Source organism: Buttiauxella sp. AC038 (assembly GCF_979253565.1).
Window position 1 is genome coordinate 4437513 of record NZ_CEEDCQ010000001.1, and the last position, 56433, is coordinate 4493945.

The window sequence follows — 56433 nt, forward strand, 5'->3', positions numbered from 1 at the left end:
CGCAAGCTGAATCCGTCATTACCGTCTCTCCAAAAGATGATGCGAATTTGATCCTGCAAGCTGCTGGGCAAAAGGAACCTTCTAAACCATGAGTACCCACACTGTTAACCCCGGCGGCGCACTGAGCCATCAGGAACAACGGCAGATTACCCGGCAGTTGATACTGGCATTAGTCGCCAGCGGCACATTAATTCTTGGTCTGCTATGGCGTAGCCTGGCACCCGATCAAGTCGCGGTGGCCGATATCTTACTGGGTGCTGCATCGCTGATGGTCGGCATTCCGGTATTGCGCCACGCCTTTTACAGCCTGCGTTACCCGAGCTTGCATGGTATTACCGACCAACTGGTTGCGCTGGCGCTAATTGGCTCGTGGGCAATTGGGGATTTGCTCACTGCCGCATTGCTGCCGCTGATTATGATCGTCGGCCATATCCTTGAAGAGCGCAGTATGATTGGTTCGCAAGAAGCGATTGAAGCGCTAAGCAAATTGACCCACAGCCGGGCGCGACGCTTTGATGCAGACGGCAATCTCCATGAAATTGACAACCACGAACTGGTGGCTGGTGACATCGTCGAAGTGCGCGCAGGCGACCGGTTACCTGCTGACGGGCGCGTGCTGGAAGGAACGGCAAGCCTGGATACCGCACCGATCACGGGTGAATCCGTACCGCTGGAAGTGAAACCGGGCATGAACGTTTACGGTGGCGCAATCAATCTTGATGGGCGGTTGCGAATTGAAGTGACGCACATCGGCGAAACCTCAACACTCGGTCGCGTAGTGGCATTAATGCAAAGTGCCGAGCAAGCCAGCCCACCGATTACTCGCCTGCTTGAACGTCACGCGGCGCGTTATCTTCTGCTGGTTTTATTGATTGCCGCGAGCACCTGGTTTTTGACGCAAAACGACCAGGCCATGTTGGCGGTATTAGTAGCGGCCTGCCCATGTGCGTTGGTGCTTTCCGCGCCTGCAACATCTATTGCCGGGCTAACCGTTGCTGCTCGCCACGGCATTCTGATTCGCGGTGCGGCGTTCCTCGAAGAATTAGCCGAACTGAATGCGGTGATTATTGATAAAACCGGCACGCTCACACACGGCAAGCTGCAACTTCATGAGCTGATTCCTGAAGCGGGAGAATCGCCGGAAGTTCTGTCTGCACTGGCGGCGAGTCTTGGGGCCACCAGTAACCACCCGGTCAGCCGTGCGCTGGTCAATATCGCCCCGCAAAGTGTGTGGCCTGCACTTGAAAATGTGCATGAACACCAGGGTTTGGGTATTTCTGCCACTACAGCGGCGGGCGAGGCTTATCTCGGCCGACATGAGCTGTTAAAAACTCAGGTCGCTGATTTACCGGAAGAACCGCCACACGACGGGCCGATTGTCGGCCTGGTGCTGGCAGGGCGTTTCCGTGGCTGGATTTTACTGGCCGACAGTCTACGTGACGAAGCGGCCAGTGCAATGGCGGAGCTGCGTGATCTTGGGCTTAACCATCAACTATTACTGACCGGCGACCGTGAAGCCGTGGCACAACGCATCGCGAAGAACGTGGGGATTAGCGACGTTATAGCTGGGGCATTACCTGCTGACAAACTCCACCAGGTCAGTGTGCAAATCGACAATGGCTTCAGGCCAATGGTAGTCGGCGATGGGATTAACGATTCCCTGGCAATTAAAGCGGGTGTGGTTGGCGTTGCGATGGGTGCAGGTGGCTCTGATATCGCCATGGCATCAGCCGATATCGTGTTGATTGGCGGTGACTTGCGCCGTCTTGGCACATGCGTGCGTTTAAGCCGCCTGTGCCGTCGCACTTTACAGATGAACGTGCTGATTGGGCTGGGTTGGACGCTAGTGATTGTCGTCGCCGCCGCTTTCGGTTGGCTGGGTGCATCAGGTGCGGTGATCGCTGCGATACTGCATAACCTAAGCACGCTGTTGGTACTGGGAAATGCGGGAAGGATATTAAGGTTTGAAGAAAAGTTGAGCGGGTGATGGAAATAAGGCCCAGCAAAATTTATACTATTTGTAAGAACAAGTCTTACATGGAGAAATTTTGATGGCTCGAACAGTAACGGTCGATCTCGGTGACGAACTGCGTGACTTTATTGATTCATTAGTCGATTCAGGAGATTACCGAACACAAAGTGAAGTGTTGCGAGATGCTTTACGGCTGCTGAGGGAAAAACAGGCAGAATCCAAATTACAGCAGTTACGCGACCTGCTGGCTGAAGGCATCAGCAGCGGAGTCCCACAAATCTGGGAACAAGATACTTTTCTAAAACGGATGAAAGAAAAGGCGAAATCAAAGGATGAGAACAGTTGAACTGACACCGAAAGCGCAAGAGGATCTTGAATCTATCTGGTTATATAGCTTTGAACGCTATGGAGAAGCAAAAGCTGATTATTACATCACGCGGTTTTCAGATATTTTCAGTGTTCTTTCAGCGCACAACGTGGGCACATTACGACCCGAATTAGGTGACGGTATCTGTTCGCTGCCAGTTGAGCAGCACGTCATTTTCTTTCTCTACGCCCGGACCAGTATTACGGTCATTCGTATACTCAGCCATGCGCAGGATGCGACCCGGCATCTTTCCTGGTATTAGTGATTAGCAGCCCAAATTATGCCCTCTGGCAGCCTCACACACCCTTACGCTATACTACCCGTTGAAATTGCTGGCCCAACCTCCACGGACTGGCAGTCAAAACGTTTTAACCCTTAGATTTTCAACTACCCTTCCGAGGCTCTGGCTCAAAGCCGGATAAACTATGTTAAACAGTATTTTATTAATACTTCTTCTTATTTCCGTCAGTGCATTCTTCTCGATTTCGGAGATCTCACTGGCTGCTTCCCGCAAAATTAAACTCAAGTTGCTGGCTGATGATGGCAACCTTAACGCGCAACGCGTACTGAAAATGCAGGAAAGTCCTGGCATGTTCTTTACCGTGGTGCAGATTGGCCTGAACGCGGTGGCGATTCTCGGCGGTATCGTCGGCGATGCGGCGTTTTCCCCAGCCTTTAAAGTGCTTCTGGAGCGTTTCTTCTCGCCAGAAATGGCTGACCAACTGAGCTTTATCACCTCCTTTACCCTGGTCACCAGCTTGTTCATTCTGTTTGCAGACCTCACTCCGAAACGCATCGGTATGATTTCGCCTGAATCTGTTGCATTGCGAATCATCAACCCGATGCGCTTCTGTCTGTTTATCTTCCGCCCGCTGGTGTGGTTCTTTAACGGCCTGGCAAACGTCATTTTCCGCATTTTCAAACTGCCGATGGTGCGTAATGACGACATCACCTCTGATGATGTTTACGCCGTATTCGAAGCCGGAGCGTTGGCTGGCGTGTTGCGCAAGCAAGAACATGAGCTGATTGAGAACGTATTTGAGCTCGAATCGCGCACCGTGCCTTCTTCCATGACGTCGCGTGAAAACGTCATCTGGTTTGATTTGCATGAAGATGAGCAAAGCCTGAAGAACAAAATCGCCGAACATCCACACTCCAAATTCCTGGTGTGTAATGGCGATATCGACCATATCGTTGGCTACGTTGATTCCAAAGAGTTGCTGAACCGGGTGCTGGGCAACCAGAGCATGGCACTTAACAGTGGCGTTCATCTGCGTAATACGTTGATTGTGCCGGATACGTTGACGCTCTCCGAAGCACTGGAAAGCTTTAAAACTGCCGGTGAAGACTTTGCGGTGATCATGAACGAGTACGCGCTGGTGGTAGGTATCATCACGCTGAGCGACGTCATGACCACGCTGATGGGTGACCTGGTCGGCCAGGGTATGGAAGAGCAAATCGTAGCGCGTGACGAGAACTCATGGCTGGTTGAAGGCGGTACGCCAATTGGCGACGTAATGCGCGTACTGGATATCGACGAGTTCCCACAGTCCGGAAACTACGAAACCATCGGTGGCTTTATGATGTTTATGCTGCGAAAAATCCCGAAACGCACCGATTCGGTGAAGTTCTCCGGATATAAGTTCGAGGTAGTGGATATCGATAACTACCGCATCGACCAGTTGCTGGTGACGCGTATCGACAATAAGCCGACACCGTTGACGCCAAAACTGCCTGATGCAGACGATCAGAACGCAGCGTAATTCTCAAAACTCAGAAACACTAACGGCACCCTCGGGTGCCGTTTTTGGTACTTCTATTTAATATCCTAAATAATTCGAGTTGCAGAAAGGTGGCGAAGCCCACGAATTTCCAGGAGCATAATCCTTTATGTGACTGGAGTGACGGGGCAAGCCAACGTATCTGCGGCTTGAAGTATGACGGATATTTATGCCATGTCAGCCTGCATTCGCAGTACCTGGCGGTTTACTTCAGACATAACAGATAGATGCTGCTTATCTTTCACTTTTGGGATAAGAATCTTGCCCTTATCAAATTCAAAAGCGCCAACGTCCTTGATGTACAACCGTCCACGGAACAGGATTTTCACGTACTTCGCCACCTGAAGCGGGTTGTACCGTTGGAAAATTTTCATTCTTTTTTCTCCTGCAGTGTTAACACCCCTGCGGTTCCACATTTGGTCCGACAAAACGAGGCGAAAAATTTGGTGCCTGGAAACTATAGTCCATATACAAACCGACACCTAGTTTGCACAATCTTATTTACGGTTTGATTACAATTTCTCAGAATATTCTTTGCAAATGTAAACAAAACTTAGTCTAAGCCTTCAAATTCCAGGGATATGTGCGGTCGCCCGCAAACTGGCATCGTTGTTGCGGGACAGATAGCTATTCAGCACATATGATTAAAACGTCATAATAAGTGGTCCGATCACCTGCATATAATAAGGAGTCATCATGTCCCTACGTACTACTCTTGCGCTGACCTTGCTGTTGTTACCCCTTGCGGCATCGGCCCATACTTTTGAGAAAAATCAGCGTGTCTCACCTATCGGTATTACGGATAAAGGTGAGTTGATGCTCGACAATGATAAGTTTAGCTACAAAAACTGGAATAGTGCGCAATTGGTGGGAAAAGTGCGAGTGCTCCAGCATATTGCCGGCCGTACCAGCGCCAAAGAGAAAAATGCCGGGCTGATTGAGGCAATCAAAGCGGCAAAATTCCCACATGACCGCTACCAGACGACCACTATCGTAAATACCGATGACGCTATTGTGGGCACCGGAATGTTTGTGCGCAGCAGCCTTGAGAGCAATAAAACCCAATACCCATGGTCGCAATTTATCGTCGATAGTAATGGCGTGGCGCAGAAATCCTGGCAGCTGGAGACGGGCAGTTCGGCAATTGTGGTGCTGGATAAACAAGGTCGCGTGCAGTTTGCCAAAGATGGGCCGTTGACGCAGGAAGAGGTGCAGCAGGTGATCAGCCTGCTGCGAGAACTGTTGAGTAAATAGTTGCTTAGTAAATAGAAACGCGGAAGCCTGGGTTTAAGAATGACTCGCGCGGGGTGTAGTCGAGAGACTTGCCCTGCCAGTCATGAACGTGTGCTCCTGCCGCGGCCGCCACGGCATGGCCTGCTGCGGTGTCCCAAATGTTAGTTGGTCCAAAACGCGGATAAAGCTGCGCCTGCCCTTCTGCCACCAGGCAAAACTTAAGCGATGAGCCAATAGATGTGGTCTGGTGCTCGCCCAGTTGGTGCAGGTACTCTTTCAGCTCATCATCGCCATGCGAGCGGCTTATTACCACCAGCGGCGGACGGGCATCACGTACGTGGATCTGGTTACGTACGCCATTTTCTTCTTTCCAGGCTTTGCCTTCTGCCGCGCTGTACATCACGTTCAGCACTGGCGCATACACTACGCCCAGCACCGCTTTGCCTTTTTCGATAAGCGCGATGTTAACCGTGAATTCCCCGTTACGTTTGAGGAACTCTTTGGTGCCATCCAGCGGGTCCACCAGCCAGTAACGATCCCAGCTCTGACGGGTTTCCCAAGTCTGCGGATCTTCTTCTGAGAGTACCGGAATCTCCGGCGTCAATGTTTGTAGCCCTTGCAGTATGATGGTGTGAGCCGCGATGTCTGCTGCTGTTACGGGTGAGTCATCGGATTTGTGGGTCGCCTCCAGCGGCTTTTGCCCATCATAAACCTGCATGATGGCAACTCCAGCCTCCCGAGCCAGTTGGCAAATTTTATCTAACATTCTCCACCTCATGTTGTGTCGTGCGATTAACCTGTTGTTTTACTTATATCTCATCACGCCTGGTTGCGCTATCTGTGAACCCATTCCGGTTTACTTCGCCCTTTTTCTGGCACACTTCACACAATTGTAAGCAACAACGTTTATATACATAGCCTTTTGCGGCCTATCTCTAAAAAGGACCTTTAATCATGATCAAGTTTAGCGCAACGATGCTCGCCATGCTGGTTGCTACCAGTGCTCATGCGGCAACCGTTGACCTCCGTATCCTGGAAACCAGCGATCTCCACAGCAATATGATGGATTTCGATTACTACAAAGATACTCCAACGGAAAAATTTGGACTGGTACGTACGGCAAGTTTAATCAATGCCGCACGTGGCGAAACGGTAAACAGCGTGCTGGTCGACAACGGAGACCTGATTCAGGGCAGCCCGCTGGGCGACTACATGGCGGCGAAGGGTCTGAAAAAAGGCGACATCCACCCGGTTTATAAGGCACTCAATACGCTGGATTATGCGGTGGGTAACCTCGGCAACCACGAATTTAACTATGGCCTTGATTACCTACATATGGCGCTATCGGGGGCGAAATTCCCCTATGTGAATGCCAACATTATTGATGCCAAAACTAATAAGCCGCTGTTCACGCCTTACGTCATCAAAGAAACGGTAGTGAAAGATAAAGACGGTAAAGAGCAGACGTTACGCATCGGCTATATCGGTTTTGTGCCGCCACAAATTATGACGTGGGATAAAACCAATCTGGAAGGCAAAGTGACGGTGAAAGATATCACCGAAACCGCTCGCCAGTACGTGCCTGAGATGCGCAAGCTTGGGGCAGATTTAGTGGTCGTTATCGCCCACTCCGGCCTGTCCAGTGACCCTTATCATGCGATGGCGGAAAACTCGGTTTACTACCTCAGCGAAGTTCCAGGCGTGGATGCCATTTTGTTTGGCCACGCTCACGCAGTATTCCCGGGCAAAGACTTCGCCAATATCAAAGGTGTCGATCTTGAGAAAGGCACGCTGAACGGGATTCCGGCGGTGATGCCAGGCATGTGGGGCGACCATTTGGGTGTGGTCGATTTAGTGCTCAACAACGATAGCGGCGCATGGAAAGTCACCAGCAGCAAAGCTGAAGCACGTCCGATTTACGACAGCGTAGCGAAGAAAGCGCTGGTGCCTGAAGATGCCAAACTGGTGGAAGTGATGAAGCACGATCACGATGCCACTCGCGAGTTCGTCAGCAAGCCAATCGGTAAATCTTCCGACAATATGTACAGCTACCTGGCGTTGGTTCAGGACGATCCAACCGTGCAGGTGGTGAATAACGCGCAGCTCACCTATGTTGAAAAATACATTCAGGGCGACCCGGACCTCGCGAATCTGCCGGTACTTTCCGCAGCAGCACCGTTTAAAGTTGGCGGGCGTAAGAATGATCCGGCCAGTTTTGTCGAAGTGGAAAAAGGCCAGCTTACCTTCCGTAATGCCGCAGATTTGTATCTCTACCCAAATACACTGGTGGTGGTGAAAGCTACGGGCAAAGAGGTCAAGGAATGGCTGGAATGTTCCGCCGGGCAGTTTAACCAGATTGATGTGAACAGCACGAAACCCCAGTCGCTGATCAACTGGGACGGTTTCCGCACCTATAACTTTGATGTTATCGACGGCGTGGATTACCAGATTGATGTGTCACAACCGGCACGTTACGACGGCGAATGCCAGATGGTTAACCCGAAAGCCGAACGTATCAAAGGGCTGACGTTCAAGGGCAAGCCAATCGACCCGAACGCGACGTTCCTGGTCGCAACCAATAACTACCGTGCCTACGGCGGCAAGTTTGCCGGAACTGGCGACAGCCATATTGCGTTTGCGTCACCAGATGAAAACCGCTCGGTGCTGGCGAACTGGATTACCGCAAGCAAAGAGATCCACCCGGCCGCTGATAACAACTGGCGCCTGGCGCCGATTCACAGCAGTCAGAAATTAGATATTCGCTTTGAAACGTCACCGGGCGACAAAGCGGCGGCCTTTATCAAAGAGAAAGGCCAGTATCCGATGAAGAATGTGGGTAATGACGAGATTGGGTTTGCGATTTATCAGCTGGATTTAAGTAAGTAGTTTTCGTTCTTTTGTCGGATGTCGCTGCGCTAATCCGACCTACAAGTGCAGGGTTTTGTAGGGGGGATTACCCTTAGCGACATCCACCCGCTTAGTGTTAGCGTTCCGAACGGGACGCTAACACTCTTGGCAAATTCCCTTCGATCCAATCGGCAAGTTCAGCCACTTTCACGGCCACTTCACAACCCAGTGGCGTCAGGCTGTATTCCACATGCGGCGGCACAACCGGATACGATTTACGATTTACAAAACCGTCGGCCTCAAGCCATTGCAGCGTTTGCGCGAGCATCTTTTCACTCACACCACTCATCTTGCGGCGCAGGTCGCTGAAACGATGAGTCCCATCCTGCAAGGCCACCAGAATCAACACGCCCCAGCGGCTGGTGACGTGCTTTAACACATCTCGTGACGGGCACTGCTCGGCAAATAAATTGCCATCGCGCATTTGCTCGGTCAATGACTGCGGGCGGGTTTCAATCTCACTCATTTCATACTTACCTTTTTGTGCGTACTTACTTTAAGTTAGTGCTGGTGATAGTGTGGCACAACTTAACCAGAACACCCACAGGAGATTTACCATGATCGCGATTACCGGAGCTTCCGGCCAACTTGGCCAACTCGTTGTTGAAGAATTACTGAATACCGTTGCGGCTGACCAACTGGTTGCCATCGTGCGTAACCCGGCAAAAATTAAATCATTTGCTGACCGTGGCGTTCAGGTTCGTGCTGCCAGCTATGAAGATAAAGCGGCTTTGGTGCAAGCACTGAATGGCGTGGAAAAACTGCTGCTTATCTCTTCAAGCGAAGTGGGCCAGCGCGCGGTTCAGCATCGCAATGTGATTGATGCGGCTAAAGAAGCGGGCGTGAAGCTGATTGCCTACACCAGCCTGTTGCATGCTGATTCCTCGCCACTGGGCCTGGCAGATGAACATATCGCCACCGAAGAAATGCTAAAACAATCCGGCATTCCATTTGTGCTGCTGCGCAACGGCTGGTACACCGAAAACTATCTGGCTAGCGTACCGCCCGCTCTGCAACACGGCGTGTTTATTGGCAGCACCGGCGAAGGAAAAATCGCGGCGGCTGCACGTGCTGATTACGCCGCTGCCGCTGCGAAAGTCATGACACTGGATAACCAGGCGGGCAAGGTTTACGAATTAGCGGGCGACCACGGCTGGACGCTGTCTGAATTGACCGCAGAGCTAACGAAGCAAAGTGGTAAAACTGTGGTGTATCAGAACCTGCCAGAAGCTGATTTTAAGGCAGCGCTGCTGGGTGCTGGCCTGCCAGAAGGGTTAGCCGCAATGCTGGCAAACTCTGACGTTGGCGCATCCAAAGGTGGTTTGTTTGATGACAGCCACCAGCTAAGCGCCCTGATTGGCCGCCCAACCACTCCGCTTGCAGAGAGCATGCGCGCCGCGCTGTAAATGTTAACTTTCCGTTAAAGCTGAAGATCCTATATCCTTAATAATTCGAGTTGCAGGAAGGCGGCAAGAGAGTGAGTCCCGATGAGCTTACTGTAGTAAGTGATTCGGGCGAGCAAACGTAGCCAACGCATCTGCAACTTGAAGTATGAAGGAGATTGACGTGCAAGGCGTACCTGAACAATTTACTGATGAAAAAGACAACGCCCAATTCCGGCACCTGCCGCAACTGCCCGGCGTTGAGCTTTATCACGCCCATATTTCGCGTTACGCCTTTGAACCGCACACTCATGAAGCCTTTGGCATCGGCACGGTCACCTGGGGCGCTGAGCGCTTTCGTTATCGTGGTGTTCAGCATGTCGCCGCCACAGATTCGTTAGTGTTGATGAACCCTGATGAACTGCATACTGGCGAAGCAGCAACCGAAGACGGCTGGCAGTACCGTATGATTTACCTCGAACCGGAAATTCTTGAGTCAATAACCGGCTCGCGCAACTGGTCGTTTAATGATGTGGTCAAACACGACCCGCTGCGTGCAGGGCGAATTTCACAACTGATCAATGGGCTATGGCGCGAAGATGACTCACTGGCGCAGCAAGGGCTGTTGCTCAATCTCATCGAAAATTTTCAGCCATACGCTCGTCACTTACCATCCGGGCCGAAAGAATCGGCACACCGCTTCGAACAAATTCGCGATTATCTGCACGATAATTATATGCACCCGGTGACGCTCGACGAACTCGCCGCAGTGGCGTCGCTCAGCCCCTATCACTTTCAGCGCATGTTCAAAGCGCACTATCACGTTACACCTCACCAAATGCTGATGGCGATTCGCCTTTGGCACGCTAAGCGATTACTGACGAATGGCATGCCGGCTGCTCAAGTTGCCGCAGCCAGTGGCTTAACCGATCAGGCACATCTGACGCGTGCTTTTTCACAACGTTATGGCATCACGCCCGTGCGCTACCAGAAACAGGTCACCCGTTAGAGATACCGCAAGCTGGTACAATATTTTCGCCAGTCCACCACCTACACTCTACGCAAAGCGTTAAGTGGAAGAAGAAGATGTTAACTGGTGTGTTGTACGCCCTGCTGGCAGGGTTGATGTGGGGGCTGATTTTCGTCGGCCCGTTGATTGTTCCTGATTATCCTGCGGCCATGCAGTCGACCGGGCGCTACCTGGCGCTGGGGCTGATTGCGCTCCCTCTGGCCTGGCTTGGCCGTCAACGGTTGCGCCAATTGTGCCGTGAGGACTGGTTCACCGCGCTAAAACTTTCCACCGTCGGCAATCTCATTTATTACGTTTGCCTCGCCAGTGCGATTCAACGCACCGGTGCGCCGATTTCAACCATGATTATCGGCACGCTTCCCGTTGTGATCCCGGTATTCGCCAATCTGCTTTATAGCAAACGCGACGGCAAACTCCCGTGGCATCGCCTCGCCCCTGCTCTGGTGATTATCGCGGTAGGTCTGGTGATGGTGAATACTGCTGAATTACGCACCGGGCAGCTCGATTTTAGCTGGTGGCGTTACATCAGCGGTATCGGGCTGGCGTTTATTTCGGTTGCCTGCTGGGCGTGGTATGCACTGCGAAATGCCCGCTGGCTACGTGAAAACCCGGACAAAAATCCGCTGATGTGGGCGACAGCGCAAGGGCTCGCGATCCTGCCTTTTTCACTGTTCGGCTATATTGCCGTTTGCCTGTGGATGTCACACACCGAGAGCAACTTTGCCCTGCCCTTTGGGCCTCGCCCGGAAGTATTTTTGACACTGATGCTCGCCATTGCGCTGTTTTGTTCATGGCTCGGCGCGTTGTGCTGGAACATTGCCAGCCAACGTTTACCCACGGTTATCGTCGGCCCGCTGATTGTCTTTGAAACGCTGGCAGGCCTGGCTTACACATTTATGCTGCGCCACAGTTGGCCACCGCTTCTCACGTTGTTGGGGATAGTTTGCCTGGTCATCGGCGTGGTGATGGCTGTGTTAACCAAACCGCAGAAAAACACGCTCGCTGAAGTGGTGGTCGCCGCTGATAAGTAACGTCTTACCTCGAAATAGTCATAGCGCCGACCTAAAGATGCATTTAATATACACCTTATATTATCGACAACGAGGTATTTGCTCATGGCCTTCCGCGACCAACCTTTAGGTGAACTGGCTTTAACCATTCCGCGCGCTTCTGCGCTGTTCCGTAAATTGGATCTCGATTTCTGCTGCGGTGGCAAGCAGACGCTTGAACGTGCTGCAACGCGTAAAGAGTTGGATCTCGATGCGATTGAATCAGAGCTTGCAACGCTTGCTGAAGAACCCGTTGAGAAAGAGTGGCGCACGGCACCGCTCGCCGAAATCATCGACCATATTCTTGTGCGCTACCATGACCGCCACCGCGAACAGTTGCCTGAGCTGATTCTTCAGGCCACCAAAGTTGAGCGCGTGCATGCCGATAAACCTGACGTGCCGAAGGGGTTGGCGAAATATCTCACCATGCTGCATCAGGAACTGAGCAGCCATATGATGAAAGAAGAACAGATCCTGTTCCCGATGATCAAACAAGGCATGGGCGCGCAGGCGAACGGTCCGATTAGCGTGATGGAAAGCGAGCATGATGACGCGGGTGAATTGCTGGAGGTTATCAAGCACACCACCAATAACGTGACGCCGCCGCCGGAAGCCTGCACGACCTGGAAGGCGATGTATAACGGGATTAATGAGTTGATTGACGATCTGATGAATCACATTAGTCTTGAGAATAACGTGCTATTCCCGCGGGCTTTGGCTGGGGAATAAAGGTTAATCCCCCTCACCAGTGGCGAGGGGGATTATGATTACTTACGTATTTCCGCGATGCGTTTCTTGCCGATAAACATCCAGCACACACCCAACAACACAAACCACAATGGCGTCACGATCAGCGCCTGGCGGGTATCGGTTTCCAGCGTCAGCAACACAATCACAAACACGAAGAACGCCATACACATCCAGCACATGAACTTGCCGAGCGGCATTTTGTAGATGGATTTTTCATGCAGATGCGGACGCTGTTTGCGATACACCAGGTACGAACACAGAATAATCGTCCAGACGAACATAAACAGAATCGCCGACACAGTAGTGATCATGGTGAACGCTGCAATCACGTTGGGGTTCACGTAAAGCATCACCACGCCGCCCAGCAGGCAGATACAGGAGAAGGTCAAACCCTTCGCCGGTACAGCGCGCTTAGAGAGTTTGGCGAACGCCTTCGGTGCCATTCCATCTTGTGCCAGGCCAAACAGCATCCGGCTAGTTGAGAACACTCCGCTGTTTGCAGAAGAAGCCGCAGAAGTCAGCACCACAAAGTTGATGATACTCGCAGCCGCAGGCAAGCCCACCAGCACGAACAATTCAACGAACGGACTTTTATCCGCCACCACAGAGCGCCATGGCGTGACGGACATAATGACGATCAACGCGAACACGTAGAACATAATGATGCGGATCGGAATCGAGTTGATGGCGCGTGGCAGCGATTTTTCCGGGTCTTTGGTTTCAGCTGCCGTCGTTCCCACCAGCTCAATACCCACAAAGGCAAATACCGCTATCTGGAAGCCGGCGAAGAAACCGCTGATGCCTTTCGGGAACCATCCGCCGTCATTCCACAAGTTGTTGATGGAAGCCTCTACACCAGACGGGGAATGGAAGTGGGTCAAAATCATCACCAGGCCGATAACGATCAGCGCAACGATGGCGACAATTTTAATCATCGCAAACCAGAACTCCATTTCGCCGAACATTTTCACCGTGGCGAGGTTCAGGCTCAGCAGCAATACAATCACGGCGAGCGACGCTACCCAGTCCGATAAACCAGGGAACCAGAACTGCGCGTAGGCGGTTATCGCGACGACGTCCGCCATGCCGGTGACCACCCAGCAAAACCAATAAGTCCAGCCGGTAAAATACCCTGCCCACGGGCCGAGTAAGTCCGCTGCGAAATCGCTAAATGACTTGTATTCGAGGTTTGAAAGCAGCAGTTCACCCATCGCTCGCATCACGAAGAACAGCATAAAGCCGATAATCATATATACGAAGATGATGGATGGGCCCGCGAGGCTAATCGTTTTACCGGAGCCCATAAACAGGCCGGTTCCGATAGCGCCACCGATGGCAATAAGCTGAATATGGCGGTTGGTTAAATTACGCCGCAGAGACTGTTCTGACGGCTCTTCAGCAACGTCAGAAACCTTTATCTGATCTACCATGTTGTATTTTTCCTGTACCTGTCTGTTGTGTTCAGGCTCTACCGGCCTTTATAAAAATTAAAATAGTGAGGATGTGATGTTGTTGTTCCGGGGAACTCAAAGATAGTAGGGAAGAATTGGCAGGATGAATACTAAGAAAGAAATTATTTGTTAATTTAATGTTTGTTTTGAGTGCAAAATCACGCCCATAAAGTGAGCGGCATCACAAAAACACTCAGAATGGTAGCGTTTACCAGATAAAATCACGCTAATTTTGTTAACCACCAAATAAAAACCCCGCCGAAGCGGGGTCGTTTGAACGCTTACAGAATTTCCAGCAGTTCAACTTCAAAAACCAGAGTGCTGTACGGAGGTATTGACGCACCAGCGCCACGCTCTCCGTAAGCCAGGTTATGAGGAATAGTCAGTTCCCACTTTGAGCCAACTGGCATCAGAGTCAGAGCTTCAATCCAGCCTGCGATAACGCCGCTGACTGGGAATTCAGCTGGTTCGCCACGTTGCACGGAGCTGTCGAACACGGTGCCATCAACCAGTTTGCCGGTGTAATGCACGCGAACGTGATCTTTACGCGCTGGGATTGGGCCAGTACCTTGAGTCAGAACGCGGAATTGCAGACCCGTTTCGGTGCTGTTCACGCCGTCTTTCTTAAGGTTTTCTTCGAGGAATTTTACGCCTTCAACAGCCAGTTCTTTCTGGCGTTCCTGGCGAACGGCGTCGGCACGCTCGTGAACTTCACGCAGTGCGCGATGAACTACATCAACCGGAACTGCCGGGGCATTCCCTTCCAGCGCATCACGCAGACCAGCTACCAGTGCTTCTGGCAGCAGGCCTTGCAGACCAGATTCACTCAGTTGTTGACCTACCTGTAAACCAATACCGTAACTTGCTTGCGCTTCGACGCTGTCAAAAGAAGGGGTCGTCATGGGATTTCCTTTAATGGTATTTAAAAGCAAGCCCGCAGCATAGCAGCGTCAACCTGACGGGTAAAATGCAAAAGCGGCAAAGGTGACAAATGCAGACGAAACAGGAACAATGGTTTAAGTGAGCGTGAAATTGCGGTTGAGAATCACGTTACGCGGGATTATTCAGCGCATCAAACAGTTAGCGTTCTATAATGGAGTGGGTAAATGTACAGAGCACGTTGTGTGGAAATGAGGAGTGTTGCCGATGCGATTCGCTGTTAAACCCTGGCTTGCGCGGATTTGGCATGCACCCGATAATTTCCGGTTGATGGATCCACTGCCGGTGATGCACCGCCGTGGCATTATTATTGCGGCGATCGTGGTTGTACTCGGTTTCCTGTGGCCTACACCTGATTCCCCTACTCAGCCAGTTACGCGCGATGCGCAGCTTTCCATAGAGTCGCAATCCCCAATTCGAGCCCACTTAGTCAACCCGCCAGAGAACTCTGCTCCCGTCAATCCGTCACGTGTTGAAGAACAACCACAGGCAGAAACGCAAGCTCCTGTGCCGCATGAGAATAACGATATTGACCAGCAATGGCGCTCTTACCGCGTTGAGTCCGGGCAAACTATGGCGCAGCTGTTCCGCGATCATAATTTACCGCCCGCTGATGTTTATTCGATGGCGCAAGTAGAAGGCAGCAACAAACCGCTGAGTACTTTGCAAACCGGGCAGATGGTGCAGATTCGCCAGAATGCGAATGGTGTGGTGACGGGGCTGACGATTGATATTGGTAACGATCAGCAGGTGCTATTTACACGCCAGCCGAATGGCAGCTTTGTGCGTGCTCGCTGATTTTTTGCGACTTCAGAAATGCAAAACGCCGGCACGAGGCCGGCGTCTTAACGTATAAACTTCAGCGTAAATTACGCTTCAGCAACAACGTTTACAATCAGTTTAGCGAATACTTCGCTGTGAACCTGGAAGTCCACTTCGTGCTCACCAGCGGTACGCAGAACGCCGTTCGGTAAACGAACTTCACTCTTAGCCACTTCAACGCCAGCTGCAGTTACAGCGTCAGCGATGTCACGGGTACCGATGGAACCGAACAGTTTACCTTCGTCGCCAGCTTTAGACGCGATAGTAACAGTTTCGAGTGCGTTGATCTTCGCAGCGCGAGCTTCAGCAGCAGCCAGAACGTCAGCTAATTTAGCTTCCAGTTCTGCACGGCGTGCTTCGAAGAATTCAACGTTTTTCTTGGTAGCAGGAACAGCTTTGCCCTGTGGTACCAGGAAGTTACGAGCATAACCCGCTTTAACGTTAACCTGATCACCCAGGCTACCCAGGTTTGCTACTTTATCAAGCAGAATAACTTGCATTACCTTATCCTCTCAAAGTCATTAATGGACAGTGGCCGATTACTGATGACGATCAGTATATGGCAACAAAGAAAGGTAACGAGCGCGCTTGATGCAGCGAGCCAACTGACGCTGGTATTTTGCACGAGTACCGGTAATACGGCTCGGGACAATTTTACCACTTTCAGTGATGTAGTTTTTCAGTGTAGCGATATCTTTATAATCAATCTCTACAACGCCTTCCGCGGTGAAACGGCAGAACTTGCGGCGACGGAAATAACGTGCCATTAGGCTAGTCTCCAGAATCTATCAAATCAATCTGCTCGGCATGCAATACCACTTTGTTCAGACCATTTTTTGCCTGATGGCAACTAATGAAACCTTGAACTGTGAGTACCGTGCCGACCGTTATACTTTGAGTAATGGCTGAGTGTGCGTGCCCGCTAATAATAACTGGCATACGGCACCACGCCTGCCGATCTAAACCGGCTTCCTTTTGCACAGAACGGTGCTCAAGCACGAACTGGCAATGAGGAATTCCTGACGGGCTGACCTTGCGAAGAGGCGTCTTGCACACTGTGCCAGACAACACCAGGCGGTTGGCCGTCATTGGAAATTACTCTTCAGAATCCCCAGCATCCGCATCATCAGCAGTTTCGCTAGCGAAGTCATCGCGACGATCACGACGTTCGTCTTTAGCTTTAACCATTGGTGAAGCTTCGGTTACAGCGTGCTTAGTACGCATAACCATGCTACGGATAACGGCGTCGTTGAAGCGGAAGTTAGTTTCCAGCTCATCGATCACTTCCTGCGGAGCTTCAACGTTCAGCAGAACGTAGTGTGCTTTGTGCAGTTTGTTGATCGGGTAAGCCAGTTGACGGCGGCCCCAGTCTTCCAGACGGTGGATCGTACCTTCTGCTGCAGTGATTGCAGTAGTGTAACGTTCGATCATACCCGGAACCTGTTCGCTCTGGTCAGGATGGACCATAAAAACGATTTCGTAATGACGCATCGAATTGCTCCTTACGGATTATTCAGCCTCCTGTCAGGGTCAGCCGCGGCCCATGGAAGCAAGGAACGTGGTTATAAAGGCGGCTGAAAAATTGACGCGTAATCATACAAGCGGAGCCCAACAAACTCAAGGTTATATGTAAATTAATTCTTTTGCATGAAGGCTAAATTTCTAATAAGCGCTAACTCCGTGAATTTTATAACTTTGACCTGGATCACTTAAAATTTTTGACCAACACCATCAGAAATGGTCGCTTTTTATCCAACTCTAAGGGTTTACACTTATTGTCATAGGCCGCCACTATTTATTAACAGGAGCGACGACCGCAGCTGACACATTAAGTTGTAGTGGAGCGGATTATGAAAATTACAGTTTTAGCCTTTCTGGCGGCGCTTTTGCTTAGCTCAAATGCAGCTGCCGCGATCAAGATTGATGGTCGCCAGGCACAAAATATGGATGATGTGATGAGCCTTGGGGTTATTTATATCAACCACAACTTCGCGACAGAACAGGAAGCTGAAGTTGCTATCCATGAGGATGCAGATCAGCACAATGCAAAGTACTACCACACTATTTTGATGAGAGAGCCCGGTAGTAACGGCAATATGCGCGTAAGCGCTGACATCTACCGGTAGCAGAATGCAATGAGGTAATGAAGTAAGGCGTTAACACCAGGAATACCACAACGACATAGAAAGCCAACGTTTGACTTGCCCCCGCTTGCGGGGGCTTTTTTATCTATCCAATTACAGATGTTCGCTAAAAAATCGGCTTGTCGCTTCAAGCGCCGTAGGAGTAATACGGTGTTTTACGCCCGCTTCCCGTAAACAGATCATCTGTTTATCCAACCCTTTATCGATGAGGACTTGCTGCAAACGCCATGTCTCAGCCGCCGGGACAACATCATCTTCCTCGCCGTGCCACAGTAAAAGTGGCCGATTACCGATGCTTTCCAGCTGATGGCTGATGTCATATTCGGCGAGTGCGTTGAGTGATTCAGCCTCTTCCGCTCGTGGCGCGAATAGCGTTTGCCCAAGCGACATAAAATATCCCGATCCCATCAGGCATGCCACGCAGCGAACTTGCGGGTTACGCGCCATAATTCCGAGAGCCGTCATGCCTCCCATTGAAGCACCACCCACAGCAACTCGTCGCTCATCTACGGGATAGCGTTCGGATAAAGCCTGATAAAGCGGCGAAAACTCATCAATGTTGTGTTTAAGAATCGACCAGAATTGATACAACCGCGCGCTGTCATCACCATTAAATCGCGCACCGTGTTGATCGGCATCGGGCATAATCACACGCATTCCAGCCTGAGCAAGAGCGACCGCAAAGTAACTGTAAACCAGTTTAGATGAAGTAAAACCATGATAGAAAAATACCACCGGGAGTTTGCACTCTTTTTTCCCAGAAGGCACAGCGTGGAGAACTTCAATACCCGCAAGCTGTTCGGTATATATTTCAATCATGATATTAGCCCTGTATCGGAGTGATATATCCTTTGTATGTCAGCGCCCTGTGCATGGCAAGTCATTGATGGATTGTGATTATTGTTCACTATGAGATCTGCTTAGCGATTTTCATTCGAAAGTGATTAAAAAGCGCGGGGAAGCTAACAAAATGGGAACATTCCCTCTTCTCAGAAAAAAACCGGGGCTACACTATGGCTATTAAGAGACGAGAAACGATCATGCGATTGCTATCAGCTGTGTTACTTGCGACCACGCTCAGTGCTTGTAGCGTGTTACAAGGGACACCACAACCAGCGCCGCCTGCAACCGGAACCCCTCAAGAAATCCAGCGTTACCAAACGCAGGGTTTGACCAAAATAGGGACGGTGACAGCACTTGAGCACGGCTCTCCGATGGACGCAGAACGAGCGCTAGAAGAGAAAGCTGTTGCAGCCAAAGCGGATTATTACGTCATCGTGCTAAACGATGAGACGGTAGTACCTGGCCAGTGGTATGCCCAAGCGATTTTGTACCGTAAGTAATTTAGCGCCGTGTTTAATTTATGCATATTTACATAGCTTTGCGTCAATTGATCGTTTGTTATGCACAATGAACCTCAGCCAACGGACAGGTCTGAAGTTCACCCACGCGAAGGAATGCCCTGCTGATTTAGGGTAAGTATTAAAGGAGCTAATTATGAAACGATCGCTTGCCTTAACCTCATTACTGCTGTCCGTGGGGCTAATCACAACGTCGGCACAGTCGGCAGAAGATGTTGCCGCAGATTGTGTGACGGGTTTGAATGAAATCGGCATGATTTCAGTAAATGGTATTGCCGGTAGCGTGCAAGATGTGGAGAAAGTCATTGCCCTGAAGGCTGACGAACATGGAGCATCATATTATCGAATCGTTAAAATGCAGGAAAACCAGCTTGCTGAAGGTTGGCGTGTACAAGCCATTATTTATGCATAAATAAGCCAGCGACCATTTATATCCACCCTTATGGCGCTGGCTTTTTTGTTCTATCCTGTGCGACCTGTCGCTCTGAGCAGTACATCAATAAGCACTTGATTCGGTAAAACACTTTCCCCCCGCGAGTCCAGCATCATACGGCACCAGGCTTCCCCTAACGGTGGAGAGAGATGCTGTAAAACCTGGGTACCTGTCGCCAGAAGAGCCAGCATTCGAGTAACTTCCCTGCCCCATTCCTCTTGTGGCTTATGAAGTCGCTGTTGCAACTGCCGCCAGCTACGATCGAAATGCCGGTTTTGTCCTTTCACTTCGTCAAACTCAGCATGCAACATCTCCATCGCACCAGGTTGTTTTGCCAGAACTCGTAGTACATCGAGGCTCATAATATTGCCCGCCCCTTCCCAGATACTGTTCACCGGCATTTCACGGTAAATACGCGGCAACTCGCTGTCTTCGCAATAACCGATGCCCCCAAGCACTTCCATCGCTTCAGCCACAAACGGTATTCCTGATTTGCAGACACTAAACTTGGCGGCTGGGGTAAACAGGCGACTATAAGCCAGTTCATGCGGATTACCGGGTGATTCCCAGGCGCGGGCCAGACGAAACAGAAACGTCGTTTGCCCTTCAAGTTGCAAAGCCATACGCCCAAGTACCTGGCGCATAATCGGCAGGTCGATAAGGGTTTTGCCGAATGCCTGCCGTTGATGGGCGTGATACAACGCGACGGAAAGCGCACGGCGCATCAAACCATGGCTGCCAAGCACGCAGTCAAAGCGCGTGTAGGCGCCCATTTTAAGAATCGAGCGAATCCCCTCACCTTCTTCACCGATAAGCCAGGCTGTCGCATCACAGAACTCCACTTCACTGCTGGCATTAGAACGGTTGCCGAGTTTCTCTTTAAGGCGCTCAAACCGAACATGATTACGTTGCCCGTCGGGTAAAAATCGCGGCAGGAAGAAACATGAAAGCCCACCTTTCGCTTGCGCCAGTATCAAATGTGCATCGCTTTGTGGCACCGAGAAAAACCACTTGTGACCGACGATACGATACATTTCGCTGGAGCCGCGTTTGTCGATAGGTTCAGCGCGTGTGGTGTTGCTAAGCACATCCGAACCGCCTTGTTTCTCGGTCATCCCCATACCAATCAGCAGGCCACGTTTTTGCGCCCCAGGCGCAAGATGTGCATCGTAGCGATCGCTGAGCATGGGTTTCAGCCATGAATGAAACTCTTTGGGTAGATGTTTTTGCAGTAAAGGAATCGCACCAAACGTCATGGTTATCGGGCAGAGCGTGCCTGCTTCAACTTGCGCATGCTGAACGAAGCGAGCAGCACGGGCGACAAACGAGCCCTGGCGCGCATCTTCCTGCCACGGCAAGTTATGAACCCGATTGGCACACAGCCCTTGCATCAGTAAATGCCAGGCCGGATAAAAGCGCACATCATCGAGCCGCTCACCGCTGGAGTCATAACGCAGTAATTCTGGAGGATTGGCATTCGCCAGGCGGCCGAGTTCGAGTGATTCAGCCGAACCCAGTTGCTGGCCAATACTTGCCAGAAGTTCTGCATCCCAACCCGCACCTTCACGAGCTACAGCCTCGGTTAACGAGATATCAGAAAGAAAAAGGTTACTGTTGTTGAGGGGTATTGGTTGGTTAAAAACGGTATGAGTTTGCCAGCGCATCGTGTTCCCTCCCATTAATGGCAATGCCATTAGTATGGACGGTGATGGCGCTTATGCATGGAGAGGGATCACAAAGCGGGGTGCGACTGCACCCCGTTGAAGATTAACTGCGTTGACGAACCGCTTCGAACAGGCAAATACCGGTCGCGACAGAAACGTTCAATGAAGAAACGGTCCCGGCCATTGGGATGCTAATCAGCTCATCGCAATGCTCACGTGTCAGACGACGCATACCTTCACCTTCAGCGCCCATCACCAGCGCCATTGGGCCGGTCATTTTGCTCTGGAACAAGGTGTGGTCTGCTTCACCCGCAGTACCAACAATCCACACGTTCGCTTCCTGCAACACACGCATGGTGCGTGCGAGGTTGGTCACACTGATAAGCGGAACGTGCTCAGCAGCACCACAGGCCACTTTCTTAGCAGTCGCGTTCAGTTGCGCAGAGCGGTCTTTCGGTACGATAACCGCATGCACGCCGGCAGCATCTGCGCTACGCAGGCAGGCACCGAGGTTGTGCGGATCGGTAACGCCATCGAGAATCAGCAAGAACGGCTGGTCGATGCTCGCAAGCAGATCCGGAAGATCATTTTCCTGATACTGACGGCCTGGCTTCACACGAGCAATAATGCCCTGGTGCACAGCGCCTTCAGATTTTTCATCCAGCCATTGGCGGTTTGCCATTTGAACCGGCACCCCCTGGGCTTCCAGCGCATGAATTAAAGGCATCAGACGTTTGTCTTCACGGCCTTTAAGAATAAAGACTTCCCGAAAACGCTGGGGAGCGTTATCAAGTAGCGCCTGGACGGCGTGAATGCCGTAAATCATTTCACTCATTACTGTTACTCATTTCAGGTGCTGATGCACCAGTGTTAATTTGCTCGTAGATGTCGGATGTCGCTTACGCTAATCCGACCTACGAAAAGCAGTGTCAGGGTGGATAAACGAAGAACCATCCACCCTTTCAAGGCTAGCTCGGCTGCTTTTTCGCTGCCCGCTTAGCTTTCGTGGCTGCCGCTATCTTACGAGTTTTATCCGATGGCGTTTTTGGTTTCTTCACCTTCGGTTCGGCGGTTTTCTCGATTTTTTTGTCGGCTTTCGCTTTCTTCGGCTTCGCGGGGCCTTTCTCTTTACGGAAAGCACTGTCTGACTCGAAGTTTACGCGTTTGCCAGCTTGACGACGTTTCGGTCCGTTGCCGTTAGCGCCTCTTTTCGCTTTGTCTTTCTCAGTTTTACCCGCACCGCGAGGGACGCGAGTACTAGAGAGCAAAGCAAAATCAATCTTGCGCTCATCCATGTGGACGGCTTCAACACGCACTTCTACACGGTCACCCAAGCGATAAGTCTGACCACCGGATTCACCAATCAGGCGTTGCCCAACCTGGTCAAAGCGATAGTAGTCGTTATCAAGAGTAGAAACGTGCACCAGGCCGTCGATAAACAGATCGGTCAGGCGTACAAAGAAGCCAAAACCGGTGACGCTTGCGATGATGCCAGTAAAGGTATTACCGACCTGATCCTGCATAAAGTCGCATTTCAGCCAGTCGGCAACGTCACGTGTAGCTTCATCGGCACGGCGTTCAGCCATAGAACAATGCTGGCCAAGTTGCAGCATCTCTTCCATGTCATAGTGCCAGCCGCCAGACTCGGTGCTGTTGCCCTTATGGCCCTGCTCTTTCGCCAGCAGATACTTGATTGCACGGTGTAACAACAAGTCCGGATAGCGACGAATCGGCGAAGTAAAGTGCGCATAAGATTGCAGCGCAAGGCCAAAGTGACCACGGTTTTCTGGATCGTAAACCGCCTGTTTCATCGAACGCAGCAGCATAGTTTGCAGCATTTCATGATCCGGACGATCGGCAATCGAGTTCAGCAATTCTGCGTAATCACGCGGTTCAGGTTTCTGCCCGCCAGGCAATTCCAGGCCCAGTTCAGCCAACACCGAGCGGAATGAAGTGATCGCTTCGTTGGTTGGACGATCGTGATCGCGGAACAGTGACGGTTCGTTATGTTTTTCAACAAAGCGAGCGGCTGCAATGTTCGCGAGGATCATGCACTCTTCGATTAGCTTGTGTGCATCGTTACGCACAGTTTGCTCAACGCGCTCGATGCGGCGTTCAGCGTTGAAGATAAACTTCGCTTCTTCACTTTCGAACGAGATGCCACCACGCTCGGCGCGGGAAACATCCAGCACTTTATACAGGTTGTGCAGCTCTTCGATGTGCTTAACCAGCGGCGCATACTGCTCACGCAGTTCCTGATCGCCCTGCAACATGTGCCACACTTTGGTGTAGGTCAGACGCGCATGGGAGCTCATTACCGCTTCGTAGAATTTAGAACCTGTCAGACGACCCGTTGCAGAGATAGTCATTTCGCAGACCATACACAGACGGTCAACCTGTGGATTGAGCGAGCACAGGCCGTTAGACAGCACTTCCGGCAGCATCGGGATAACCTGCGACGGGAAGTAAACTGAGGTACCACGGTTACGCGCTTCTTTATCCAGCGCGGTTGGCGGGCGAACGTAATAACTTACGTCAGCAATCGCAACCCACAAACGCCAGCCGCCGCCACGTTTTTTCTCACAGAATACGGCGTCGTCGAAGTCACGCGCATCCTCACCATCAATGGTCATGAGTGGCAGGTCACGCAAATCTACGCGACCCACTTTGGCCTCTTCTGGCACTTGCTCCTTCAGGGAAGCAACCTGGGCTTCAACTTCTGGTGGCCAGATATAAGGGATTTCATGGGTGCGCAGCGCCATATCAACGGCCATGCCGGTGCCCATGTTGTCACCAAGAAGCTCAACAATTTTACCTACCGCTTTGGTGCGGCGAGTTGGACGCTGGGTGAGTTCAACCACCACCACAAAACCCATACGCGCGCCCATCACGCCTTCTGGCGGGATAAGGATATCGAAGCTCAGACGGCTGTCGTCTGGCACCACGAAACTGATACCTGCATCGGTAAAGTAGCGGCCAACAATTTGCCCGGTTCTTGGCTCCAGCACACGCACAATACGCGCTTCGCGACGGCCTTTACGGTCTGCACCCAGCGGCTGTGCCAACACGATGTCGCCATGCATACACATTTTCATCTGTTCAGATGAAAGGTAGAGATCGTCTTTACGGCCTTCTACACGTAGGAAACCGAAGCCATCGCGGTGACCAATGACTTTGCCTTTTAGCAAATCAAGACGTTCTGGAAGGGCATAGCACTGGCGACGGGTAAAGACCAACTGTCCATCGCGTTCCATGGCTCGCAGACGGCGACGCAGCGCTTCAAGTTGTTCTTCACCGGTAATATTCAGTTCTTCAGCCAGTTCGTCACGATTGGCTGGTTTTTCACGTTTGGACAGATGAGCGAGAATAAACTCCCGGCTTGGGATCGGGTTTTCGTATTTTTCGGCTTCTCGTTCCTGAAAAGGATCTTTTGACATTGCGGTTCCTCCGTTGTCATTTGCTGAGGAAATCGTGATTTATTCCACCAGCAATAATTTGTAGAGCGGTTGGTTTTGGTCCACCAAATCGGCCAGCGTGTGCTTATCCAGCTCTGTTAGAAAGCTTTGCACCGCCTGAGCCAGTGCCTGTTTGAGGCGACATGCGGGGGTAATATGACAAAACTCACTGCTACAGTTCACCAAAGATAGCGGTTCCAGCTCGCGCACCACATCACCCACACGAATTGTTTGCGCAGGTTTGCCGAGGCGAATACCACCGTTTTTGCCGCGCACTGCCGTCACATAGCCCGCGCGACTGAGTTGATTGATGATTTTCACCATGTGGTTACGTGATACTCCGTACACTTCTGTTACCTCAGAAATGCTCGTCATTTTGCCTTCCGGCAAAGACGCCATATAAATCAAAGCACGTAAACCGTAATCAGTAAAACTCGTTAACTGCACATCAACCTCTAGGGTGGGAGGGGAAACGCTTAATAGCTGTAAATACTATACCCTAAATAATTCGGGTTGCAGCCAGGCGGCCAGCTCAAGAATCCCCGGGAGCTTACTTAAGTAAGTGGCTGGGGTGAGTGAGTGCAGCCAACGCCGCTGCAACGTGAAGTATGACGGGTATAGATTGATGATAAACCAGCCATAAGGTTGCCAGCTAATTTATTTAATAGGGGAAGGTAGATAAAACGGCAGGATAAAACAGTTGGGGTGCGCTAAGCACACCCCATCACATCATTATGCGTCGAACGGATCGCGCAGAATCATGGTTTCAGAACGGTCTGGACCGGTAGAAATAATGTCTACTGGTACTTCAGTCAGTTCTTCAATGCGCTTGATGTAGTCCAGCGCTGCTTGCGGCAAACCACTACGCTCTTTCACACCGAAGGTCGTTTCGGACCAGCCTGGCATGGTTTCGTAGATTGGCTCGATACCTTCCCAATCGTCAGCAGCCATTGGAGTGGTAGTCACTTCACGGCCATCTGGCAGACGGTAGCCTACGCACAGTTTAACTTCTTTCAAGCCGTCCAGAACGTCCAGCTTGGTCAGGCAGAAACCTGACAGGGAGTTAATCTGCACTGCACGACGCACAGCAACGATATCCAACCAACCTGTACGACGACGACGACCAGTGGTCGCACCGAACTCGTTACCTTGTTTGCACAGGAACTCGCCGATATCGTCAAACAGTTCAGTTGGGAACGGACCTGCGCCAACGCGAGTAGAGTACGCTTTGATAATACCCAGAACGTAATCAACATAACGTGGACCAATGCCGGAACCTGTTGCCACGCCACCCGCGGTGGTGTTGGAAGAGGTCACGTACGGATAGGTACCGTGATCGATGTCCAGCAGTGTGCCTTGAGCACCTTCGAACATGATGAAGTCGCCGCGCTTACGTGCCTGATCCAGCAGATCGGACACGTCAACTACCATGCTGGTCAGAATGTCAGCAACTGCCATGACATCGTCCAGAACTTTCTGGTAATCAACCGCTTCAACTTTATAGAAGTTAACCAGCTGGAAGTTATGGTATTCCAGAACTTCTTTCAGTTTGTCTGCAAAGGTGGCTTTGTCGAACAAGTCGCCAACGCGCAGGCCACGACGGGCCACTTTGTCTTCATATGCAGGACCGATACCACGACCGGTAGTACCGATAGCTTTCGCACCACGAGCTTTCTCACGAGCCACATCCAGCGCAACGTGATAATCAAGGATCAGTGGACATGCTTCAGATAACAGCAGGCGCTCACGTACCGGAATCCCACGGTCTTCCAGTTCTTTCATCTCTTTCATCAGTGCAGCAGGAGACAGCACAACGCCATTACCGATGATGCTGGTAACGTTATCACGCAGAATACCTGATGGAATAAGATGAAGAACGGTTTTTTCACCGTTGATTACGAGAGTATGGCCTGCGTTGTGACCGCCCTGGTAGCGCACAACATATTTAGCCCGTTCAGTCAGAAGATCTACGATCTTTCCTTTACCTTCGTCACCCCATTGGGTGCCCAGTACGACGACGTTGTTACCCATTTTTCAAAATCACCGTTTGCTTAAAAAAGGATTCTACCATCGGTTTCCCCGATGATCAGCCCTTTTAGTATACAAAATGGTAATCAGCCACCTCAACGTGACTTAACCGCCGCTTCGACTCAACATGTAGTAGACAACGACACCTGCAACCACTAGTCCGCCGCCAAAACGACGCAGCGTGTTATCGGGTAATTGGATTAAAGCGGCTATCATACGACGCCACATACGCGGATAAAGCATCGGTCCGAGTCCTTCGAGCACTAAAACCAGTGCTAATGCCATCCAGATTGTCGAATTCATAATTTCCTCTAGCACCCATAAAAAAAGAGCCGGTCAGACCGGCTCTTGATAAAACGCTTGCGAATATTAACGTGAACTGTTCGCTGGTGTTTTCATATAGCGGAAGAAATCGCTATCTGGGCTTAACACCATAACGTCCTGACCAGAATTGAAGCTCGCCTCGTAAGCACGCAGGCTACGAATGAAGGCATAGAAATCCGGATCCTGGCTGAATGCGTCAGCAAACAGTTTGGCAGCTTCTGCATCACCTTCACCACGGCTGATTCGGCCCATACGCTCGGCTTCTGCCAGAGTACGAGTCACTTCGTAGTCGGCGGTAGCACGCAGCTTCTCAGCTTCTTCCTGACCTTGTGAACGGTGGCGACGAGCAACCGCTTCACGCTCTGCGCGCATACGGTTGTAGATAGCCTCAGACACTTCAGCTGGCAGGTTGATCTGCTTGATACGCACATCGACCACTTCAATACCCAGCGCTGCCATACTGTTCGGGTTAACCACTGGCACTTTACCTTTGGTTTCCGCCGTTACACGCGCCGCTGCTGATGCAATCGCATCATCCGCCGCAGGTGTTGACACTTCATCGTCAGTACCTGCAGAACCTGAGTTCAGCGCATCACGAACGTCCAGAGTCAGACGACCGCGAGAATCGGTCACGATGTCTTTCACATCAAGACGACCAATTTCAGAACGCAGACGGTCACTGAACTTACGTTTTAACAGCACTTCAGCTTGAGAAACGTCACCACCACCGGTTGCCAGGTAGTAGCGGCTGAAATCACTGATACGCCATTTGATATAGGAATCAACGATCAGGTCTTTCTTCTCTTTGGTTACAAAGCGATCGGCCTGGTTGTCCATCGTCTGAATACGTGCATCAAGGGTTTTAACCGACTCGATAAACGGTACTTTGAAATGCAGACCTGGCTCGTAGACCACCGGCTTGTTTTCGTCATCACGCAACACTTTACCGAAGCGTAACGTAATTCCGCGCTCACCTTCCTGTACCACGAAGACCGAGGTAAACAGCACTACCAGCACGATGATAATTAAAGCAATGACTGACTTACGCATCGTTATTCACTCCCTACGCGCTGGTTATCAGTGCGCTGTGCGTCGGCACGGCGCTGATCCATGATATCGCCCCGGCTTGACGAGGACGGTGTGCTGGCGCTGCCGCTGCTTGAGCTGGATGCAGGTGGCAGACGCAACAAGCTGTTCGCACCACTAGTATCGCTCTTCGCCGCAGGCTGTGAACCACCTTTAAGCATCTGATCCAGAGGAAGAACCATCAGGTTGCCGCCTTTGTCGTTAACCAGAACTTTACGGGTATGGCTAAGCACTTTTTCCATGGTTTCGATATACAGACGCTCACGGGTAATTTCCGGCGCAGCCTTGTATTCCGGCAACAATCTGGCAAAGCGAGCAACCTCACCCTGAGCTTCTAACACAGTCTGTGTTTTATAAGCGCGAGCTTCTTCAAGAATACGCTGCGCCTGACCGTTAGCACGCGGCTGAACTTCGTTGGTATAGGCTTCTGCTTCACGGATGTATTGCTGTTCGTTTTCACGCGCAGAAATCGCATCATCAAATGCAGCCTTCACCTCTTCCGGCGGACGAGCAGCCTGGAAGTTGACGTCCAGCAGGGTAATACCCATGTTGTACGGGCGAATGGTTTCTTCCAGCTCGCGCTGAGTATCGTTACGAATAATGGTACGACCCTCGGTGAGGATCTTATCCATGGTGTATTTACCAATAACACCACGCAATGCGCTGTCGGTTGCCTGACGCAGGCTATCGTCTGCGCTGGTTACGCTAAACAGATAACGACGCGGATCGGTAACACGGTACTGGACGTTCATTTCGACGCGAACGACGTTCTCATCGGAAGTCAGCATCACACCGGAAGCCGCCAATTCGCGAACCGCTTCAACGTTTACCGCTCTGACACTATCAATGAATGTCGGTTTCCAGTTCAAACCCGGCTCAACCAAATGGCTGAATTGACCAAAACGAGTCACAACACCACGTTCAGCTTCTTTAATGGTATAGAACCCAGTCGCTGCCCAAATAACAACAGCCACGGCAGCAACGATGCCAACCATGCGGCCACCAATATGAGGACGTGGAAGCTGCGAAGAACCACCACCAGAACCGGAGCCGCCGCCTTTACCGCCGCCCAGACCACCAAGTTTCTTACTTAATTTTCGGAAGATATCATCCAGATCAGGTGGCCCCTGATCCCGCCCTCCTTTGTTACCCCCAGAGTCGCCGCCAGGTTTGCTGCTTCCCCACGGGTCGCGGTCCTGTCCGTTATTACCGGGCTGATTCCACGCCATGTTTATGCTCCATATTTGTTGTGCGGTGATATCCCCCGAAGGGGAAAAAGTCTTCAGGACATTCCCTTGACTTGCTAGACGATGTAGTCAGCGAGTGCCGGTTCTTGTTTACAGAGGCGACGCCAGTCAACAATAGGCATACGAATTTGTAAGCCAACACTGCCGTCTTCCTCCATCCACTCTTTTTCTATTGCCTGAAGCTGATAAAACCGGCTCCGCAGTCGGCCTGCCTGGGGGGTAAACACAACGTATGCTGTGCAATTTCACCAGATAAACGCTCTGTCAAAGCCTGGAAAAGCAGTGGAACACCGTCTCCGGTCTGGGCAGAAAGCCAGACCCGAATCGGCATATTTTCCTCATCTCTGTCGATACGTGGGACGAAATCATCCAACATATCTATTTTATTCATCACCAGGAGCGTTGGAATTTCATCAGCCTCAATCTCTTCGAGAACGGTATCTACCGCGGCAATGTTTTCCTCAATCCTGAGGTCGCTTGCATCAATGACATGTAATAACAGTGTCGCCTGGCGAGTTTCCTGCAAGGTTGCCTTAAACGCCGCCACTAAATCGTGTGGCAGGTGACGAATAAAACCTACTGTATCTGCCAGTATGGTTTCACCAACATCCGTAACGTTAATGCGACGTAATGTTGGATCAAGTGTGGCAAACAACTTATCTGCAGCATAAACGCCAGCTGCAGTTATCTGATTAAACAGGGTAGATTTGCCAGCGTTGGTGTAGCCCACCAGAGAGACGGTTGGGATATCAGCCTTGGCACGCGATCTTCGACCTTGTTCACGCTGTTTTTCGACTCGTTCTAAGCGACCAAGAATCTGCATAATCCGGTTGCGCAGTAAACGGCGGTCGGTTTCGAGCTGAGTTTCCCCAGGGCCTCGTGAACCTATCCCCCCTCCCTGACGCTCAAGGTGGGTCCAGCCGCGCACAAGACGAGTTGCCATGTGACGTAACTGAGCCAGTTCAACCTGCAACTTACCTTCATGGGTACGTGCACGTTGAGCAAAAATATCTAAAATCAGGCCGGTTCTGTCGACGACGCGACATTCACACAGCGCTTCGAGGTTACGCTCCTGAGCAGGAGACAACGCATGATCAAATAAAATGACCGATGCCCCAGTGGCTTTCACTGCATCGGCAATCTCAATTGCCTTACCTTCACCAACAAAATACTTCGGGTGAGGAGCTTTGCGGCTACCAGTAACCACCTGTAACGCTTCGACACCAGCTGAAGAGACCAGAGATTCAAACTCCTCCAGATCTTCTTTGTTTTTGTCTTGCGTAAAATAGATGTGTACTAGTACCGCATGCTCACCGGCATCATAACGGTCAAACAAGCGTATAACCTCTCAAAAAGACCAGCGGGGAACCCATCATCCCTGGTTCCCCGGCTTGGAAAAACAACGTTATGCCTTATTCAGCGTCTTCGTTGTCTTGTTGTGGCGCAGAACCTTGCGCGCTGCCGCCATGGTGATAGCTGCCAGAACCGCTAGTACCGGTGTTATTACTGTGATGAGATACCGGACGTGACGGAACAACAGTTGAAATCGCGTGCTTATAGACCATCTGGCTGACCGTGTTTTTCAACAGGATCACAAACTGATCAAAAGACTCAATCTGCCCTTGCAGCTTAATACCATTCACCAAATAAATAGAAACTGGAACACGTTCGCGACGCAGTGCGTTCAAGAACGGATCTTGTAATGATTGCCCCTTAGCCATTCTATCTTTTCCTTATATGCTTGTTGTTTGTAACTCAAGAACCCTGAGGCTCTGAAAAACTGCGTAAGATACTGCGCACCATAACGATTCAATTGTACACATTCATTGGTGCTTCGCACTAACAACCTGTACTACATCGTTATAAGATTGAGACGGATTCTCACTGTCTAACCAGTGAACACCTTCCCAACCTCTTAACCAGGTCATCTGGCGCTTAGCCAATTGTCTCGTCGCGCAAATACCACGATAAACCATTTCATCATGTGGAATTTCACCGGCCAGATAAGACCACATCTGCCGGTAACCCACACAACGAATGGAAGGCATATCCGTATGCAAATCACCACGGGCAAAAAGAGCCCGTACTTCAGCTTCAAATCCAGAAGCTAACATCTGATGAAAACGCTGCTCAATTCGTTGATGGAGCAGTTCACGGCTCGCCGGGGCGATGGCGAACTGATGCACCTGGTAAGGCAGAGCTTCTCCTGACGTTTTCGTCAGTTCCGTTAAAGTTTTACCCGAAATGAAAAAAACTTCCAGTGCGCGGGAAAGCCTTTGTGGATCATTTGGATGAATACGTGCAGCGGCGACAGGATCAACCTGTGCTAACTCACGATGCAACGCCTCCCATCCTTGCTCTGCAGCCTGTTTTTCTATCCTATCCCGAACTTCTGGATCGGCAGATGGCAACGGTGACAAACCTTCTAACAATGCCTTGAAGTAGAGCATCGTTCCCCCAACTAACAAGGGGATACGCCCGGCTGCGGTAATATCTGCCATTTCAGCTAACGCATCGCGCCGGAAATCTGCGGCGGAATAAGCCTGTGCAGGGTCGAGAATATCAAGTAACCGGTGCGGGGCCTGGGCAAGTTCTTCCGCCGTGGGCTTTGCTGTACCGATGTTCATCCCTTGATAGATAAGGGCCGAATCGACGCTTATCAACTCTACCGGCAACGTTTTACGCAAATTAATCGCGAGCGCCGTCTTACCAGAGGCCGTTGGCCCCATTAAAAAAATTGCCTGTGGCAGGTTTTGCTTAACTTCAGTCATGTTTCAGGGCGTTCATCGCCAATTGTAAATCAACAGGTTGTAACAAACCGCCAGGTGGTGATTTCACCAGCTGCGGACAAAGGCGCTCTACATCAGCCAGCAAGGCAATTGCCTGTGCCAGATTCCATTGTTCATGAAAGCCGTCCATTTGACGAGCAAACCATTGAGCAATCTGTGGTGCGTTAACCTCTGTCTGTTGCGCCAGGTATCCTGGCAGTTCGTGAATCAAGATTTGTAAATTTTGTTTACGTAAAGGTAAAGGTACGGTGCGAATTGTTATCTGACGCGACTCTGCGACAAATTCGATGCCCATTTCCAATAAAAGCGACTGATATTTAACCAGAACGTCCTGTTCTTCTTTCGTCACTTTCAGGCGTACAGGGATCAGCAATGGTTGTGCTCGAGCACCTTCACTACCTGGTACTAACTGCGCCATTTTCAACCAGCGTTCAGCCACGGTTAATGAAAGCAGCATAATTTTGCCGTCGCGTTCCAGCAATGCCATGTCTGGTGCAAGCACCGTCAGTACACGGCCAAAACTTTGTGCATGGGCGTCTAATACTTCGTTGGTTTCAGGTTCAGCTGCACGATTTTTTGGCGTTGGGGAAGCTTGCGTATTCAGAAGCTCGCGATACAGCGCCCCTTCTTTCTTCTGGAAACCTGGTGCTGCATGAGGCCATAAAGGTATGTTTTTGCTGGCACCTCCGCCGCTATATTCACCGCCATTTGGCGAAGAACTGCGAGGCGGTGATTCACGAACAACAGAAGAAGTGGGGGCAGGTGTTGAAAACTGGTTACGTCCAGATGCAACGCGATTTTCCGGCTGCCAACTCTGTTGCGGTTCTTCGGTTGTTTCTTCCAGTGGCAAACGGTTTTCTGTCTGCTGTTGCAGCACGCTCAACACGCCCTGATAGATAAAGTCATGCACCAGACGCGATTGATGGAACCGCACTTCATGTTTGGCCGGATGTACATTCACATCCACCTGATGCGGATCGATTTCAAGATAGAGCACAAATGCCGGTTGCTGATCGGCTCCGAGTTTATCTTCACAGGCCTGGCGAATGGCGTGATTTATCAAGCGGTCACGCATCATGCGGCCATTGACGTAACAATATTGAATCTCTGCGAGTGCAGAAGTCGTCGCACTTGGTTCAGCCACCCACCCACGTAAAGCAAGATCGCCGTGCTGCCATTCAATGGACAGAGCTTGTTCGAGGAACTGCGTGCCACAAATCGCACCCAGACGACGTTCACGAGGCGCGCCTTCTGCGACCGCACGATATTGACGAATGACTTTGCCGTTATGCGTCAAATTAATCGACACATCAAAGCGTGCCAACGCTATACGCCTGACAATCTCATCAATATGGTTGAATTCGGTTTTTTCAGTGCGCATGAATTTGCGCCGGGCAGGTGTGTTGTAAAACAGATCCAACACTTCAAGCGTGGTTCCGACTGGATGCGCTGCGGGCTTCACCGTCACATCTTGTTCACGGCCTTCGGCATAGGCTTGCCAGGCCTCACTTTGATCGACGGTACGTGACGTTAACGTCAGACGGGCAACCGAGCTAATACTGGCTAACGCTTCGCCACGAAAACCAAGGCTGATAATCGCCTCAAGGTCATCAAGTGAAGCAATTTTACTGGTGGCATGGCGAGCCAGCGCAAGCGCCAGCTCGTCTTTTTTGATACCACAACCGTTGTCGCGGATACGAATGAGCTTGGCACCACCGCGTTCGATATCAATATCAATACGAGTAGCGCCAGCATCCAGACTGTTCTCAACCAGCTCCTTCACCACCGATGCGGGGCGCTCTACCACTTCGCCAGCAGCAATCTGGTTGGCAAGTTGCGGCGGCAGAACCTGAATCGGCATGAAATTTCCTTATTGAGTAATCGCGACCTGATCGAGACCCGCACCTTGCGAACGTGCGGTTTGCCCCGGGGCAGGTGCTGATTGTAACGGATGCGTCTGGAAATAGTCCCTCAAACCTTGATAAATGGCTTGGGCAATTTTTTGCTGATAGTCATCGCTATCAAGCAGGCGCTCTTCCGAGTTGTTACTGATAAACCCGGTTTCCACTAGCACTGAAGGGATATCTGGTGAGCGTAATACTCCAAGGCTTGCATGCTCAGGGCGACGCTTGTGTAACGCGCCGACACGTTGCATTTGAGCCAGCACTTTTGTCGCCACATCATACCCGACACGCTGGGAATGGCCGAATTGCAAATCCAGTACCGCCTGGCTCAGATACGGGTCAGCCTGGCTATTGGCCAGTACATCACCTGCACCACCCAGCAACTCGGATTGTTTCTCGTGCTGTTCGAGCCAGCCCGCCATTTCGCTATTTGCACGGCGGTTTGACAGCACCCAGACAGATGCTCCCGTCGCGTCGCGGTTTGGTGCAGCATCGGCATGAATAGAAACCAGAATATTGGCGTTCTGTTTACGCGCCACATCCGAGCGCCCCATCACCGAAATGAAATAGTCGCCATCACGGGTCAGCACGCCTTTAAACATCGGGTCGTCATTGAGCAAGGAACGTAGTTTACGGGCAATAGAAATAGTGACGTTTTTCTCTTTCGTCCCACCCGGACCAATCGCACCCGGGTCTTGTCCACCATGTCCAGCATCAATCGCCACAACCACGGTATCAGACTGAGTAGTGGTGCGTTGAGTTCGCGCAGGATGCATCGCCGTATTCGAACTGACTGCGCCAGTAACGGTTTGCGGGTTAAACGGATTTTTTGCCGGGTCTGTCGGGCGGGTAACTTGCGGGGCTTCCACTTGTTTGGCAACAACCGGTGGTGGTGGAGGCGGCGGTGGCACATCGGCGTTAATGGTAAACACGACCGTGTAATTAGAACCATTTTGCTGTTTCACCGCGCGAGTTTTGCCAGGCTCAGTGAGATCAACCACCAGGCGTAAGGAATCGCTATCTTTCGGTTGCCCTGAACGAATGCTTTTCACCAGGTTATTTCCACTGAACAACAGAGGTAAACCTCGAATCACACCCGTTTGTTTAATATCCAGGGCTACGCTTTTTTTATCATCCTGAGAGAATGCATATTCAGGGTCACCAATAAAACTAAAGGTGATTCGCGCCTGAGAATCACCATTTGATACCTGAATATCCGCTAAACTCGCGGCACCCGACTGTGCCGTAAGCAACAGTAAGCACGCCGCCATCAACCAACTTTTCACGCGAAAGATCATCCCGTCGTCCTTGTTATTTGGCAAACCGCGCCAGTAACGACTCACCAGATGAGGAAACTGCTTTCAGGCACGCCTCGCGCCCTTCGGCCTGGTAACTTAGGTGTATTTCGACATCCGGTTCCGGCAGCACACCCTGGCCTTTTTGCGGCCATTCCACCAGACTAATTGCGTCATTGGTAAAATAGTCACGAATTCCCATAAATTCGAGTTCTTCTGGATCAGCAAGGCGATAGAGATCAAAGTGATACACCATCAAATTGCCAAGTTCATACGGTTCAACCAACGTGTAAGTTGGGCTCTTAACATTGCCTTTGTGGCCCAACGCTTGCACAAAACCACGGCTGAATGTCGTCTTGCCCGCACCCAGGTCACCATACAGATGAATCACGGTGGCACCGATACAGGCTTTTGCCAGACGCGCACCCAATTCTAAGGTCGCAGTTTCATCAGGTAATGCGATAACTCGATTAATCATTTTCTTTGCTATTCAAATCCGGGTTAACAAAAGGGTACATCGTCGAGAATAAGTCGCTTGCTAACATACCGCGTGTACCGAAGCGCTGAGCCAAGACATCAGCAGCAGCGCCATGTACAACACATCCAGCACATGCCGCATCATACGGGGTTAACTTCTGTGCCAGCAATGCTCCGATGATCCCGGATAGCACATCCCCCATACCGCCACTTCCCATCCCGGCATTTCCCACATCAATGAGTGAGCATTCGCCGTTTTGACTGGCAACAACCGTACCGGCACCTTTTAAGACCACAATTCCGCCATAACGTTTTACAAGACGGTCTGCGGAAAGTAAGCGGTCACTCTCAATTTGTGATACTGCGCAATTTAACAGCCGGGCGGCTTCGCCAGGATGCGGCGTAATGACGCGATTCTGACGTTTATCGGGATTGATTGCCAGAAGGTTCAACGCATCTGCATCCCACAGCATCGGTTTACGGCAGTTCTCTACTTTTTCCAGGGCTTTTTTGCCCCATTCATGCATCCCAAGCCCAGGACCAATAACCACCACATCTGCCCATTCGAGACATTCATCAAGTGAATTTGATGTGAGTTCCTGAACCATCAGTTCCGGTCGGGCGGTAATAAGCGGGGCAATGTTTTCTGAACGAGTTAAAACCTTGATCAACCCCGCTCCAGCGCGTAGCGCAGCCTCGCCGGTCATGCGAATCGCTCCGGCAGTACCGTGGTCGCCACCAATGATCACCAGCCGCCCATTAGTCCCTTTATGCGACGTAGGTTTACGCGGAGGCAACCATCCCGCTAGTTGCGCGCTATCTACGCGAGATATCGGTGCAACTTGCCCCTTTAACCAGTCTTCAAGACCCAACGCATTGAAATGCAATTCGCCCACGACATCGCGAGCTTTTCCGGTCAGAAGCCCGGGCTTAAGGGCAATAAAAGTGATGGTGTGAGAAGCGTTGATCACCGCTCCAGGCGTTGCACCGGTTTCTGCAAGCAAGCCGGAAGGGATATCCAGCGCGACGACAGGTGCCGCATGCTGATTGCACTTTTCTATCAGCTGCGCTGCAACATCTCGGGGAGCACTGTTAAGTCCGGTGCCAAGTACGCCGTCAATCACAAGATCGATATCGTCTGCCCAGACATGTTCCGGGGCATGAATCACCCCTGCTGCATCCAGCCACGCATCACGCGCGCTGGCCGCTTCTTCAGGCAAAGGCTTGTCACTTTCGAGTGCCAATAACGTGACACGAATACCCGCCGCTTGGGCAAGGCGCGCCACCACATAGCCGTCACCGCCGTTATTGCCATGGCCGCACGCAACCAGCCAGTGCTGGGTTTGCGGGTAAAGTTCACGAGCCAGGGCAAATGCCGCAGCCCCTGCCCGCTGCATCAATTCGTATAGCGTTAACCCTAAGTAATCTGCCGCTTGTTTCTCAGCGGTGCGCAGCCAGTCTGCGGACCAGACTGAATGTGGTATACTTTTGGCGGTTATTTTTAGGCTCAGGTCCGTCATGTCACAGCCCCTCGATCTCAATCAATTAGCGCAAAATATCAAGCAGTGGGGTATCGAACTCGGCTTCCAGCAAGTGGGAATTACCGATACCGATCTCACCGCCAGTGAACCTGCGCTCCAGATATGGCTGGATAAACAATACCACGGCGAGATGGACTGGATGGCTCGTCATGGCATGATGCGTGCCCGACCACACGAATTGCTCCCCGGCACCTTGCGCGTGATTAGCGTGCGGATGAACTATCTCCCCGCTAACGCAGCCTTTGCTTCAACGCTTAAAAATCCCAAAATTGGTTATATCAGCCGTTACGCCCTTGGGCGCGACTACCACAAACTGCTGCGTAATCGACTCAAGAAACTGGGCGAAATGATCCAGTCTCATTGTTCCACGCTGAATTTTAGACCTTTTGTGGATTCAGCGCCGATTCTTGAGCGACCACTTGCTGATAAAGCCGGGCTCGGCTGGACAGGTAAGCACTCACTAATCCTCAACCAGGAAGCAGGATCGTTCTTTTTCCTTGGCGAATTGTTGGTCGATATTCCGCTGCCAATTGATAAACCTGTCGAGGAAAAGTGTGGGCGCTGCGTGGCCTGCATGACTATCTGCCCGACAGGCGCGATTGTTGAGCCCTACACCGTTGACGCACGCCGCTGCATTTCTTATCTCACTATCGAGCTTGAAGGCGCAATACCGGAAGAGTTCAGGCCGCTTATTGGCAACCGTATTTACGGCTGCGATGACTGCCAACTGATTTGCCCGTGGAACCGTTTCTCCCAGTTGACCATCGAAGAAGACTTTAGCCCGCGCAGCAAGTTGCATGCACCGGAGCTGGCTGAGTTGTTCACCTGGAGTGAAGACTATTTCCTGCGCGTGACAGAAGGTTCAGCTATTCGTCGAATTGGCCATTTACGTTGGCTGCGAAATATTGCGGTGGCAATGGGAAATGCACCCTGGGATGAAGCGATTCTGGTGGTATTGCAACAACGGAAAGGTGAGCACCCACTTCTTGATGAGCACATTGACTGGGCGATTGCGCAACAATTAATCAAGCGCAGCGCTAATGCAACAGAGGTTCAGTTACCGCAAAAGCAGCGTCTGGTTCGGGTGATTGAAAAGGGGTTAAAACGGGATGCGTGAAATGTCCACAGGATGTGAATAAAAATTTGAAAGCCTTGCCCCACAAGCGATGTAAAATCTGCAAGCGATCGAGTTAACATTTTTAAACATTATAAAAATGAATAAAATCAATTAATTAAACTAAAGGTGTAAAAGTTAATAAATAATTAGCGATCGAAGGGAATAAAACTAATCTGTGGATAAGTCTGTTTACAAGAATTTAGCATGGACGTAAAAACTACCACTGACGCTGGCTAGCGTTGTGGATAATTTGTACTGAAGATTAGAATTTGGAGCGGGAAACGAGACTCGAACTCGCGACCCCGACCTTGGCAAGGTCGTGCTCTACCAACTGAGCTATTCCCGCTTGGGTGGTGCTGGCTTTAAAAGCCAAATCAAATTTGGAGCGGGAAACGAGACTCGAACTCGCGACCCCGACCTTGGCAAGGTCGTGCTCTACCAACTGAGCTATTCCCGCATATTCTTCGTCTTTCAAGCTGATGCTTAAAAGCCATCGAATTTGGTGGTACTGCTGTAATCAAATTTGGAGCGGGAAACGAGACTCGAACTCGCGACCCCGACCTTGGCAAGGTCGTGCTCTACCAACTGAGCTATTCCCGCTCTGTGTAACGCTGCAAATTCTGCATCGGTACGGGAGGCGCATTATACGAGAAATCGTTTTAGTCGCAAGCCCTCAAACGATTTTTTTTGCGATTTTTGTTTGAATGCTGATTAATTCAACAAAATGATTATTTTCCCAGCGAAAATAAGGAAAATCTCTCGATCCTGCCTTTTTTCGCGTTAGTGAAAAAAACAGGACCGAGGCTAACAACTTCTTATAGCTTGATAAAGTTCTCGCGGTAGAACGCAAGTTCCGCCACTGACTCACGGATATCATCCATCGCCTGGTGGGTGCCCTGCTTTTTGAAACCAGGCAAAATTTCAGGCTTCCAGCGGCGAGCCAGTTCTTTCAGAGTGCTGACATCCAGATAGCGATAGTGGAAGTACTCTTCAAGCTCTGGCATGTACTTAAACAGGAAACGGCGATCCTGGCCGATACTGTTACCACAGATTGGGGAGCTATTCGCTGGGACCCACTGTTTCAGGAACTCAAGCGTTGCCAGTTCAGCGGCACGGTCGTCCTGGGTGCTTGCTTTCACGCGTTCCACCAGCCCACTGCCGGTATGAGTACGCACGTTCCAGTCATCCATCAGAGCCAGTTGTTCATCGGACTGATGAACCGCGATCGTTGGCCCTTCGGCAAGGATATTCAAATTGGCATCGGTAACCAGAGTGGCAATTTCAATTATGCGATCCCGCTCGGGGTCCAGGCCGGTCATTTCTAAATCAATCCAAATCAGATTGTTTTCATTTCCACTCATGCTATTTTCCACCCTTCTTGTGCGTAGCCCACCCTTGTCGATGGGTTAATTCGTATAAAATAGTGTGTATCATAGAGGTTTTGCCCACCACGGGCGACCAGGAGCCAGTAAGATTGAGCAAAAATAAACTCTCCAAAGGACAGCAGCGCCGGGTTTCAGCAAACCACCAGCGTCGGCTTAAACAGACTGTGGAGAAAGCCGATCCTGACGACTCTCAGTTTGGCGAACCGCGCGATGGTCGCGTCATTAGCCGTTTCGGCCAACATGCCGATGTTGAATCACCAGGTGGTGACATTCACCGCTGCAATATTCGCCGCACCATCCGTTCGCTGGTAACCGGCGACAATGTGGTCTGGCGCCCAGCCAAAGAAGCTGCGGCTGGCGTAACCATAAAAGGCATTGTTGATGCGGTGCACGAGCGCACAACCGTCCTGACACGCCCTGATTTCTACGACGGCGTGAAGCCCATTGCCGCCAACATCGACCAAATTATTGTGGTTTCCGCCATTCTGCCCGAGCTGTCATTAAACATTATTGACCGTTATCTGGTGGCGTGTGAAACCCTGGACGTTGAACCACTGTTGGTACTGAATAAAACCGATCTGCTCGACGAAGAAGGCCTGAAATTCGTCAATGAACAGATGGATATCTACCGTAAGATTGGTTACCGCGTGTTGATGGTTTCCAGCCATAAAGTAGAAGGCCTGAAAGAGCTTGAAGAAGCCCTGATCGGCCGCGTCAGTATTTTTGCCGGGCAATCAGGTGTTGGTAAATCGAGCCTGCTCAATAACCTGCTCGGGTTCAAAGAAGTCCAGATTCTGGTGAATGACGTTTCTGACAACTCAGGTTTAGGCCAGCACACCACCACTGCATCTCGTCTGTACCACTTCCCGGGCGGCGGTGATGTTATCGACTCCCCTGGTGTGCGTGAGTTTGGTTTGTGGCACTTAGAGCCGGATCAAGTCACTCATGGGTTTACTGAATTCCACGAATATTTAGGTCGTTGCAAATACCGTGACTGCAGCCACACCAACGATCCAGGCTGCGCGCTACGCGAAGCCGTTGAGCGTGGGGAAATCGCCGAGACGCGTTTCGAAAATTACCATCGCATACTGGAAAGTATGTCCGAGGTAAAATCGCGTAAAACCTTTTCCGATACTGACCGCTGACAATTAAGCTGGGCATCGCTAAAATCGCGCTCCTTTTTGTGTATGCCCGCTAATATGGGTACTTAGCCAGGAGGCTATCTTGTTAGACAACTTTAAACTTTCGCTCCAGTACATTCTGCCTAAACTATGGCTGACTCGCCTGGCAGGTTGGGGTGCAAGCAAACGAGCTGGCTGGTTGACCAAACTGGTTATCGACCTGTTCGTTAAATACTACAAAGTCGACATGAAGGAAGCTCAGAAGCCGGATACCGCTAGCTATCGCACCTTCAATGAATTCTTCGTGCGCCCACTGCGTGACGATGTCCGTCCAATCAATACCGACCCAAATGTGTTGGTGATGCCAGCAGACGGCGTAGTTAGCCAGTTGGGCCCGATTGAAGAAGACAAAATCTTGCAGGCAAAAGGCCATAACTACAGCCTCGAAGCCTTGCTCGCCGGTAACTACTTAATGGCCGATTTGTTCCGTAACGGCAGTTTCGTTACCACTTATCTGTCACCACGTGATTACCATCGTGTACACATGCCGTGTAACGGTATCTTGCGTGAAATGATTTACGTGCCGGGCGACCTGTTCTCCGTAAACCATTTAACCGCGCAAAACGTGCCGAACCTGTTTGCCCGTAACGAACGTGTTATCTGTCTGTTCGATACTGAGTTTGGCCCGATGGCACAAATCCTGGTGGGTGCCACCATTGTTGGCAGCATCGAAACCGTCTGGGCTGGCACTATCACGCCACCGCGTGAAGGCGTAATTAAACGCTGGACGTGGCCTGCGGGTGAAAGCGAAGGCTCCGTTGCGCTGCTGAAAGGCCAGGAGATGGGCCGCTTCAAACTTGGCTCTACGGTCATCAACTTGTTCGCGCCAGGTAAAGTGAACCTTGCTGAACAACTGCAAAGCTTGTCTGTCACCAAAATTGGTGAACCGCTGGCGGTTTCTACCGAGCCTGTGATTGAGCCAGAAATCCCGGTAAGTGAGATTCTGGAAGTCGAAGTTGCGGCTGAACAACAAACCAGCCCGTCTGTGGAAAACAAAACCGAAAGTTAACCTGCTCTCCCCAGCCCTCGTGACACCGCTACGAGGGCTGGTTCACTTAAAGGTACTGACGTGCGCCTGATAATCACACTTCTGATGGCCTGGTGCCTAAGTCTTCCGGCGTATGCCGCCACCGCCCCCGACGCCAAACAAATCTCCCAGGAACTCGAACAAGCTAAGTCTGCAAAAGACAAACCTGGCAGCCCTGAAACCGTGGAAGCACTTCAGACCGCGCTCAACGCGCTTGATGAGCGCAAAGTCTCGCTGGAACGAGCCACGCAATACCAACAAGTTATCGATAACTTCCCCAAACTCTCTGACACCTTGCGTCGGCAGATAAATAACCTGCGCGATGAACCGCCAAAAGTGCCAGAGACCATGAGCACTGATGCGTTAAATCAGGAAATCCTGCAAGTTAGCAGCCAGTTGCTCGATAAGAGCCGCCTTGCGCAGCAAGAGCAGGAACGCACCAGAGAAATCACCGATTCGCTCAGCCAACTGCCTCAACAGCAAACCGATGCGCGCCGCCAGTTAAACGAGGTGGAACGTCGGATGGGTACCCCGCCTGCTAGCAGCACACCGCTAGCGCAGGCACAAAATCTCTCTTTACAGGCTGAATCATCACGTCTGAAAGCCTTGGTCGATGAACTGGAACTGGCACAGTTGTCAGCCAGTAACCGCCAGGAACTCGCGCGTCTACGGGCAGAACTGGCACAAAAGCAGAGCACGCAGCTGGATGCTTATCTCCAGGCATTACGTAATCAGCTGAATAATCAGCGCCAGCGCGAAGCTGAGAAGGCCCTGGAAAGCACAGAGTTGCTAGCTGAAAGCAGCGCCAACCTGCCATCAGGTATCGTTGACCAGTTTAAAAATAACCGTGAATTATCCCAGGCGTTGAATCAACAGGCTCAGCGTATGGATTTAGTGGCCTCTCAGCAACGCCAGGCCTCAAGCCAGACATTGCAAGTGCGTCAGGCACTCAACACGCTGCGCGAACAGTCACAATGGCTTGGCGTGTCGAATGTGTTGGGTGAAGCCTTACGCGCTCAGGTGGCTCGTTTACCTGAAATGCCAAAGCCACAGCAACTGGATACCGAACTTGGCCAGTTGCGTGTACAGCGTCTGCATTATGAAGACCTGATGAACAAGCAGCAGCAATTACGCCAGATTCGTCAGAACGATGGTCAGGAGCTTACCAGTGAGCAAAATCGTATTCTGGAAGCGCAATTGCGCACCCAGCGCGAACTGCTCAATTCCTTGCTGCAAGGTGGCGATAACCTGATTCTCGAGCTAACCAAACTGAAAGTGGCGAATAGCCAACTGGAAGATGCGTTAAAAGAGGTCAACGAAGCAACACACCGCTACCTGTTCTGGACCTCAGATGTCAGCCCGATGGGCATCACTTGGCCGGTGGAGATTGTGCAGGATTTGCGTCGTCTGGTATCGATGGACACGTTCAGCCAGCTTGGCAGTGCCACCATCATGATGCTCACCAGCAAGGAAACGCTGCTGCCGCTGTTCGGCGCATTGATACTAGTGGGCTTTAGTGTCAGCTCCCGCCGCCATTTTTCTGCCTTCCTTGAACGATCGAGCGCCAGGGTCGGTAAGGTCACGCAGGATCATTTCAGCTTAACCTTGCGCACCGTGTTCTGGTCGATTCTGGTGGCGTTGCCTCTACCGGTATTATGGGCAACGCTCGGCTACGGGCTACAAGCTGCCTGGCCGTACCCGCTCGCAGTCGCTATCGGTGATGGCGTGACCGCCACGGTGCCATTGCTGTGGGCCGTGATGATTTGCGCCACGTTTGCTCGCCCGAATGGTTTGTTCATCGTGCATTTTGGCTGGCCGCAGCCACGCGTCGCCCGTGCCATGCGCTATTACCTGATGAGCATCGGCATGATTGTGCCGCTGATTATGGCATTGATTATTTTCGATAATCTTAATGACCGTGAGTTCTCAGGCTCACTCGGCAGACTGTGTTTCATGTTGATTTGTGGCGCGATGGCCCTGGTGACCTTGAGTCTGAAACGTGCAGGCATTCCGCTGTATCTGGATAAACAAGGTAATAGCGAAAACATCGCTAACACCATTTTGTGGAACCTGCTGCTCGCGGCTCCGTTGCTCGCTATTCTGGCAGCGGCAGTGGGTTACCTGGCAACCGCACAGGCCTTGCTGGCGAGGCTTGAAACGTCGGTGGCTATCTGGTTCTTGTTACTGGTGGTTTACCATATCTTCCGTCGCTGGATGCTGATTCAGCGCCGCCGCCTGGCCTTTGACCGCGCCAAACATCGCCGTGCTGAAATCCTGGCCCAGCGGGCACGTGGTGAAGAAGAAGCCGCTCACAGCCACAGCAACGAAGGCTCGTCGGAAACCATCGAAGAACCTGAAATCGATCTGGATACCATTAGCGTGCAATCACTGCGCCTGGTGCGTTCGATTCTGATGCTGATTGCGCTGTTGTCGGTCATTGTGTTGTGGTCAGAAATCCATTCTGCATTTGGTTTCCTTGAGAACATCACCCTGTGGGATGTGACCTCAACGGTACAAGGCGTGGAAAGCATTGAGCCGATAACCCTGGGTTCAGTGTTAATTGCCATATTGGTGCTAATTATCACCATGCAACTGGTACGTAACCTCCCTGCACTACTCGAACTTGCGCTCTTACAGCATCTGGATTTGGCACCAGGCACCGGTTACGCCATTACCACCGTCACCAAATATCTGCTGTTACTGGTCGGCACGTTAGTTGGCTTCTCGATGATTGGCATTGAGTGGTCGAAATTGCAGTGGCTGGTTGCAGCCCTCGGTGTTGGTCTGGGTTTTGGTTTGCAGGAGATCTTCGCCAACTTTATTTCCGGCCTGATTATTCTGTTCGAAAAACCGATTCGTATTGGCGACACGGTGACGATTCGCGATCTCACTGGCAGTGTCACCAAGATCAACACCCGTGCTACCACTATCAGCGACTGGGACCGCAAAGAGATAATCGTGCCAAATAAAGCGTTTATCACCGAGCAGTTCATCAACTGGTCGTTGTCGGATTCAGTAACGCGTGTGGTGCTAACTGTTCCAGCCCCGTCTGATGCAAACAGCGAGGAAGTCACGAAGGTGTTGTTGCAGGCAGCCGAGCGCTGTTCGTTGGTCATTGATAACCCACCGCCAGAAGCGTTCCTTGTGGACCTGCAGGCGGGCATTCAAATATTTGAGCTGCGTATCTACGCCGCAGAGATGAACCACCGTATGCCGCTGCGCCACGAAATTCATCAGCTCATTTTGCAAGGCTTCCGTGAACACGGTATCGAGCTGCCATTCCCACCGTTCCAGATGCGTCTGGATAGTCTGGGTGGGCAACGGAGTAGTAAGACGCTGACATCGTCGGGGAAAGCGGGAAGAACGCCGGGGAGTTTGTAATAAAAAGCGGGTGAAGCTAAACGCTTACCCGCTCTATTTTTACATCGCGTAGGGTGGATAAGCGCAAGCGTCATCCACCGTTTTTTTAAGCCCGGTCTACCGGGAACGCCAGCACGTCGGCCAGGCTTTCAGCCTTCAGCGCCAACATAATCAAACGATCCACACCTAGCGCAACACCTGAACAATCAGGCAATCCCGCCTTCAGCGCTTCCAGCAAATTCACATCAATTGGCTGCTGTGGCAAACCGCGAGCGGCACGTTTGCGATTATCCTGCTCGAAACGCTGCTGCTGCTCACGCGCATCGGTTAATTCGTGGAAACCATTCGCCAGCTCAATACCTCGGAAGTAAACCTCGAAACGCTCCGCGACGCGGTGATCCTCGGTGCTGATTTGCGCAAGGGCTGCCTGGCTTGCCGGGAAGTGATAAACAAACGTCGGTTTGTCTTTACCAATATGTGGCTCAACACCCATGCTGAACAGCAATTGCAGCAAGGTATCGCGGTCTTCTTCCTGATCGGCAATGTTGCTTAGATCGAGTTTTTTCGCCACTTCGCGCAACTGCGTTTTGTCCGCAGAAAGTGGGTCAATCTCCAGGTGGCGCTGGAAAGCCTGCTGATATGAGAGAGACTCTGCCGCATCTGTTTCCAGAACCTGTTGCAGTAAATCATCAACTTCATTCATCAGACGATACATATCGTAGCAAGGACGGTACCACTCCAGCATAGTGAACTCTGGATTATGGTGGCGGCCCATCTCTTCATTACGGAAGCTACGGCACAGCTGAAATACCGGGCCGATGCCTGCCGCCAGCAGGCGTTTCATGTGGTATTCCGGGCTAGTCATCAGGTACAAATTCACGCCCTGAGCATGGCCTGGGCCAACAAAACGGGTTTCAAACGGGAACAGATTAATGTCCGTTACCGTAGCCTGACTCATGCACGGTGTTTCCACCTCCAGTACACCGCGGTCGGCAAAAAAACGCCGAATGACTGCCATGATCGCAGCGCGTTTTAACAGGTTGGGGATGGATGCGCTCGGCTGCCAGGTGGCCGTTTCGCTCATGGTGGAGTCTCCGTATTCAAACAAGGCCGAGAAGTCTACCCGCATCGCATATTGGAGACAAATTTTGCGCAGTAAATTTTCATCGTTGCTGAAACCACTATGACGCGAAGAATCCTAATTTCGTGACGTAACTCATCACTACTACTAATTAATTGCTGAACTGAACAGCAAAAAAATCGAACACGTCAAATTTCCTTAAAAAGCCTGCGGCTATAATCCGCTACCTACAAAGGAGCAGGGATAACCCTTTCGCTATAGCTGGCGCCGTATTGGTGAACTACCTTTGGTTAAATTAGCTATGCGAAATAACTAAAATCTGGAGGAATGTCGTGCAAACCTTTCAAGCCGATCTTGCCATAATAGGCGCTGGCGGAGCGGGCTTACGAGCAGCCATCGCGGCGGCACAAGCCAATCCACAAGCCAAAATCGCTCTGATTTCCAAAGTCTACCCAATGCGTAGTCACACCGTGGCCGCCGAAGGGGGTTCTGCTGCCGTTACGCAGGATCACGACAGTTACGAATACCATTTCAACGACACCGTTTCCGGTGGCGACTGGTTGTGTGAGCAGGATGTAGTCGACTACTTCGTGCATAACTGCCCAACCGAAATGACACAGCTTGAGCAATGGGGTTGCCCATGGAGCCGCCGCCCGGACGGTTCAGTGAACGTTCGCCGTTTTGGTGGCATGAAGATTGAGCGCACCTGGTTTGCCGCAGATAAAACCGGCTTCCATATGCTCCACACCCTATTCCAGACCTCATTACAGTTCCCGCAAATCCAGCGTTTTGACGAGCACTTCGTGCTCGACATTCTGGTTGATGACGGCGCTGCTCGTGGCCTGGTCGCCATGAATATGATGGAAGGCACGCTGGTACAAATCCGCGCCAATGCCGTTGTTATGGCAACCGGTGGTGCGGGTCGTGTTTATCGCTATAACACTAACGGCGGCATCGTGACCGGCGATGGTATGGGCATGGCGTTGAGCCACGGCGTACCGTTGCGTGATATGGAATTTGTGCAATATCACCCGACCGGCCTGCCGGGTTCCGGCATTCTGATGACGGAAGGCTGCCGTGGTGAAGGCGGTATTCTGGTCAACAAAGATGGCTATCGTTATCTGCAAGATTACGGAATGGGGCCTGAAACCCCTCTGGGCGAGCCGCGCAACAAATATATGGAACTTGGTCCGCGCGACAAAGTTTCTCAGGCCTTCTGGCACGAATGGCGTGCAGGCCGTACCGTTCCGACTCCACGTGGCGATGTGGTTTATCTCGACCTGCGTCACCTGGGTGAGAAAAAACTTCTCGAACGTCTACCGTTTATCTGTGAACTGTCCAAAGCTTATGTTGGCGTCGACCCGGTAAAAGAGCCGATTCCGGTTCGCCCTACCGCGCACTACACCATGGGTGGTATCGAAACTGACAGCCAGTGCGAATCCCGCATTAAAGGCCTGTTCGCGGTCGGCGAATGTTCGTCTGTTGGCCTGCATGGTGCAAACCGTTTAGGTTCGAACTCTCTGGCAGAGCTGGTGGTGTTTGGTCGCCTGGCGGGTGAAAACGCGATGAAGCGTGCGAACGAAGCACAGCCTGCCAATGATGCTGCACTGAACGCGCAAGCGGCAGATGTTGAAACCCGTCTCAAGAAATTGGTGAATCAGGAAGGCAGTGAAAACTGGTCGAAGATCCGCGATGAAATGGGTCTGTCGATGGAAGAAGGTTGCGGTATTTATCGCACCCCTGAACTGATGCAGAAAACGAAAGACAAGCTGGCTGAGCTGCAGGAGCGCTTCAAACGCGTTCGCATTACTGACACATCCAGCGTGTTCAATACTGATTTGCTCTACACCATCGAGTTGGGCCACGGCCTGAACGTTGCGGAATGTATGGCGCACTCAGCAATGGCGCGTAAAGAGTCTCGTGGTGCGCACCAGCGTCTGGACGAAGGTTGCACCGAACGTGATGACGTGAACTTCCTGAAACACACTCTCGCCTTCCGTGACGCCAATGGAACTACGCGTCTGGAATACAGTGATGTGAAAATCACCACCCTGCCACCGGCAAAACGCGTCTATGGTGCGGAATCAGAAGCGGCCGACAAGAAGAAGGAGGCGTCTAATGGCTGATGCGATGAAGACCCTGAAGATTGAAGTGGTGCGCTACAACCCGGAAACGGATAACGAGCCGCACAGTGCAATCTATGAAGTGCCTTATGATGAGCAAACCTCGCTGCTGGATGCGCTGGGTTATATCAAAGACAACCTGGCACCAGACCTGAGCTATCGCTGGTCATGCCGTATGGCTATCTGCGGCTCTTGCGGCATGATGGTCAACCGCGTGCCTAAACTGGCTTGTAAAACCTTCCTGCGTGAATACACCAAGGGTATGAAGGTTGAGGCGCTGGCAAATTTCCCAATTGAGCGCGATTTAGTGGTCGATATGACCCACTTTATCGAAAGCCTGGAAGCGATTAAGCCGTACATCATCGGCAATACGCGTACACCAGACCAGGGGCCAAACACCCAAACTCCAGCCCAGATGGCGAAATACCATCAGTTTTCCGGCTGCATCAACTGTGGCCTGTGTTATTCCGCATGCCCGCAGTTTGGTTTAAACCCTGAGTTTATTGGCCCAGCTGCAATCACGCTTGCTCACCGTTACAACCTGGATAACCGCGACCATGGCAAGAAAGAGCGTATGGCGCAGTTAAACGGCCAGAACGGCGTCTGGAGCTGTACTTTCGTGGGCTACTGCTCCGAAGTGTGCCCGAAACACGTCGATCCCGCCGCTGCCATCCAGCAGGGTAAAGTCGAAAGTTCGAAAGACTTTTTGATTGCCACCCTGAAACCACGCTAAGGAGTGCAAAATGACTACGAAACGTAAGCCATATGTGCGGACGATGACCCCAACCTGGTGGAAAAAACTGGGTTTCTATCGTTTTTATATGATTCGTGAAGGAACCGCTGTGCCTACCGTCTGGTTCAGCATCTTGTTGCTGTGCGGCCTTTTCTCTTTGAAAAGTGGCCCGGAAAGCTGGGCAGGGTTTGTCAGTTTTCTCCAGAACCCTATCGTGGTTATCCTCAACCTGATCACTTTAGCGGCTGCGTTGTTGCATACGAAAACCTGGTTTGAACTGGCACCAAAGGCCGCCAATATCATCATCAAAGATGACAAAATGGGGCCGGAGCCAGTGATTAAAGGGTTGTGGGCGGTGACGGTTGTCGCCACGGTCGTCATTCTGTTTATTGCACTGTTCTGGTAAGGGGGACGTCATGATTAATCCGAATCCAAAACGCTCCGACGAGCCAGTATTCTGGGGTCTGTTTGGCGCAGGCGGCATGTGGGGTGCAATCATTGCTCCTGTCATCGTGCTGCTGGTTGGCATCATGCTGCCGCTGGGGCTTTTCCCGGGCGATGCATTAAGCTATGACCGTGTGCTGGCATTCTCACAAAGCCTGATTGGTCGCCTGTTCATCTTCCTGATGATTGTGCTGCCACTGTGGTGTGGTTTGCACCGTATCCACCACGCAATGCACGACCTGAAAATTCATGTGCCATCTGGCAAGTGGGTGTTCTACGGTCTTGCAGCCATTCTGACTGTTGTGACTTTTATTGGTGTCATCACTCTCTAAAGTTAAGCATTCCAGTGACAAGGCCTGCCATGTGCAGGCCTTTTTGTTTGTATCTTCCCGCCTGCCACGTAAACATATTCGCTAAGACACCCCTGAGGACTGATGATAAATTGAGTCGTTCAGGGCATGCTGTCGTGTCACTTTATGGAAGCTATTCAATGATGAAAAAAACACTTTGCGGTGTGCTAATGCTCACGGCCTCCTGCTCAGCGCTTGCTGCAACGAAAGCGTTGACCGAACAACAGATTGCTCAGACAGTCAATCAGACCATTGAACCGCTGCTCAAAGAGCAGAATATACCCGGCATGGCCGTCGCCGTTATTTATCAGGGAAAGCCCTATTACTTCACGTATGGTCAGGCTGATATCGCCAAAAATTTACCGGTCACGAAAGAGACATTGTTTGAACTCGGCTCTGTCAGTAAGACCTTTACCGGTGTTCTGGGTGGCGATAGCGTAGCCCGTGGGGAAATAAAACTAAGCGACCCGGCAACGAAGTACTGGCCTGCACTCACCGGTAAGCAATGGAAAGACATTAACCTGCTGCAACTTGCTACCTATACCGCAGGTGGCTTGCCCCTACAGGTTCCTGATGAAGTCACAAGCCAGGCTTCCTTGCTCCATTTTTACCAGAACTGGCAGCCACAATGGGCTCCAGGCTCCACTCGACTCTATGCTAATGCCAGCATCGGCCTATTCGGTGCGTTGGCGGTGAAGCCGTCAGGAATGAGCTTTGAAGAAGCAATGTCCAGACGCGTATTCCAGCCGTTAAACCTTGTGCATACATGGATAAAAGTGCCCGCATCTGAGGAGCACAACTACGCATGGGGCTACCGTAACGATAAGCCAGTGCACGTTTCACCGGGCATGCTGGATGCAGAAGCCTATGGCGTGAAAACTACGATTGAAGATATGGCCAGTTGGCTACAGGCAAACATCAAGCCTGAACAGGTCGATTCTGCAACATTACGTAAGGGAATTGAGCTCGCACAATCGCGCTACTGGCGAATTGGCAGCATGTATCAGGGCTTAGGTTGGGAGATGCACAACTGGCCGGTTGATGCCAAAACCGTAGTGAATGGCAGCGATAACAAAGTGGCGCTATCGCCTCAAACGGCGACAGCCATCGAACCGCCGGCACCTGTTGTTAAGAAATCCTGGGTTCACAAAACAGGCTCAACCGGGGGCTTTGGGACTTATGTAGCGTTTATTCCCGAGCAACAACTTGGCATCGTGATGATGGCAAATAAAAGCTACCCAAACCCAGAGCGGGTTAAAGCCGGGTACAAGATCCTCGCAGCATTACAGTAATGCATACCGGCCTGCTCAGCAGGCCTTTTTATTTCTGCCCGCATACCGCTTTTTTCCTGCTGCCATCTACACTTAGCTAAAAACAACAGAAGGAATTAGCTATGCGCATCTGGCCGATTATCACCACTATTGCAGTTGCGTTTCTCGTTGTTGCCTGTAGCTCCCCAACCCCTCCACCAGGTACTACGGTGGTCAATAATTTTGAAGCAAAACGCTATCTCGGCAAGTGGTATGAAATTGCCCGTCTTGACCACAAGTTTGAAAGCGGGCTAGAACAAGTGACTGCTACATATAGCACCATGGATGACGGTGGCATTCGTGTGATAAACAGAGGATTTAATCCCGACAGGCAGATGTGGCAACAAAGTGTCGGCAAAGCTTACTTCACTGGAGACCCAAGTCGCGCAGCACTAAAAGTCTCATTCTTTGGGCCGTTTTACGGTGGATATAATGTGATAGCCATTGATAAAGATTACCGGCACGCACTGGTATGCGGGCCGGATAAAGACTATCTGTGGATATTGTCGCGCACGCCGACCATTAGCGATGATGTGAAACAGCAGATGCTCGAGGCTGCCAAACGACAGGGCTTCGCGGTTGAGAAGCTGCTGTGGATTAGGCAGCCCGTCAGTTAGTGGGTGCTGAGCTTCAGGCCAATAATACCAATGACAATCAATGCCAGGCTCGCGATGCGGGCCAGGCTTGCTGATTCACCTAATAGTATGATGCCGGTGGTTGCGGCACCTACCGCACCAATCCCCGTCCAGATGGCATAGGCGGTACCCGTCGGCAGCGTTTTCATTGACCAGGACAGCAGCGCAATGCTGACAACCATAGCAACTACTGTGATAACGCTTGGCCACAGGCGGGTGAAACCATGGGTATATTTCAGGCCGACAGCCCACACAACTTCTAATAAACCGGCGATAACAAGAATAAACCAGGCCATATACAGCTCCATTATTGGGGCCGTCCCCGGAAATCAAGAAGCGCAAATGGGTCGTCCCATAAGGCTGGTGAGGGCGCTATTTTAACAATCAACCGCAGACAAAAAAGTCCAACAGGACTTTCTTATCATAAAAACCAGTAAAGTTTTGTTTCCATGTCTGGCGGGAGTTTTGACATTAAGCCGAGAAATGAACGCAATTTAACCCGTAAATCCACAATTCATTTCAGGTGGTTTCTTCATATTATAATGTTTTATTTGGCATTCAGAAAAGGCTGTAATAGTGAGTCACGTGAACGGTAATTATGCATAAGATATTGTTAATTGACCGCTGCCATTATACCCGGCAGGGATTCAAATATTGGCTCAGTCAAAACACTGCTTTTTCTATTTCTGAAACTGACAATTTACTTTTAGCTCGCGAGAAAATAATACAATGGCGGCCTAATCTTGTTATTGCTGATTTCACCAGTTTCGCCAGCACTCTACATAATATCCAACAGCTCTCATCTATTTATTCTGCCTGTGGCACATCAATTCGATTAATGTTACTTAACAGCATCCGTCACGAAAAGATTGAAGAGTACTGTCTGGCCCAGGGCTCACGCTCGCTGTATAGCAAATCTGTCCCACTAGCGGAGCTTTACGACACTATTCAGAAGCAACTTAGTGCCCGCCCACCTTTTCATCCGGTAAGGCAGTACACCTCTCCTCTTCTTACTTTGCGTGAGGAGCGTATATTAAAGTTGTGGACCGATGAGGCCAATAATGATTTTATCGCCACAATAATGGGGATTAGTACCAAGACGGTTTATACCTATAAGCGGAATATCCGTATGAAGTTAGGGATTAATAATCGCTATTCATTGTTTATAGAACAACAGCATTAAAAAAATTAATTACGGTACGGCAATCATACCGTACCGTCAGTGATACTTTAATTCTGTGCTTTTGTTGCCGCACCAGAAATCGCCTGACCACCATCCTGAATATCTTCACCCATACCTTTGGTGGTATTACACGCAGTGAGTAACGATGAAAGCACTATGAGAGAAAAGAACGCTGCAATAGTTTTCTTAATCATGACCGTTTCCTTTTTTGACCATATTGTTTGTGTATAGCAGTTAAAGCATAGACAAAAATTGGCAAACTGAAGGAAAAAGCGGATTTTTAGGAGTGTTGGAAATTACTTGTTTGCTGCACGTTCGATGGAGCCGCCAAGGTGCTTGAGATCTTCACCAAAGCCGCGGGTGGTATTACAACCGGCGAGAAACGAAGTTAACAACGTGATGAAAAGTAAATGCTTAATCAAACGGATCATCTTCCCTGCCTTTTGTAAGCTGCGGTGAAGCGAAAAACCGCCTCACCGCAAATCTTCACGTATTACTTAACGCGAGAAACGTATTCGCCAGAGCGAGTGTCAACTTTGATCACTTCGCCAGTCTGAACGAACAAAGGTACTTTAACCACAGCACCAGTAGACAGTTTTGCAGGCTTACCGCCAGTACCAGCAGTATCACCTTTCAGACCTGGATCGGTTTCAACGATTTCCAGCTCAACAAAGTTTGGTGGTTGTACGGCGATTGGACGGCCGTTCCACAGGGTTACGATACATTCGGCCTGATCCAGCATCCACTTAGCATTTTCGCCAATGGCTTTTTCATCAGCTGCAAGCTGCTCGAAAGTTTCGTTGTTCATGAAGTGGTAGAACTCACCGTCGTTGTACAGGTAAGTCAGGTTCATATCGATAACGTCTGCGCCTTCAGCGGAGTCGGTAGATTTGAAAGTTTTTTCTACGCGGGTGCCAGTCAACAGGCGGCGCATTTTAACGCGAGCAAAGGCTTGGCCTTTACCTGGTTTAACGAACTCACTGGATTCAACCGCGTAAGGTTCGCCTTCGAACATGATTTTAAGACCGGCACGAAAATCGTTGCTAGAATAAGTCGCCATAAGGCCCTCTGAAATTGTTAATTGGTAGCTTAGCCAAAAAATGGCACACATTGTAACCCTAAATCCCCCCGCAGAGAAGATTGGTTAACGCAACTTGGCGATGTTATAACCGATCCTGACGAACTGCTGCATATTTTAGAGCTGGACGCTGACAAAGATCTGTTAGCGGGACGTGATGCACGCCGACTTTTTGCCTTGCGCGTGCCGCGAGCTTTTGTCGCTCGCATGGAAAAAGGCAATCCAAACGACCCACTATTACGCCAGGTGTTAACTTCAAAAGAGGAGTTTATTGCCGCTCCCGGCTTTAGCACTGACCCTCTTGAAGAGCAGCACAGCGTTGTGCCGGGGCTGCTGCATAAATACAACAACCGTGCGCTTTTGTTAGTTAAAGGTGGCTGTGCAGTCAACTGCCGCTACTGTTTCCGCCGCCATTTCCCCTACTCCGATAACCAGGGAAACAAGCGTAACTGGCAGGCAGCCATTTCATACATCAGCGATCACCCTGAACTCGATGAGATCATTTTTTCTGGCGGCGATCCGCTTATGGCAAAAGATCACGAGCTGGACTGGCTGATCGGTGAACTGGAAGCCATCGCGCATATTAAACGGTTACGTATTCACAGCCGTTTGCCGATTGTCATCCCGGCACGTATTACAGATACGCTGGTAGCGCGTCTCGCACGCTCACGGTTGCAGGTGATTCTGGTAAACCATATCAACCATGCCAATGAGATTGATGATGAGTTCAGAGCGGCTATGGTGGGCTTACGCCAGGCCGGCGTCACATTGCTTAACCAAAGTGTCCTGCTGCGCGATGTGAACGATAACGCACAGACTCTCGCAAGCCTGAGTAATGCATTGTTTGATGCGGGCGTGATGCCGTATTACCTGCATGTGCTCGATAAAGTGCAGGGTGCGGCGCATTTCATGGTGAGTGATGATGAAGCCAGAATGATTATGCGTGAGTTACTGACGTTGATTTCCGGCTATATGGTGCCGAAGCTTGCGCGTGAGATTGGCGGTGAGCCGAGTAAAACACCATTGGATTTGCAGTTACGGCAAAGCTGATTTCAGTAGCTTAAAATGGTGGTTGACGCGGGGCGCTTATCCACCCTACACAACTGAAGAGTTTGGTTTGTCGGGTAAGCGCAGCGCCACCCGACATCATAAAGCGCCCCCTAAATCAGTTCGGGCACTTATAAACCTGACCAGTCATTTTGCTGGCAGTAGGAGCAAAGCTCGACAACAAGTTTTGAGTTGGGCTGCTCACGCCATACAGCACGTTACCACCCATCGCCGCTGCGTTATTACGCAGAGCATTAGCCGCACCGCGCATAGAACCACCTTCATCACCATGTTGGCCTGACAACCAGTTGCTTTGCTCGCCGGTTGCGGTGCCAATCAGCTGGCATTCAGTGCCTGGCTTCTCTTCAACGAAACGAACGCTCTGGCCATTAGTGCTTAACTCATTGCTGGTGCTACATCCTGCCAGCAGCAGCGCTGCCACAGCTATTCCTGCTGAAACTTTAATGCGCATGTTCTTCCCCGTTATCAATGCCGTCTTGAATAGTAGCGGGCAGTCATCGCCCGGTGAGATCTTATACCAGAGTGCGACCAAAAAGAAAAAACCCTCAGACATTTCTGCCTGAGGGTTTTCTTAACACGGTGTTACTTCACACCAGGTGTTGGGGCAAATTACATCATGCCGCCCATGCCACCCATACCGCCCATACCTGCGCCACCTAAGTCAGGGCCGTCAGATTTTGGCATATCGGTAATCATGCACTCAGTGGTGATCATCAGGCCAGCCACAGAAGCTGCGTACTGCAGAGCAGAACGAGTTACTTTGGTTGGATCCAGGATACCCATGTCGATCATGTTGCCGTATTCTTCAGTTGCTGCGTTGTAACCGTAGTTACCGTCGCCCGCTTTCACGTTGTTAGCAACAACAGATGGCTCTTCGCCGCAGTTCAGAACGATCTGACGCAGTGGAGATTCCATTGCACGCAGTGC

58 protein-coding genes, 3 tRNA genes and 2 pseudogenes (2 of these 63 running past the window's edge) are annotated in these 56433 nt (G+C 51.1%); 27 read left to right on the plus strand and 36 right to left on the minus strand.

The genetic code is table 11. The annotated features are described in order from the left end of the window. From AC0IXI_RS21080 to paeA, 5 genes are all read left to right on the plus strand, one after another. Positions 1 to 92, plus strand: partial view of an SPFH domain-containing protein gene (locus AC0IXI_RS21080; RefSeq protein ID WP_471683058.1) — the final stretch only. Its footprint begins 961 nt before the window's first position; the window shows 92 of its 1053 coding nt (coding positions 962-1053); its start codon lies off the left edge, out of view; it ends in the stop codon at positions 90 to 92. Beyond that, positions 89 to 1987, plus strand: coding sequence for a heavy metal translocating P-type ATPase (locus AC0IXI_RS21085; RefSeq protein ID WP_424221186.1), 1899 nt, complete (start codon positions 89 to 91; stop codon positions 1985 to 1987). Before AC0IXI_RS21080 ends, AC0IXI_RS21085 begins: the two co-directional genes overlap by 4 nt. A gap of 64 nt (positions 1988 to 2051) precedes the next feature. Next, positions 2052 to 2318, plus strand: a complete 267-nt coding sequence (locus AC0IXI_RS21090) for a type II toxin-antitoxin system ParD family antitoxin (RefSeq protein ID WP_064515754.1) — start codon at positions 2052 to 2054, stop codon at positions 2316 to 2318. Beyond that, complete coding sequence (locus AC0IXI_RS21095; protein ID WP_424221187.1) at positions 2305 to 2601, plus strand: type II toxin-antitoxin system RelE/ParE family toxin; 297 nt, start codon at positions 2305 to 2307, stop codon at positions 2599 to 2601. Before AC0IXI_RS21090 ends, AC0IXI_RS21095 begins: the two co-directional genes overlap by 14 nt. Positions 2602 to 2764: 163 nt before the next feature. Then, entirely contained in the window at positions 2765 to 4102 is a 1338-nt protein-coding gene (gene paeA, locus AC0IXI_RS21100; protein WP_471683059.1) for a polyamine export protein PaeA, read from the plus strand. A gap of 185 nt (positions 4103 to 4287) precedes the next feature. Here paeA and AC0IXI_RS21105 read toward each other — a convergent pair whose 3' ends face one another. After that, the gene (locus tag AC0IXI_RS21105; protein WP_064515746.1) at positions 4288 to 4494 is read right to left on the minus strand and encodes a DUF1107 domain-containing protein; all 207 of its coding nucleotides are present in this window, start codon (positions 4492 to 4494) and stop codon (positions 4288 to 4290) included. A 322-nt stretch (positions 4495 to 4816) separates the two neighbouring features. Here AC0IXI_RS21105 and AC0IXI_RS21110 point away from each other — a divergent pair, with 322 nt between their 5' ends. Further along, positions 4817 to 5374: a YtfJ family protein gene (locus tag AC0IXI_RS21110; RefSeq protein ID WP_064515743.1), complete on the plus strand. Its 558-nt coding sequence runs from the start codon at positions 4817 to 4819 to the stop codon at positions 5372 to 5374. A gap of 4 nt (positions 5375 to 5378) precedes the next feature. On the opposite strand, the gene cysQ is transcribed toward AC0IXI_RS21110, so the two are convergent. After that, on the minus strand, positions 5379 to 6119 hold the full coding sequence (gene cysQ / locus AC0IXI_RS21115; RefSeq protein ID WP_064515740.1) for a 3'(2'),5'-bisphosphate nucleotidase CysQ: 741 nt from the start codon (positions 6117 to 6119) through the stop codon (positions 5379 to 5381). A 188-nt stretch (positions 6120 to 6307) separates the two neighbouring features. Here cysQ and AC0IXI_RS21120 point away from each other — a divergent pair, with 188 nt between their 5' ends. Next, positions 6308 to 8239, plus strand: a complete 1932-nt coding sequence (locus AC0IXI_RS21120) for a bifunctional 2',3'-cyclic-nucleotide 2'-phosphodiesterase/3'-nucleotidase (protein ID WP_471683060.1) — start codon at positions 6308 to 6310, stop codon at positions 8237 to 8239. Between the two features lie 97 nt (positions 8240 to 8336). Here AC0IXI_RS21120 and AC0IXI_RS21125 read toward each other — a convergent pair whose 3' ends face one another. Next, positions 8337 to 8726: a winged helix-turn-helix transcriptional regulator gene (locus AC0IXI_RS21125; RefSeq protein ID WP_064515735.1), complete on the minus strand. Its 390-nt coding sequence runs from the start codon at positions 8724 to 8726 to the stop codon at positions 8337 to 8339. 91 nt (positions 8727 to 8817) lie between these two features. Here AC0IXI_RS21125 and AC0IXI_RS21130 point away from each other — a divergent pair, with 91 nt between their 5' ends. The 4 genes from AC0IXI_RS21130 (at position 8818) to ytfE (ending at position 12450) form a co-directional block, all read left to right on the plus strand. Beyond that, positions 8818 to 9666, plus strand: coding sequence for an SDR family oxidoreductase (locus AC0IXI_RS21130; RefSeq protein WP_471683061.1), 849 nt, complete (start codon positions 8818 to 8820; stop codon positions 9664 to 9666). Positions 9667 to 9826: 160 nt separating this feature from the next. Further along, entirely contained in the window at positions 9827 to 10651 is an 825-nt protein-coding gene (locus AC0IXI_RS21135; RefSeq protein ID WP_471683062.1) for an AraC family transcriptional regulator, read from the plus strand. A gap of 77 nt (positions 10652 to 10728) precedes the next feature. Continuing rightward, positions 10729 to 11703, plus strand: a complete 975-nt coding sequence (locus tag AC0IXI_RS21140; RefSeq protein ID WP_422568278.1) for a DMT family transporter — start codon at positions 10729 to 10731, stop codon at positions 11701 to 11703. Between the two features lie 84 nt (positions 11704 to 11787). Next, on the plus strand, positions 11788 to 12450 hold the full coding sequence (gene ytfE, locus AC0IXI_RS21145; protein WP_424222192.1) for an iron-sulfur cluster repair protein YtfE: 663 nt from the start codon (positions 11788 to 11790) through the stop codon (positions 12448 to 12450). A gap of 38 nt (positions 12451 to 12488) precedes the next feature. Here ytfE and cycA read toward each other — a convergent pair whose 3' ends face one another. Next, a complete protein-coding gene (gene cycA / locus AC0IXI_RS21150; protein ID WP_064515719.1) occupies positions 12489 to 13901 on the minus strand; it encodes a D-serine/D-alanine/glycine transporter in 1413 nt (470 codons plus the stop codon). Positions 13902 to 14203: 302 nt separating this feature from the next. Then, on the minus strand, positions 14204 to 14824 hold the full coding sequence (gene fklB / locus AC0IXI_RS21155) for an FKBP-type peptidyl-prolyl cis-trans isomerase (protein WP_064515716.1): 621 nt from the start codon (positions 14822 to 14824) through the stop codon (positions 14204 to 14206). Between the two features lie 238 nt (positions 14825 to 15062). Here fklB and AC0IXI_RS21160 point away from each other — a divergent pair, with 238 nt between their 5' ends. Then, a complete protein-coding gene (locus tag AC0IXI_RS21160; protein ID WP_471683261.1) occupies positions 15063 to 15659 on the plus strand; it encodes an OapA family protein in 597 nt (198 codons plus the stop codon). A gap of 71 nt (positions 15660 to 15730) precedes the next feature. Here the strand turns inward: AC0IXI_RS21160 and rplI are convergent, their stop codons facing one another. The 4 genes from rplI to rpsF are packed head-to-tail and all read right to left on the minus strand — an operon-like array spanning position 15731 to position 17174. Then, positions 15731 to 16183, minus strand: a complete 453-nt coding sequence (gene rplI / locus AC0IXI_RS21165) for a 50S ribosomal protein L9 (RefSeq protein WP_064515713.1) — start codon at positions 16181 to 16183, stop codon at positions 15731 to 15733. Positions 16184 to 16222: 39 nt separating this feature from the next. After that, positions 16223 to 16450 carry a 30S ribosomal protein S18 gene (gene rpsR, locus AC0IXI_RS21170; protein WP_002210155.1) on the minus strand — a complete coding sequence of 76 codons (228 nt, stop codon included), beginning with the start codon at positions 16448 to 16450 and terminating at the stop codon, positions 16223 to 16225. A 4-nt stretch (positions 16451 to 16454) separates the two neighbouring features. Next, entirely contained in the window at positions 16455 to 16772 is a 318-nt protein-coding gene (gene priB / locus AC0IXI_RS21175; protein ID WP_034461190.1) for a primosomal replication protein N, read from the minus strand. 6 nt (positions 16773 to 16778) lie between these two features. Continuing rightward, positions 16779 to 17174, minus strand: a complete 396-nt coding sequence (gene rpsF / locus AC0IXI_RS21180; RefSeq protein ID WP_064515710.1) for a 30S ribosomal protein S6 — start codon at positions 17172 to 17174, stop codon at positions 16779 to 16781. 359 nt (positions 17175 to 17533) lie between these two features. Here rpsF and yjfY point away from each other — a divergent pair, with 359 nt between their 5' ends. After that, positions 17534 to 17809 (plus strand): DUF1471 family protein YjfY, encoded by a 276-nt coding sequence (gene yjfY, locus AC0IXI_RS21185; RefSeq protein WP_064515707.1) that lies wholly within the window; start codon positions 17534 to 17536, stop codon positions 17807 to 17809. 111 nt (positions 17810 to 17920) lie between these two features. Here yjfY and yjfP read toward each other — a convergent pair whose 3' ends face one another. Beyond that, complete coding sequence (yjfP, locus tag AC0IXI_RS21190) at positions 17921 to 18646, minus strand: esterase (RefSeq protein WP_064515705.1); 726 nt, start codon at positions 18644 to 18646, stop codon at positions 17921 to 17923. 194 nt (positions 18647 to 18840) lie between these two features. Here yjfP and bsmA point away from each other — a divergent pair, with 194 nt between their 5' ends. Together bsmA and AC0IXI_RS21200 are read left to right on the plus strand one after the other, a co-directional pair. After that, positions 18841 to 19170: a biofilm peroxide resistance protein BsmA gene (gene bsmA, locus AC0IXI_RS21195; RefSeq protein ID WP_064515702.1), complete on the plus strand. Its 330-nt coding sequence runs from the start codon at positions 18841 to 18843 to the stop codon at positions 19168 to 19170. Positions 19171 to 19324: 154 nt separating this feature from the next. After that, positions 19325 to 19600, plus strand: coding sequence for a YdgH/BhsA/McbA family protein (locus AC0IXI_RS21200; protein WP_034461185.1), 276 nt, complete (start codon positions 19325 to 19327; stop codon positions 19598 to 19600). Between the two features lie 50 nt (positions 19601 to 19650). Here AC0IXI_RS21200 and AC0IXI_RS21205 read toward each other — a convergent pair whose 3' ends face one another. The 15 genes and pseudogenes from AC0IXI_RS21205 to nnr all read right to left on the minus strand — a co-directional run bounded on the left by AC0IXI_RS21205 (position 19651) and on the right by nnr (position 37410). Continuing rightward, positions 19651 to 21285, minus strand: coding sequence for an isovaleryl-CoA dehydrogenase (locus AC0IXI_RS21205; protein ID WP_471683063.1), 1635 nt, complete (start codon positions 21283 to 21285; stop codon positions 19651 to 19653). A gap of 103 nt (positions 21286 to 21388) precedes the next feature. Then, positions 21389 to 22120: a 23S rRNA (guanosine(2251)-2'-O)-methyltransferase RlmB gene (rlmB, locus tag AC0IXI_RS21210; protein ID WP_064515697.1), complete on the minus strand. Its 732-nt coding sequence runs from the start codon at positions 22118 to 22120 to the stop codon at positions 21389 to 21391. Between the two features lie 133 nt (positions 22121 to 22253). Continuing rightward, positions 22254 to 24722, minus strand: coding sequence for a ribonuclease R (gene rnr, locus AC0IXI_RS21215; RefSeq protein WP_134186264.1), 2469 nt, complete (start codon positions 24720 to 24722; stop codon positions 22254 to 22256). Between the two features lie 39 nt (positions 24723 to 24761). Beyond that, positions 24762 to 25187 (minus strand): nitric oxide-sensing transcriptional repressor NsrR, encoded by a 426-nt coding sequence (nsrR, locus tag AC0IXI_RS21220; RefSeq protein WP_034461180.1) that lies wholly within the window; start codon positions 25185 to 25187, stop codon positions 24762 to 24764. A gap of 285 nt (positions 25188 to 25472) precedes the next feature. Beyond that, complete coding sequence (locus tag AC0IXI_RS21225) at positions 25473 to 26771, minus strand: adenylosuccinate synthase (protein WP_034492792.1); 1299 nt, start codon at positions 26769 to 26771, stop codon at positions 25473 to 25475. Positions 26772 to 26873: 102 nt separating this feature from the next. Then, complete coding sequence (locus tag AC0IXI_RS21230; RefSeq protein ID WP_034461177.1) at positions 26874 to 27071, minus strand: DUF2065 domain-containing protein; 198 nt, start codon at positions 27069 to 27071, stop codon at positions 26874 to 26876. Positions 27072 to 27137: 66 nt separating this feature from the next. After that, a complete protein-coding gene (gene hflC / locus AC0IXI_RS21235) occupies positions 27138 to 28142 on the minus strand; it encodes a protease modulator HflC (RefSeq protein WP_034461175.1) in 1005 nt (334 codons plus the stop codon). A gap of 2 nt (positions 28143 to 28144) precedes the next feature. Next, positions 28145 to 29407 (minus strand): FtsH protease activity modulator HflK, encoded by a 1263-nt coding sequence (gene hflK, locus AC0IXI_RS21240; RefSeq protein WP_134186262.1) that lies wholly within the window; start codon positions 29405 to 29407, stop codon positions 28145 to 28147. Positions 29408 to 29481: 74 nt separating this feature from the next. Further along, positions 29482 to 30761 (minus strand): annotated as a pseudogene (gene hflX / locus AC0IXI_RS21245) (ribosome rescue GTPase HflX). A 76-nt stretch (positions 30762 to 30837) separates the two neighbouring features. Then, positions 30838 to 31146: an RNA chaperone Hfq gene (hfq, locus tag AC0IXI_RS21250; RefSeq protein WP_034461169.1), complete on the minus strand. Its 309-nt coding sequence runs from the start codon at positions 31144 to 31146 to the stop codon at positions 30838 to 30840. 102 nt (positions 31147 to 31248) lie between these two features. Further along, entirely contained in the window at positions 31249 to 32196 is a 948-nt protein-coding gene (gene miaA / locus AC0IXI_RS21255) for a tRNA (adenosine(37)-N6)-dimethylallyltransferase MiaA (RefSeq protein ID WP_471683064.1), read from the minus strand. Further along, entirely contained in the window at positions 32189 to 34075 is a 1887-nt protein-coding gene (gene mutL, locus AC0IXI_RS21260; protein ID WP_064515685.1) for a DNA mismatch repair endonuclease MutL, read from the minus strand. The genes miaA and mutL overlap by 8 nt, the downstream gene beginning before the upstream one ends. Positions 34076 to 34084: 9 nt before the next feature. After that, positions 34085 to 35416 carry an N-acetylmuramoyl-L-alanine amidase AmiB gene (amiB, locus tag AC0IXI_RS21265; RefSeq protein ID WP_471683065.1) on the minus strand — a complete coding sequence of 444 codons (1332 nt, stop codon included), beginning with the start codon at positions 35414 to 35416 and terminating at the stop codon, positions 34085 to 34087. A gap of 13 nt (positions 35417 to 35429) precedes the next feature. Then, a complete protein-coding gene (gene tsaE / locus AC0IXI_RS21270; protein ID WP_064515680.1) occupies positions 35430 to 35891 on the minus strand; it encodes a tRNA (adenosine(37)-N6)-threonylcarbamoyltransferase complex ATPase subunit type 1 TsaE in 462 nt (153 codons plus the stop codon). Further along, entirely contained in the window at positions 35884 to 37410 is a 1527-nt protein-coding gene (gene nnr, locus AC0IXI_RS21275) for a bifunctional ADP-dependent NAD(P)H-hydrate dehydratase/NAD(P)H-hydrate epimerase (protein WP_471683066.1), read from the minus strand. Before nnr ends, tsaE begins: the two co-directional genes overlap by 8 nt. Here nnr and queG point away from each other — a divergent pair. Further along, the gene (gene queG, locus AC0IXI_RS21280) at positions 37409 to 38548 is read left to right on the plus strand and encodes a tRNA epoxyqueuosine(34) reductase QueG (protein ID WP_471683067.1); all 1140 of its coding nucleotides are present in this window, start codon (positions 37409 to 37411) and stop codon (positions 38546 to 38548) included. The genes nnr and queG overlap by 2 nt on opposite strands. A gap of 270 nt (positions 38549 to 38818) precedes the next feature. Here queG and AC0IXI_RS21285 read toward each other — a convergent pair. From AC0IXI_RS21285 to orn, 4 genes are all read right to left on the minus strand, one after another. Next, a tRNA-Gly gene (locus tag AC0IXI_RS21285) sits at positions 38819 to 38894 on the minus strand. A 35-nt stretch (positions 38895 to 38929) separates the two neighbouring features. Further along, positions 38930 to 39005: transfer RNA gene (locus tag AC0IXI_RS21290), tRNA-Gly, on the minus strand. A 67-nt stretch (positions 39006 to 39072) separates the two neighbouring features. Continuing rightward, positions 39073 to 39148: transfer RNA gene (locus AC0IXI_RS21295), tRNA-Gly, on the minus strand. 215 nt (positions 39149 to 39363) lie between these two features. Further along, positions 39364 to 39909: an oligoribonuclease gene (gene orn / locus AC0IXI_RS21300; protein WP_064561812.1), complete on the minus strand. Its 546-nt coding sequence runs from the start codon at positions 39907 to 39909 to the stop codon at positions 39364 to 39366. Between the two features lie 113 nt (positions 39910 to 40022). On the opposite strand from orn, the gene rsgA reads away from it, so the two are divergent. From rsgA to mscM, 3 genes are all read left to right on the plus strand, one after another. After that, positions 40023 to 41078, plus strand: coding sequence for a small ribosomal subunit biogenesis GTPase RsgA (rsgA, locus tag AC0IXI_RS21305; protein WP_064515645.1), 1056 nt, complete (start codon positions 40023 to 40025; stop codon positions 41076 to 41078). A 79-nt stretch (positions 41079 to 41157) separates the two neighbouring features. Beyond that, entirely contained in the window at positions 41158 to 42123 is a 966-nt protein-coding gene (asd, locus tag AC0IXI_RS21310; RefSeq protein ID WP_134186250.1) for an archaetidylserine decarboxylase, read from the plus strand. A gap of 60 nt (positions 42124 to 42183) precedes the next feature. Beyond that, positions 42184 to 45522 (plus strand): miniconductance mechanosensitive channel MscM, encoded by a 3339-nt coding sequence (mscM, locus tag AC0IXI_RS21315; protein ID WP_064515633.1) that lies wholly within the window; start codon positions 42184 to 42186, stop codon positions 45520 to 45522. 85 nt (positions 45523 to 45607) lie between these two features. On the opposite strand, the gene epmA is transcribed toward mscM, so the two are convergent. Then, on the minus strand, positions 45608 to 46585 hold the full coding sequence (gene epmA / locus AC0IXI_RS21320) for an elongation factor P--(R)-beta-lysine ligase (protein WP_064515625.1): 978 nt from the start codon (positions 46583 to 46585) through the stop codon (positions 45608 to 45610). A 329-nt stretch (positions 46586 to 46914) separates the two neighbouring features. Here epmA and frdA point away from each other — a divergent pair, with 329 nt between their 5' ends. From frdA to AC0IXI_RS21350, 6 genes are all read left to right on the plus strand, one after another. After that, positions 46915 to 48708, plus strand: a complete 1794-nt coding sequence (frdA, locus tag AC0IXI_RS21325; RefSeq protein WP_424221191.1) for a fumarate reductase (quinol) flavoprotein subunit — start codon at positions 46915 to 46917, stop codon at positions 48706 to 48708. A 4-nt stretch (positions 48709 to 48712) separates the two neighbouring features. After that, entirely contained in the window at positions 48713 to 49438 is a 726-nt protein-coding gene (locus AC0IXI_RS21330) for a succinate dehydrogenase/fumarate reductase iron-sulfur subunit (protein ID WP_390886963.1), read from the plus strand. A gap of 10 nt (positions 49439 to 49448) precedes the next feature. Continuing rightward, positions 49449 to 49844 (plus strand): fumarate reductase subunit FrdC, encoded by a 396-nt coding sequence (gene frdC / locus AC0IXI_RS21335; protein WP_034461133.1) that lies wholly within the window; start codon positions 49449 to 49451, stop codon positions 49842 to 49844. Between the two features lie 10 nt (positions 49845 to 49854). Then, on the plus strand, positions 49855 to 50214 hold the full coding sequence (gene frdD / locus AC0IXI_RS21340; RefSeq protein ID WP_471683068.1) for a fumarate reductase subunit FrdD: 360 nt from the start codon (positions 49855 to 49857) through the stop codon (positions 50212 to 50214). Between the two features lie 158 nt (positions 50215 to 50372). Next, complete coding sequence (gene ampC, locus AC0IXI_RS21345; protein ID WP_471683069.1) at positions 50373 to 51524, plus strand: CMY2/MIR/ACT/EC family class C beta-lactamase; 1152 nt, start codon at positions 50373 to 50375, stop codon at positions 51522 to 51524. A 101-nt stretch (positions 51525 to 51625) separates the two neighbouring features. Then, on the plus strand, positions 51626 to 52159 hold the full coding sequence (locus tag AC0IXI_RS21350; protein WP_471683070.1) for a lipocalin family protein: 534 nt from the start codon (positions 51626 to 51628) through the stop codon (positions 52157 to 52159). Here AC0IXI_RS21350 and sugE read toward each other — a convergent pair. Next, positions 52156 to 52473, minus strand: a complete 318-nt coding sequence (gene sugE / locus AC0IXI_RS21355; protein ID WP_064515611.1) for a quaternary ammonium compound efflux SMR transporter SugE — start codon at positions 52471 to 52473, stop codon at positions 52156 to 52158. The genes AC0IXI_RS21350 and sugE overlap by 4 nt on opposite strands. A 302-nt stretch (positions 52474 to 52775) precedes the next feature. On the opposite strand from sugE, the gene AC0IXI_RS21360 reads away from it, so the two are divergent. After that, complete coding sequence (locus tag AC0IXI_RS21360; RefSeq protein ID WP_134186236.1) at positions 52776 to 53360, plus strand: response regulator transcription factor; 585 nt, start codon at positions 52776 to 52778, stop codon at positions 53358 to 53360. Between the two features lie 47 nt (positions 53361 to 53407). Here the strand turns inward: AC0IXI_RS21360 and ecnB are convergent, their stop codons facing one another. The 3 genes from ecnB to efp all read right to left on the minus strand — a co-directional run bounded on the left by ecnB (position 53408) and on the right by efp (position 54420). Then, positions 53408 to 53554 carry a lipoprotein toxin entericidin B gene (gene ecnB, locus AC0IXI_RS21365; protein WP_034492730.1) on the minus strand — a complete coding sequence of 49 codons (147 nt, stop codon included), beginning with the start codon at positions 53552 to 53554 and terminating at the stop codon, positions 53408 to 53410. A 102-nt stretch (positions 53555 to 53656) separates the two neighbouring features. Beyond that, entirely contained in the window at positions 53657 to 53791 is a 135-nt protein-coding gene (locus tag AC0IXI_RS21370; protein WP_471683071.1) for an entericidin A/B family lipoprotein, read from the minus strand. A 62-nt stretch (positions 53792 to 53853) separates the two neighbouring features. Beyond that, a complete protein-coding gene (gene efp / locus AC0IXI_RS21375; protein ID WP_064515606.1) occupies positions 53854 to 54420 on the minus strand; it encodes an elongation factor P in 567 nt (188 codons plus the stop codon). Between the two features lie 40 nt (positions 54421 to 54460). Here efp and epmB point away from each other — a divergent pair. After that, positions 54461 to 55488 (plus strand): annotated as a pseudogene (epmB, locus tag AC0IXI_RS21380) (EF-P beta-lysylation protein EpmB). A 115-nt stretch (positions 55489 to 55603) separates the two neighbouring features. Here epmB and AC0IXI_RS21385 read toward each other — a convergent pair. Further along, positions 55604 to 55957 (minus strand): DUF4156 domain-containing protein, encoded by a 354-nt coding sequence (locus tag AC0IXI_RS21385; protein ID WP_034461360.1) that lies wholly within the window; start codon positions 55955 to 55957, stop codon positions 55604 to 55606. A gap of 158 nt (positions 55958 to 56115) precedes the next feature. Further along, positions 56116 to 56433 carry the final stretch of a chaperonin GroEL gene (groL, locus tag AC0IXI_RS21390; RefSeq protein WP_064515601.1) on the minus strand. Its footprint extends 1326 nt past the window's final position, so only the last 318 of its 1644 coding nucleotides appear in the window; the start codon falls outside the window, past its right edge; its stop codon occupies positions 56116 to 56118.

What these genes read in the sequence shown, in the direction of transcription:
- AC0IXI_RS21085 (WP_424221186.1), top strand. Translation starts at nt 89, where the DNA reads ATGAGTACCCACACTGTTAACCCCGGCGGCGCACTGAGCCATCAGGAA.
- AC0IXI_RS21090 (WP_064515754.1), top strand. Translation starts at nt 2,052, where the DNA reads ATGGCTCGAACAGTAACGGTCGATCTCGGTGACGAACTGCGTGACTTT.
- AC0IXI_RS21095 (WP_424221187.1), top strand. Translation starts at nt 2,305, where the DNA reads ATGAGAACAGTTGAACTGACACCGAAAGCGCAAGAGGATCTTGAATCT.
- paeA (WP_471683059.1), top strand. Translation starts at nt 2,765, where the DNA reads ATGTTAAACAGTATTTTATTAATACTTCTTCTTATTTCCGTCAGTGCA.
- AC0IXI_RS21105 (WP_064515746.1), bottom strand. Translation starts at nt 4,494, where the DNA reads ATGAAAATTTTCCAACGGTACAACCCGCTTCAGGTGGCGAAGTACGTG.
- AC0IXI_RS21110 (WP_064515743.1), top strand. Translation starts at nt 4,817, where the DNA reads ATGTCCCTACGTACTACTCTTGCGCTGACCTTGCTGTTGTTACCCCTT.
- cysQ (WP_064515740.1), bottom strand. Translation starts at nt 6,119, where the DNA reads ATGTTAGATAAAATTTGCCAACTGGCTCGGGAGGCTGGAGTTGCCATC.
- AC0IXI_RS21120 (WP_471683060.1), top strand. Translation starts at nt 6,308, where the DNA reads ATGATCAAGTTTAGCGCAACGATGCTCGCCATGCTGGTTGCTACCAGT.
- AC0IXI_RS21125 (WP_064515735.1), bottom strand. Translation starts at nt 8,726, where the DNA reads ATGAGTGAGATTGAAACCCGCCCGCAGTCATTGACCGAGCAAATGCGC.
- AC0IXI_RS21130 (WP_471683061.1), top strand. Translation starts at nt 8,818, where the DNA reads ATGATCGCGATTACCGGAGCTTCCGGCCAACTTGGCCAACTCGTTGTT.
- AC0IXI_RS21140 (WP_422568278.1), top strand. Translation starts at nt 10,729, where the DNA reads ATGTTAACTGGTGTGTTGTACGCCCTGCTGGCAGGGTTGATGTGGGGG.
- ytfE (WP_424222192.1), top strand. Translation starts at nt 11,788, where the DNA reads ATGGCCTTCCGCGACCAACCTTTAGGTGAACTGGCTTTAACCATTCCG.
- cycA (WP_064515719.1), bottom strand. Translation starts at nt 13,901, where the DNA reads ATGGTAGATCAGATAAAGGTTTCTGACGTTGCTGAAGAGCCGTCAGAA.
- fklB (WP_064515716.1), bottom strand. Translation starts at nt 14,824, where the DNA reads ATGACGACCCCTTCTTTTGACAGCGTCGAAGCGCAAGCAAGTTACGGT.
- rplI (WP_064515713.1), bottom strand. Translation starts at nt 16,183, where the DNA reads ATGCAAGTTATTCTGCTTGATAAAGTAGCAAACCTGGGTAGCCTGGGT.
- rpsR (WP_002210155.1), bottom strand. Translation starts at nt 16,450, where the DNA reads ATGGCACGTTATTTCCGTCGCCGCAAGTTCTGCCGTTTCACCGCGGAA.
- priB (WP_034461190.1), bottom strand. Translation starts at nt 16,772, where the DNA reads ATGACGGCCAACCGCCTGGTGTTGTCTGGCACAGTGTGCAAGACGCCT.
- rpsF (WP_064515710.1), bottom strand. Translation starts at nt 17,174, where the DNA reads ATGCGTCATTACGAAATCGTTTTTATGGTCCATCCTGACCAGAGCGAA.
- yjfY (WP_064515707.1), top strand. Translation starts at nt 17,534, where the DNA reads ATGAAAATTACAGTTTTAGCCTTTCTGGCGGCGCTTTTGCTTAGCTCA.
- yjfP (WP_064515705.1), bottom strand. Translation starts at nt 18,646, where the DNA reads ATGATTGAAATATATACCGAACAGCTTGCGGGTATTGAAGTTCTCCAC.
- bsmA (WP_064515702.1), top strand. Translation starts at nt 18,841, where the DNA reads ATGGCTATTAAGAGACGAGAAACGATCATGCGATTGCTATCAGCTGTG.
- AC0IXI_RS21200 (WP_034461185.1), top strand. Translation starts at nt 19,325, where the DNA reads ATGAAACGATCGCTTGCCTTAACCTCATTACTGCTGTCCGTGGGGCTA.
- AC0IXI_RS21205 (WP_471683063.1), bottom strand. Translation starts at nt 21,285, where the DNA reads ATGCGCTGGCAAACTCATACCGTTTTTAACCAACCAATACCCCTCAAC.
- rlmB (WP_064515697.1), bottom strand. Translation starts at nt 22,120, where the DNA reads ATGAGTGAAATGATTTACGGCATTCACGCCGTCCAGGCGCTACTTGAT.
- rnr (WP_134186264.1), bottom strand. Translation starts at nt 24,722, where the DNA reads ATGTCAAAAGATCCTTTTCAGGAACGAGAAGCCGAAAAATACGAAAAC.
- AC0IXI_RS21225 (WP_034492792.1), bottom strand. Translation starts at nt 26,771, where the DNA reads ATGGGTAACAACGTCGTCGTACTGGGCACCCAATGGGGTGACGAAGGT.
- AC0IXI_RS21230 (WP_034461177.1), bottom strand. Translation starts at nt 27,071, where the DNA reads ATGAATTCGACAATCTGGATGGCATTAGCACTGGTTTTAGTGCTCGAA.
- hflC (WP_034461175.1), bottom strand. Translation starts at nt 28,142, where the DNA reads ATGCGTAAGTCAGTCATTGCTTTAATTATCATCGTGCTGGTAGTGCTG.
- hflK (WP_134186262.1), bottom strand. Translation starts at nt 29,407, where the DNA reads ATGGCGTGGAATCAGCCCGGTAATAACGGACAGGACCGCGACCCGTGG.
- hfq (WP_034461169.1), bottom strand. Translation starts at nt 31,146, where the DNA reads ATGGCTAAGGGGCAATCATTACAAGATCCGTTCTTGAACGCACTGCGT.
- miaA (WP_471683064.1), bottom strand. Translation starts at nt 32,196, where the DNA reads ATGACTGAAGTTAAGCAAAACCTGCCACAGGCAATTTTTTTAATGGGG.
- mutL (WP_064515685.1), bottom strand. Translation starts at nt 34,075, where the DNA reads ATGCCGATTCAGGTTCTGCCGCCGCAACTTGCCAACCAGATTGCTGCT.
- amiB (WP_471683065.1), bottom strand. Translation starts at nt 35,416, where the DNA reads ATGATCTTTCGCGTGAAAAGTTGGTTGATGGCGGCGTGCTTACTGTTG.
- tsaE (WP_064515680.1), bottom strand. Translation starts at nt 35,891, where the DNA reads ATGATTAATCGAGTTATCGCATTACCTGATGAAACTGCGACCTTAGAA.
- queG (WP_471683067.1), top strand. Translation starts at nt 37,409, where the DNA reads ATGTCACAGCCCCTCGATCTCAATCAATTAGCGCAAAATATCAAGCAG.
- nnr (WP_471683066.1), bottom strand. Translation starts at nt 37,410, where the DNA reads ATGACGGACCTGAGCCTAAAAATAACCGCCAAAAGTATACCACATTCA.
- orn (WP_064561812.1), bottom strand. Translation starts at nt 39,909, where the DNA reads ATGAGTGGAAATGAAAACAATCTGATTTGGATTGATTTAGAAATGACC.
- epmA (WP_064515625.1), bottom strand. Translation starts at nt 46,585, where the DNA reads ATGAGCGAAACGGCCACCTGGCAGCCGAGCGCATCCATCCCCAACCTG.
- AC0IXI_RS21330 (WP_390886963.1), top strand. Translation starts at nt 48,713, where the DNA reads ATGAAGACCCTGAAGATTGAAGTGGTGCGCTACAACCCGGAAACGGAT.
- frdC (WP_034461133.1), top strand. Translation starts at nt 49,449, where the DNA reads ATGACTACGAAACGTAAGCCATATGTGCGGACGATGACCCCAACCTGG.
- frdD (WP_471683068.1), top strand. Translation starts at nt 49,855, where the DNA reads ATGATTAATCCGAATCCAAAACGCTCCGACGAGCCAGTATTCTGGGGT.
- ampC (WP_471683069.1), top strand. Translation starts at nt 50,373, where the DNA reads ATGATGAAAAAAACACTTTGCGGTGTGCTAATGCTCACGGCCTCCTGC.
- AC0IXI_RS21350 (WP_471683070.1), top strand. Translation starts at nt 51,626, where the DNA reads ATGCGCATCTGGCCGATTATCACCACTATTGCAGTTGCGTTTCTCGTT.
- sugE (WP_064515611.1), bottom strand. Translation starts at nt 52,473, where the DNA reads ATGGCCTGGTTTATTCTTGTTATCGCCGGTTTATTAGAAGTTGTGTGG.
- AC0IXI_RS21360 (WP_134186236.1), top strand. Translation starts at nt 52,776, where the DNA reads ATGCATAAGATATTGTTAATTGACCGCTGCCATTATACCCGGCAGGGA.
- ecnB (WP_034492730.1), bottom strand. Translation starts at nt 53,554, where the DNA reads ATGATTAAGAAAACTATTGCAGCGTTCTTTTCTCTCATAGTGCTTTCA.
- AC0IXI_RS21370 (WP_471683071.1), bottom strand. Translation starts at nt 53,791, where the DNA reads ATGATCCGTTTGATTAAGCATTTACTTTTCATCACGTTGTTAACTTCG.
- efp (WP_064515606.1), bottom strand. Translation starts at nt 54,420, where the DNA reads ATGGCGACTTATTCTAGCAACGATTTTCGTGCCGGTCTTAAAATCATG.
- AC0IXI_RS21385 (WP_034461360.1), bottom strand. Translation starts at nt 55,957, where the DNA reads ATGCGCATTAAAGTTTCAGCAGGAATAGCTGTGGCAGCGCTGCTGCTG.